Origin of the sequence: Parvibaculum lavamentivorans DS-1, from assembly GCF_000017565.1 — a bacterium.
Classification (GTDB): Bacteria; Pseudomonadota; Alphaproteobacteria; order Parvibaculales; family Parvibaculaceae; genus Parvibaculum; species Parvibaculum lavamentivorans.
The window spans coordinates 1,528,044-1,584,217 of the sequence record NC_009719.1 but is presented as its reverse complement, the minus strand read 5'-3'; the positions used below and the strand labels follow the sequence as shown (position 1 = coordinate 1,584,217).

Annotated in this window: 56 protein-coding genes and 1 pseudogene (1 of these 57 only partly in view); 13 read left to right on the top strand and 44 right to left on the bottom strand. The window is 62.8% G+C overall.

Going from position 1 to position 56,174, the window contains the following annotated elements; all coding sequences use genetic code 11:
* The 5 genes from PLAV_RS07365 to mdh all read right to left on the bottom strand — a co-directional run.
* Positions 1–1,374: the start of a 2-oxoglutarate dehydrogenase E1 component gene (locus PLAV_RS07365; protein WP_143710184.1), read on the bottom strand. The gene continues 1,821 nt to the left of window position 1, outside the view; only the first 1,374 of its 3,195 coding nucleotides appear in the window; its start codon is at positions 1,372–1,374; its stop codon lies beyond the left edge, outside the window.
* A gap of 246 nt (positions 1,375–1,620) precedes the next feature.
* The gene (gene sucD, locus PLAV_RS07360; protein WP_012110353.1) at positions 1,621–2,496 is read right to left on the bottom strand and encodes a succinate--CoA ligase subunit alpha; all 876 of its coding nucleotides are present in this window, start codon (positions 2,494–2,496) and stop codon (positions 1,621–1,623) included.
* A complete protein-coding gene (sucC, locus tag PLAV_RS07355; protein ID WP_012110352.1) occupies positions 2,496–3,665 on the bottom strand; it encodes an ADP-forming succinate--CoA ligase subunit beta in 1,170 nt (389 codons plus the stop codon). Before sucC ends, sucD begins: the two co-directional genes overlap by 1 nt.
* Positions 3,666–3,881: 216 nt before the next feature.
* On the bottom strand, positions 3,882–5,027 hold the full coding sequence (locus tag PLAV_RS07350) for a ribonuclease Z (RefSeq protein ID WP_012110351.1): 1,146 nt from the start codon (positions 5,025–5,027) through the stop codon (positions 3,882–3,884).
* 181 nt (positions 5,028–5,208) lie between these two features.
* Positions 5,209–6,210, bottom strand: coding sequence for a malate dehydrogenase (gene mdh / locus PLAV_RS07345; RefSeq protein ID WP_012110350.1), 1,002 nt, complete (start codon positions 6,208–6,210; stop codon positions 5,209–5,211).
* 311 nt (positions 6,211–6,521) lie between these two features.
* Here mdh and PLAV_RS07340 point away from each other — a divergent pair, with 311 nt between their 5' ends.
* Entirely contained in the window at positions 6,522–7,157 is a 636-nt protein-coding gene (locus PLAV_RS07340) for a hypothetical protein (protein ID WP_041535894.1), read from the top strand.
* Here PLAV_RS07340 and zapE read toward each other — a convergent pair.
* The 3 genes from zapE to PLAV_RS07325 form a co-directional block, all read right to left on the bottom strand.
* Positions 7,154–8,275: a cell division protein ZapE gene (gene zapE / locus PLAV_RS07335; protein ID WP_012110348.1), complete on the bottom strand. Its 1,122-nt coding sequence runs from the start codon at positions 8,273–8,275 to the stop codon at positions 7,154–7,156. The genes PLAV_RS07340 and zapE overlap by 4 nt on opposite strands.
* A gap of 81 nt (positions 8,276–8,356) precedes the next feature.
* A complete protein-coding gene (locus PLAV_RS07330) occupies positions 8,357–9,193 on the bottom strand; it encodes an arylamine N-acetyltransferase family protein (protein ID WP_012110347.1) in 837 nt (278 codons plus the stop codon).
* A 91-nt stretch (positions 9,194–9,284) separates the two neighbouring features.
* Positions 9,285–10,787: a CoA-acylating methylmalonate-semialdehyde dehydrogenase gene (locus PLAV_RS07325; protein WP_041536463.1), complete on the bottom strand. Its 1,503-nt coding sequence runs from the start codon at positions 10,785–10,787 to the stop codon at positions 9,285–9,287.
* Positions 10,788–11,117: 330 nt separating this feature from the next.
* Between PLAV_RS07325 and PLAV_RS07320 the strand changes: the two genes are divergently transcribed.
* Positions 11,118–11,426: a hypothetical protein gene (locus PLAV_RS07320; protein ID WP_012110344.1), complete on the top strand. Its 309-nt coding sequence runs from the start codon at positions 11,118–11,120 to the stop codon at positions 11,424–11,426.
* 73 nt (positions 11,427–11,499) lie between these two features.
* Here the strand turns inward: PLAV_RS07320 and arsB are convergent, their stop codons facing one another.
* Genes arsB through PLAV_RS07300 form a run of 4 tightly spaced genes read right to left on the bottom strand, consistent with a single transcriptional unit; the run spans position 11,500 to position 13,894 of the window.
* Positions 11,500–12,573, bottom strand: coding sequence for an ACR3 family arsenite efflux transporter (arsB, locus tag PLAV_RS07315; RefSeq protein WP_012110342.1), 1,074 nt, complete (start codon positions 12,571–12,573; stop codon positions 11,500–11,502).
* Positions 12,573–13,088: an arsenate reductase ArsC gene (locus PLAV_RS07310; RefSeq protein ID WP_012110341.1), complete on the bottom strand. Its 516-nt coding sequence runs from the start codon at positions 13,086–13,088 to the stop codon at positions 12,573–12,575. Before PLAV_RS07310 ends, arsB begins: the two co-directional genes overlap by 1 nt.
* A gap of 27 nt (positions 13,089–13,115) precedes the next feature.
* Positions 13,116–13,538: an ArsI/CadI family heavy metal resistance metalloenzyme gene (locus PLAV_RS07305; protein ID WP_012110340.1), complete on the bottom strand. Its 423-nt coding sequence runs from the start codon at positions 13,536–13,538 to the stop codon at positions 13,116–13,118.
* Positions 13,538–13,894: an ArsR/SmtB family transcription factor gene (locus PLAV_RS07300; protein WP_245545247.1), complete on the bottom strand. Its 357-nt coding sequence runs from the start codon at positions 13,892–13,894 to the stop codon at positions 13,538–13,540. The genes PLAV_RS07305 and PLAV_RS07300 overlap by 1 nt, the downstream gene beginning before the upstream one ends.
* Positions 13,895–14,460: 566 nt before the next feature.
* On the opposite strand from PLAV_RS07300, the gene PLAV_RS07295 reads away from it, so the two are divergent.
* The 3 genes from PLAV_RS07295 (at position 14,461) to PLAV_RS07285 (ending at position 16,260) form a co-directional block, all read left to right on the top strand.
* Positions 14,461–14,838 (top strand): nuclear transport factor 2 family protein, encoded by a 378-nt coding sequence (locus PLAV_RS07295; RefSeq protein ID WP_012110337.1) that lies wholly within the window; start codon positions 14,461–14,463, stop codon positions 14,836–14,838.
* Entirely contained in the window at positions 14,835–15,131 is a 297-nt protein-coding gene (locus PLAV_RS07290) for a putative quinol monooxygenase (RefSeq protein ID WP_012110336.1), read from the top strand. Before PLAV_RS07295 ends, PLAV_RS07290 begins: the two co-directional genes overlap by 4 nt.
* 592 nt (positions 15,132–15,723) lie before the next feature.
* Positions 15,724–16,260, top strand: coding sequence for a hypothetical protein (locus PLAV_RS07285; protein WP_012110334.1), 537 nt, complete (start codon positions 15,724–15,726; stop codon positions 16,258–16,260).
* Between the two features lie 274 nt (positions 16,261–16,534).
* On the opposite strand, the gene PLAV_RS07280 is transcribed toward PLAV_RS07285, so the two are convergent.
* The 4 genes from PLAV_RS07280 to sdhC are packed head-to-tail and all read right to left on the bottom strand — an operon-like array spanning position 16,535 to position 19,991.
* Positions 16,535–17,314 (bottom strand): succinate dehydrogenase iron-sulfur subunit, encoded by a 780-nt coding sequence (locus tag PLAV_RS07280; protein WP_012110333.1) that lies wholly within the window; start codon positions 17,312–17,314, stop codon positions 16,535–16,537.
* A gap of 22 nt (positions 17,315–17,336) precedes the next feature.
* Positions 17,337–19,130 (bottom strand): succinate dehydrogenase flavoprotein subunit, encoded by a 1,794-nt coding sequence (gene sdhA / locus PLAV_RS07275; protein WP_012110332.1) that lies wholly within the window; start codon positions 19,128–19,130, stop codon positions 17,337–17,339.
* A 28-nt stretch (positions 19,131–19,158) separates the two neighbouring features.
* Complete coding sequence (gene sdhD / locus PLAV_RS07270; protein WP_012110331.1) at positions 19,159–19,584, bottom strand: succinate dehydrogenase, hydrophobic membrane anchor protein; 426 nt, start codon at positions 19,582–19,584, stop codon at positions 19,159–19,161.
* The gene (gene sdhC, locus PLAV_RS07265; protein ID WP_012110330.1) at positions 19,584–19,991 is read right to left on the bottom strand and encodes a succinate dehydrogenase, cytochrome b556 subunit; all 408 of its coding nucleotides are present in this window, start codon (positions 19,989–19,991) and stop codon (positions 19,584–19,586) included. Before sdhC ends, sdhD begins: the two co-directional genes overlap by 1 nt.
* Positions 19,992–20,116: 125 nt before the next feature.
* Between sdhC and PLAV_RS07260 the strand changes: the two genes are divergently transcribed.
* On the top strand, positions 20,117–20,758 hold the full coding sequence (locus PLAV_RS07260; RefSeq protein ID WP_012110329.1) for a PaaI family thioesterase: 642 nt from the start codon (positions 20,117–20,119) through the stop codon (positions 20,756–20,758).
* 3 nt (positions 20,759–20,761) lie between these two features.
* Here PLAV_RS07260 and PLAV_RS07255 read toward each other — a convergent pair whose 3' ends face one another.
* The 16 genes from PLAV_RS07255 to PLAV_RS07185 all read right to left on the bottom strand — a co-directional run bounded on the left by PLAV_RS07255 (position 20,762) and on the right by PLAV_RS07185 (position 35,860).
* On the bottom strand, positions 20,762–21,346 hold the full coding sequence (locus PLAV_RS07255; RefSeq protein ID WP_012110328.1) for a PAS domain-containing protein: 585 nt from the start codon (positions 21,344–21,346) through the stop codon (positions 20,762–20,764).
* Between the two features lie 64 nt (positions 21,347–21,410).
* Positions 21,411–22,460 carry a MaoC family dehydratase gene (locus tag PLAV_RS07250; RefSeq protein WP_012110327.1) on the bottom strand — a complete coding sequence of 350 codons (1,050 nt, stop codon included), beginning with the start codon at positions 22,458–22,460 and terminating at the stop codon, positions 21,411–21,413.
* Positions 22,457–22,624 (bottom strand): hypothetical protein, encoded by a 168-nt coding sequence (locus PLAV_RS19635; protein ID WP_012110326.1) that lies wholly within the window; start codon positions 22,622–22,624, stop codon positions 22,457–22,459. The genes PLAV_RS07250 and PLAV_RS19635 overlap by 4 nt, the downstream gene beginning before the upstream one ends.
* 15 nt (positions 22,625–22,639) lie before the next feature.
* Positions 22,640–23,536, bottom strand: coding sequence for an HpcH/HpaI aldolase/citrate lyase family protein (locus PLAV_RS07245; protein WP_012110325.1), 897 nt, complete (start codon positions 23,534–23,536; stop codon positions 22,640–22,642).
* Between the two features lie 86 nt (positions 23,537–23,622).
* Entirely contained in the window at positions 23,623–25,776 is a 2,154-nt protein-coding gene (gene amt, locus PLAV_RS18805; protein ID WP_012110324.1) for an ammonium transporter, read from the bottom strand.
* A 274-nt stretch (positions 25,777–26,050) separates the two neighbouring features.
* On the bottom strand, positions 26,051–27,073 hold the full coding sequence (locus PLAV_RS07235) for an aspartate-semialdehyde dehydrogenase (RefSeq protein ID WP_041535892.1): 1,023 nt from the start codon (positions 27,071–27,073) through the stop codon (positions 26,051–26,053).
* 195 nt (positions 27,074–27,268) lie between these two features.
* Positions 27,269–28,375 (bottom strand): 3-isopropylmalate dehydrogenase, encoded by a 1,107-nt coding sequence (gene leuB, locus PLAV_RS07230; protein WP_012110322.1) that lies wholly within the window; start codon positions 28,373–28,375, stop codon positions 27,269–27,271.
* A gap of 22 nt (positions 28,376–28,397) precedes the next feature.
* Entirely contained in the window at positions 28,398–29,003 is a 606-nt protein-coding gene (leuD, locus tag PLAV_RS07225) for a 3-isopropylmalate dehydratase small subunit (protein WP_012110321.1), read from the bottom strand.
* A 10-nt stretch (positions 29,004–29,013) separates the two neighbouring features.
* Positions 29,014–30,435 carry a 3-isopropylmalate dehydratase large subunit gene (gene leuC / locus PLAV_RS07220; protein WP_012110320.1) on the bottom strand — a complete coding sequence of 474 codons (1,422 nt, stop codon included), beginning with the start codon at positions 30,433–30,435 and terminating at the stop codon, positions 29,014–29,016.
* 172 nt (positions 30,436–30,607) lie between these two features.
* A complete protein-coding gene (gene rplS, locus PLAV_RS07215) occupies positions 30,608–31,000 on the bottom strand; it encodes a 50S ribosomal protein L19 (protein WP_012110319.1) in 393 nt (130 codons plus the stop codon).
* Positions 31,001–31,101: 101 nt separating this feature from the next.
* Entirely contained in the window at positions 31,102–31,809 is a 708-nt protein-coding gene (gene trmD / locus PLAV_RS07210) for a tRNA (guanosine(37)-N1)-methyltransferase TrmD (protein WP_012110318.1), read from the bottom strand.
* Entirely contained in the window at positions 31,806–32,372 is a 567-nt protein-coding gene (gene rimM, locus PLAV_RS07205) for a ribosome maturation factor RimM (RefSeq protein ID WP_012110317.1), read from the bottom strand. Before rimM ends, trmD begins: the two co-directional genes overlap by 4 nt.
* Positions 32,373–32,393: 21 nt before the next feature.
* A complete protein-coding gene (gene rpsP, locus PLAV_RS07200; protein ID WP_012110316.1) occupies positions 32,394–32,819 on the bottom strand; it encodes a 30S ribosomal protein S16 in 426 nt (141 codons plus the stop codon).
* An 80-nt stretch (positions 32,820–32,899) separates the two neighbouring features.
* On the bottom strand, positions 32,900–34,414 hold the full coding sequence (gene ffh, locus PLAV_RS07195; RefSeq protein ID WP_012110315.1) for a signal recognition particle protein: 1,515 nt from the start codon (positions 34,412–34,414) through the stop codon (positions 32,900–32,902).
* Between the two features lie 148 nt (positions 34,415–34,562).
* The gene (locus PLAV_RS07190; protein WP_012110314.1) at positions 34,563–35,042 is read right to left on the bottom strand and encodes a CinA family protein; all 480 of its coding nucleotides are present in this window, start codon (positions 35,040–35,042) and stop codon (positions 34,563–34,565) included.
* A complete protein-coding gene (locus PLAV_RS07185) occupies positions 35,030–35,860 on the bottom strand; it encodes a PIG-L deacetylase family protein (protein WP_012110313.1) in 831 nt (276 codons plus the stop codon). Before PLAV_RS07185 ends, PLAV_RS07190 begins: the two co-directional genes overlap by 13 nt.
* A gap of 74 nt (positions 35,861–35,934) precedes the next feature.
* Between PLAV_RS07185 and dapF the strand changes: the two genes are divergently transcribed.
* From dapF to PLAV_RS07165, 4 genes and pseudogenes are all read left to right on the top strand, one after another.
* Positions 35,935–36,816 carry a diaminopimelate epimerase gene (gene dapF / locus PLAV_RS07180; RefSeq protein ID WP_012110311.1) on the top strand — a complete coding sequence of 294 codons (882 nt, stop codon included), beginning with the start codon at positions 35,935–35,937 and terminating at the stop codon, positions 36,814–36,816.
* Positions 36,813–38,075 carry a tRNA (N(6)-L-threonylcarbamoyladenosine(37)-C(2))-methylthiotransferase MtaB gene (gene mtaB, locus PLAV_RS07175; RefSeq protein ID WP_012110310.1) on the top strand — a complete coding sequence of 421 codons (1,263 nt, stop codon included), beginning with the start codon at positions 36,813–36,815 and terminating at the stop codon, positions 38,073–38,075. The genes dapF and mtaB overlap by 4 nt, the downstream gene beginning before the upstream one ends.
* 83 nt (positions 38,076–38,158) lie before the next feature.
* Positions 38,159–39,022, top strand: a pseudogene (gene ftsY / locus PLAV_RS07170) (signal recognition particle-docking protein FtsY); the annotation flags it as partial.
* Between the two features lie 64 nt (positions 39,023–39,086).
* Positions 39,087–39,722, top strand: a complete 636-nt coding sequence (locus PLAV_RS07165) for a septation protein A (RefSeq protein ID WP_012110308.1) — start codon at positions 39,087–39,089, stop codon at positions 39,720–39,722.
* Between the two features lie 3 nt (positions 39,723–39,725).
* Here the strand turns inward: PLAV_RS07165 and PLAV_RS07160 are convergent, their stop codons facing one another.
* Together PLAV_RS07160 and PLAV_RS07155 are read right to left on the bottom strand one after the other, a co-directional pair.
* On the bottom strand, positions 39,726–41,375 hold the full coding sequence (locus PLAV_RS07160; protein WP_012110307.1) for an MFS transporter: 1,650 nt from the start codon (positions 41,373–41,375) through the stop codon (positions 39,726–39,728).
* 68 nt (positions 41,376–41,443) lie between these two features.
* Positions 41,444–42,046: an NUDIX hydrolase gene (locus tag PLAV_RS07155; protein ID WP_245545245.1), complete on the bottom strand. Its 603-nt coding sequence runs from the start codon at positions 42,044–42,046 to the stop codon at positions 41,444–41,446.
* 381 nt (positions 42,047–42,427) lie between these two features.
* On the opposite strand from PLAV_RS07155, the gene PLAV_RS07150 reads away from it, so the two are divergent.
* A complete protein-coding gene (locus PLAV_RS07150; protein ID WP_012110305.1) occupies positions 42,428–42,982 on the top strand; it encodes a MarR family winged helix-turn-helix transcriptional regulator in 555 nt (184 codons plus the stop codon).
* Between the two features lie 21 nt (positions 42,983–43,003).
* Here PLAV_RS07150 and PLAV_RS07145 read toward each other — a convergent pair whose 3' ends face one another.
* The 6 genes from PLAV_RS07145 to PLAV_RS07120 form a co-directional block, all read right to left on the bottom strand.
* On the bottom strand, positions 43,004–43,561 hold the full coding sequence (locus tag PLAV_RS07145) for a DsbE family thiol:disulfide interchange protein (RefSeq protein ID WP_012110304.1): 558 nt from the start codon (positions 43,559–43,561) through the stop codon (positions 43,004–43,006).
* Positions 43,558–43,761 carry a heme exporter protein CcmD gene (ccmD, locus tag PLAV_RS07140; protein WP_012110303.1) on the bottom strand — a complete coding sequence of 68 codons (204 nt, stop codon included), beginning with the start codon at positions 43,759–43,761 and terminating at the stop codon, positions 43,558–43,560. Before ccmD ends, PLAV_RS07145 begins: the two co-directional genes overlap by 4 nt.
* Before the next feature lies 1 nt (position 43,762).
* The gene (locus PLAV_RS07135; protein WP_012110302.1) at positions 43,763–44,530 is read right to left on the bottom strand and encodes a heme ABC transporter permease; all 768 of its coding nucleotides are present in this window, start codon (positions 44,528–44,530) and stop codon (positions 43,763–43,765) included.
* 83 nt (positions 44,531–44,613) lie between these two features.
* Entirely contained in the window at positions 44,614–45,291 is a 678-nt protein-coding gene (gene ccmB / locus PLAV_RS07130; RefSeq protein ID WP_012110301.1) for a heme exporter protein CcmB, read from the bottom strand.
* Entirely contained in the window at positions 45,288–45,929 is a 642-nt protein-coding gene (gene ccmA, locus PLAV_RS07125; protein ID WP_012110300.1) for a heme ABC exporter ATP-binding protein CcmA, read from the bottom strand. The genes ccmB and ccmA overlap by 4 nt, the downstream gene beginning before the upstream one ends.
* A complete protein-coding gene (locus tag PLAV_RS07120; protein ID WP_012110299.1) occupies positions 45,916–46,719 on the bottom strand; it encodes a crotonase/enoyl-CoA hydratase family protein in 804 nt (267 codons plus the stop codon). Before PLAV_RS07120 ends, ccmA begins: the two co-directional genes overlap by 14 nt.
* A 244-nt stretch (positions 46,720–46,963) precedes the next feature.
* On the opposite strand from PLAV_RS07120, the gene acnA reads away from it, so the two are divergent.
* Positions 46,964–50,251 carry an aconitate hydratase AcnA gene (gene acnA / locus PLAV_RS07115; protein ID WP_083762520.1) on the top strand — a complete coding sequence of 1,096 codons (3,288 nt, stop codon included), beginning with the start codon at positions 46,964–46,966 and terminating at the stop codon, positions 50,249–50,251.
* Between the two features lie 137 nt (positions 50,252–50,388).
* On the top strand, positions 50,389–51,138 hold the full coding sequence (locus tag PLAV_RS07110; protein WP_012110297.1) for a DUF1223 domain-containing protein: 750 nt from the start codon (positions 50,389–50,391) through the stop codon (positions 51,136–51,138).
* Between the two features lie 3 nt (positions 51,139–51,141).
* Here PLAV_RS07110 and PLAV_RS07105 read toward each other — a convergent pair whose 3' ends face one another.
* The 4 genes from PLAV_RS07105 to PLAV_RS07090 are packed head-to-tail and all read right to left on the bottom strand — an operon-like array spanning position 51,142 to position 55,934.
* The gene (locus PLAV_RS07105) at positions 51,142–52,260 is read right to left on the bottom strand and encodes a DUF4340 domain-containing protein (RefSeq protein WP_012110296.1); all 1,119 of its coding nucleotides are present in this window, start codon (positions 52,258–52,260) and stop codon (positions 51,142–51,144) included.
* A 3-nt stretch (positions 52,261–52,263) separates the two neighbouring features.
* Entirely contained in the window at positions 52,264–54,204 is a 1,941-nt protein-coding gene (locus PLAV_RS07100) for a GldG family protein (RefSeq protein WP_012110295.1), read from the bottom strand.
* 3 nt (positions 54,205–54,207) lie between these two features.
* Positions 54,208–54,942: an ABC transporter permease subunit gene (locus tag PLAV_RS07095; RefSeq protein WP_012110294.1), complete on the bottom strand. Its 735-nt coding sequence runs from the start codon at positions 54,940–54,942 to the stop codon at positions 54,208–54,210.
* Positions 54,939–55,934 (bottom strand): ABC transporter ATP-binding protein, encoded by a 996-nt coding sequence (locus tag PLAV_RS07090; RefSeq protein ID WP_245545244.1) that lies wholly within the window; start codon positions 55,932–55,934, stop codon positions 54,939–54,941. The genes PLAV_RS07095 and PLAV_RS07090 overlap by 4 nt, the downstream gene beginning before the upstream one ends.
* Positions 55,935–56,174 lie beyond the last annotated feature (240 nt).

The following is a 56,174-nucleotide window of genomic DNA, read 5'->3' as shown; positions in this document are numbered from 1 at the left end:
GTGATGCTGGTCCTGCTTCGCGCGCGCCTTGCCGAGCACGACGGGATCGACGATTTCGAGATGCGACGGATTGGCGGTGAGCGAGAGATGCACCTTGTTGCCGTCGAACTCACGGTCCGACGAGGCGCCGAGGTGATACTTCACGTCGCCTGAACCATCGACGTCTTCCGGCGTCGAGGAACCGCCCTTGAACTCGTGAAAAACCGCGTGATAGGGCTTCGACATCACGTTGGTCAGCACATTGAGCCGGCCGCGATGGGCCATGCCGAAAACGATTTCCTTGGCGCCGAGCGCGCCGCCGCGCTTGATGATCTGTTCGAGCGCCGGGATCATCGCTTCCGCGCCATCGAGACCGAAACGCTTGGTGCCGACATATTTGACGCCGCAGAACTTTTCGAAGCCTTCCGCCTGGATAAGCTTGTCGAGGATCGCCGAACGGCCCATGTCCGTGAAGGCGATTTCCTTGTCCGGCCCTTCGATGCGTTCCTGTATCCACGCCTTTTCTTCGGGATCGCCGATATGCATGAATTCGACGGCGAGCGTTCCGCAATAGGTGCGGCGCAGGATGTCGAGCATCTCGCGCACGGTCGCCGTTTCGAGGCCGAGCACATGGTCGATGAAGATCGGCCGGTCGAGATCGTCCGGCCCGAAGCCATAGCTTTCAGGCTGCAATTCGGGATGCTGCGACTTCGGACGAAGCTTCAGCGGATCGATATCGGCATCGAGATGGCCGCGAATACGATAGGCGCGGATCATCATCAGCGCACGGACGGAATCGAGCGTTGCCGCGCGAATTTCCTCTTCGCTGGCCGCCGGACGGCGCTCCGCGATCTTGTCCTTGACCTTGCCGGCCTCAACGGCCGTCGTCGCACCCCAGTTGCCGTCAAGCGCGCTCACCAGTTCGCCATTGGCGGCGATCGGCCAGTCGGCGCGCTGCCAGGAGGCGCCCCTGGCTTCCTTCAGCACGTCTTCGGGCGCATCGCCGAGGCTTTCGAAAAAGGTGCGCCACTCCGCATCGACCGATTGGGGGTCTTTCTGGTAGCGGGCATAGAGCTGCTCGACAAAGAGCGCGTTGCCGCCATAGAGAAACGACGTCCGCTCGAAGCGGTCGTTCGAACCATTACTGCTCATCGGATCGGATCCATTTGGCTTTGGGGAGGCAGGCGCCGTTCCCTGAAGAGCCGCGGCATCGGACAGAAAATCATTGGGCGTCACCGCGCCGCCCGTCGCCTTGAAGATCGAGTCCAGCGTGGGCCATTCAGGCCGGCGCTGACCGTTCATGCAGCGAGTGACCGTGGACACGGAAACACCAAGCTGCTCGGCGAAGGCACTCGCCGTCAGATTGTTTGTTTCGAGCCAGTCGGAAAGTTTCATGGAGGAAAATTGCCACAGAGGCAATGGGCCTGTCAACGCATTTTGCCTTGACGGCACATTCTGGAAGAAAACCAGAGAAGCGCGCAACTAGCCTTGTTAACAGGGCCAAAACACCGTTCGCGCGAGAAGCATATAGTAAACGGATGACAAATTAACACGCCACCCGTCAACAAAGGGTTCAAAAAAGAAGCGGGGCTGCCGGAAAACCGGAAACCCCGCTGGTTTCGTTCAAATCACGGCCGATCCCTACCCCTTGAGGACCTCGACCAGCGTGGTGCCGAGCGCGGAGGGCGACTTGGCGACGGTGATTCCCGCCGACCGCATCGCTTCCATCTTGTCCTCGGCGCCGCCCTTGCCGCCTGAAATGATCGCGCCGGCATGGCCCATACGGCGGCCGGGAGGGGCCGTCACGCCCGCGATGAAGCCGACGATGGGCTTTTTGACCTTGGAGGCCTTCAGGAACTCGGCCGCATCTTCTTCCGCCGAGCCGCCGATTTCGCCAATCATGATGATCGAGGTGGTATCCGGGTCGCCCAGGAACATCTCCAGGCAATCGATGAAGTTGGTGCCGTTGACCGGATCGCCGCCGATGCCGATGCAGGTCGACTGGCCAAGGCCGGCCGCGGTCGTCTGCGCCACCGCTTCATAGGTGAGCGTGCCGGAGCGCGAAACGATGCCGACCGAACCGGGCTTGTGGATGTGGCCCGGCATGATGCCGATCTTGCATTCGTCCGGCGTGATGACGCCCGGGCAGTTCGGACCGACGAGGCGCGTGTTCGAGCCCTGCAGCGCGCGCTTCACCTTCACCATGTCGAGCACCGGAATGCCCTCGGTGATGCAGACGGCAAGCTCGATGCCGGCATCGATCGCCTCGAGGATCGCGTCGGCCGCGAAAGGCGGCGGCACATAGATGGCAGACGCCGTCGCGCCCGTCTTCTCGACCGCTTCCGCGACCGTGTTGAAAACGGGAAGGTCGAGATGCTTCGAGCCGCCTTTGCCGGGGCTGACGCCGCCGACCATTTTGGTCCCGTAGGCAATCGCCTGCTCCGAATGGAACGTACCCTGATTACCCGTGAAGCCCTGACAGATGACTTTCGTGTTCTTGTCGACGAGAACGGACATTATGCGGCCTCCTTCACGGCTTTGACGATTTTCTCGGCCGCATCGGCGAGGTTGTCCGCTGAAATGATGGGCAGGCCGCTCTCGGCCATGATCTTCTTGCCGAGATCGACATTCGTGCCTTCGAGGCGCACGACGAGCGGCACGCTGAGCGAGACTTCCTTCGCCGCGGCGATGACGCCCTCGGCAATGATGTCGCAACGCATGATGCCGCCGAAGATGTTGACGAGAATGCCTTCGACGCTCGGATCCGACAGAATGATCTTGAAGGCCGCCGTGACCTTCTCCTTCGTCGCGCCGCCGCCGACATCGAGGAAGTTCGCGGGCTCGGAGCCATAAAGCTTGATGATGTCCATGGTCGCCATGGCGAGACCGGCGCCGTTGACCATGCAGCCGATCTTGCCGTCGAGCTTGATGTAGTTGAGGTCGTATTTCGACGCTTCGACCTCGGCAGGATCTTCTTCCGTGAGGTCGCGCAGCTCGACAATGTCCTTGTGACGGTAGAGCGCGTTCGAATCGAAGTTTACCTTGGCGTCGAGGCAGAGCAGATTGCCCTCGCCAGTGACGACGAGCGGATTGATCTCGAGCATGCTCATGTCTTCGGTGACGAAGGCCTTGTAGAGCTTTTCGATGAGGGCGACGCCCTGCTTCACCTGGTCGCCTTCAAGGCCGAGCGCATAGGCGACCTTGCGGCCGTGAAAGCCGCTGATGCCGGAGGCGGGATCAACCGAGAAGCTGAGAATTTTTTCCGGCGTCTTCTTCGCCACTTCCTCGATATCCATGCCGCCTTCGGTCGAGACGATGAACGAGACGCGCGAGGTGGCGCGATCGACGAGAATGGAGAGGTAAAGCTCGCGGGAGATGGAGGAGCCGTCCTCGATATAGAGGCGGTTCACTTCCTTGCCGTCGGGGCCCGTCTGATGCGTGACGAGCGTCGAGCCGATCAGCCGTGTCGCTTCCTTCTTCACATCGTCGAGCGACTTCACGACCTTGACGCCGCCGGCCTTGCCGCGGCCGCCTGCATGGATCTGCGCCTTGACGACCCAGACCGGCCCGCCGAGTTCTTTCGCTTTCGCGACCGCTTCCTCAGGCGTGAAGGCCGCATGGCCGCTGGGCACCGGCACGCCATACTTCGCGAGCACGGCCTTGGCCTGGTATTCGTGAATGTTCATGAAAAACCGTCCGGCTGGTGGCGGCGCGGGAAACCTGCGACGCCAGAAGGTAAAAGATCGCCCGATACATATGTCGGATGGCCGGGAGTTATACCACCCGAGCGTATGGGCGCAACCGGCAGTTGGGCGGGGAAGCGCCCCGTGAGACGCTTCCCAACTTACAGTAAGTTCAATTGTCCCAACTGGATAGGTCGCACGGCGCGGGGTGACGCAGCGTCACATGAGGTCGGAGATTTCGATTTTGTCCGAATTCCCCGGCAGCGTGACCAGCAGTCCGTCATAGCCCAGAACGGTCTCGCCATCGCCCCGCGCTTCCGCCACGCCGCGCATGAATATGTGGCGCGCGAGCGCATTGGGCAGCGGCGGCACGATATGCGTCAGCACCAGCATGGGCACCCCGGCGTCGCGCGCGATCTCGGCGGCATCGACCGGCGAGGCGTGATAGTCGAGCGTGTCGTGAACCATTTTCGCCAGGCGCAGATTGTCGGTTTCGGTCAGGGCCTCGGAAATGATGCTCGACATGCTGTGGTTGAGGGCTTCATGCACGAGAAGGTCGGCGCCCTTAGAAAACAGTTCGACGCTTTCCGTCCGCTTGGTGTCGCCGCTGATGATGGCGACGCGGCCCTGATACTCCACCCGGTAGCCAAAGGCCGGCTCCACGGGGTGGTGATCGACGAGGAAGGCGGAAATCTGCAGCCCGTCCTTGTCGAATACCGGCACCAGCGTATTCGGCGCCGGGCGGGCGATCTCGTGTCCGATGATCCGGGCACCCTCAGGCGAGAGATAATCCGTGCCGTGATGGAGGATGCGGTAGCCCGAATCCGAGTCGAACGCTTCGGCAAAACCGCGCACCACATCCACCGTGCCCGAGGAGCCATAGGCATGGCCCAGTGAATTGAGCGGCGGTACGCTTCCTTCGAGCTTGCCCGGCCCGTAAACCTCAAGCGGCACGACGCGGCCGCCGATCCAGCTCTGCACGGCAAACTCGCCAAGCGCGCCGATATGATCGGAATGAAGATGCGTGAAGAGGATGGTGCCGATTTTGCCCGCAGGCAGCTTGCCCGCCACGATGCGCGACCAGGAGCCCGGCCCTGTGTCGATGACGACGATGTGCCCGCCGGCGATGACCGCCGTGCAGGCATTGGCGCGGGTGGGATCGGGCATCGGCGAACCGGTGCCGCACAAGAACACATGCAGCGAATTGTCGGTGAGAAGCGCCGAATTGTCGCCGCTGCCGAGCCGGCCGAGCGCCGTGCGCTTCATTGCCCCGTCCTGAACGGAAGGCGAAAACCAGAGAACGCCGAAAGCCGCAATTGCCAGAACCACCAGACCGGCTATGCCGATCGCAACAAGACGCTTCATCGCTATCCCTCCCCCCAAACCCGCCATGCGGTTTTAATGAATAACATTAAACATGGTGCGGGCGCCATTTCAAGAAATATATTGGCATTCTTCATGTCATAATAGAAGGCCGCGGGGGCGGGGTCCGACAAAAAAGGGCGGCCCAGAGGACCGCCCTTTCGGATATCCGCTCGCAGACGGATTATTTCTTCTTCGCGGCCTTCTTGGCCGGAGCCGCGCCCTTGGCGACGGCCGGATCGATCTTCTTGCAGGCATCGACCAGGCCCTTCACGGCATTGACCGAATTCATGAACTGCTTCTTTTCCGAGCCGTTCAGGTCGATCTCGACAATGCGCTCGACGCCGCCGGCACCGATCACCACCGGCACGCCGACATACATGTCCTTCACGCCGTATTGACCGTTGATATAGGCCGCGCAAGGAAGAACGCGCTTCTGGTCCTTCAGATAGGCTTCAGCCATCTGAATGCCCGATGCAGCCGGCGCGTAGAAGGCGGAGCCGGTCTTCAGCAGGCCGACGATTTCCGCACCGCCGTCGCGCGTGCGCTGGATGATCTTGTCGAGCTTCTCCTTGGTGGTCCAACCCATCTTGACGAGGTCGGGGAGCGGGATGCCGGCAACCGTCGAATAGCGCGGCAGCGGCACCATCGTGTCGCCATGACCGCCGAGCACGAAGGCCGTGACGTCTTCGACCGACACGCCGAATTCCTCGGCGAGGAAGAGACGGAAGCGGCCGCTGTCGAGCACGCCCGCCATGCCGACGACCTTGTTGTGCGGCAGGCCGGAGAACTGGCGCAGCGCCCACACCATCGCGTCGAGCGGATTGGTGATGCAGACGACGAAGGCGTTCGGCGCATACTTCGCGATGCCCTCGCCGACCTGTTTCATCACCTTGAGGTTGATGCCGAGAAGATCGTCGCGGCTCATGCCCGGCTTGCGCGGCACGCCCGCCGTCACGATGACGACGTCGGCGCCCTTGATGCCCTTGTAGTCGTTGGCGCCGGAAAGCGCGGTGTTGTAGCCCTCGACAGGACCCGTCTGCGCGAGATCGAGCGCCTTGCCCTGCGGCAGGCCTTCCGCGATGTCGAAAATGACGACGTCGCCGAGCTCCTTGAGCCCCGCCAGAAGAGCCAGCGTGCCGCCGATCTGACCGCCGCCGATGAGTGCGATTTTCTTGCGCGCCATGATGTGAAAGCCTCCGATATGCCTGCGCCCGTGGTTAATCTGGCTGCCTAGTATCCTGAATCCGCGTCATTCGCAACGCGGGCGGGAACCGGCAGGCGCGAATATTAACCAACAAAATCGTCTCACGTTGACACAGATGCCTGTGCCGCAGCATGATTTTTACGCGACGTAAAGAACTCAGCCCGCAAGATGGTTAAGCACCTGACGCGGGACGAGCGCGGTAAAGGCGGGGTTCCGGGGGGAATCGCGCGGCGTCCGGCGGGGGCACCAAATGTGCATCCGCAGAGGCGTGGTAAATGGGGGCGTGCGTGATGAAGCGGGATAAGACTATCTCGACACAAGGAAAATCCGGAAAACGGCAGCTACTCACCGCGGCGCTGGGCCTTGGGCTTCTCGGCCTGACGGGTTGTGCGGCCCCGGTAGTCGGCGCGGTGACCATCGGCGAAATCCTGACCATTGCCGGTATCTCCTCCACCATCATGACCGGACGCGACCTCGGCGAGCACGCTCTTTCCGCGCTGACCGGCAAGGACTGCCGCTTTCTCGAAGCGGTGCTTCGCGACGGCCGCGGCTTCTGCGAGGACCGCGGCTCCGTCGCCACCAGCAATGATTTCGGTGGGCTGATCGCCCTCTTCCAGGGCCCCGGCGGCGAGGCGGAGGAAAAGAAGGTCGCTGCCGCCGATCTCGATCCGGAACTGCTCGGCTTCGTACCGGTCGACCGCCGCGCGGCACGGGACTTCTCTCTCGAGATCGCGCGCGAAGCAGAAAAGGGCAAGCCGCGCGAAACCGTCTCTTTCGGCATGATGTCCGCGACTTTCGGCCAGTCCTGGAGCTATGAGCTCGATATGGAGCCCGACGCATCCACCAAGGTGGCAGACGCATCGCCGCAGAAACCCGTAACGAGCCTCGGGCTTCGGCCGACGCATTCGCCCTATATGGGCCTCTAGTCGGCGCTTCTGAGGCCGAGATAATCGACGCTCTGCATTTCCATCAGCCGCGACGCCGTGCGCTCGAACTCGAACGCGCCGTCGCCTTTTTCATAGAGCGCCTCCGGCGGCGCCTCGGCGGACAGAATGAGCTTCGTCTTCGCCTCGTATAGCGCGTCGATCAGCGTGACGAACCGCTTCGCCTCGTTGCGGCGTTCGGGCCCCATCACCGGCACATCGCGAATGAGAACCGTGTGAAAGCATTGTGCGATCTTCAGATAGTCGGCTGCGCCGAGCGGCTTCGCACATAGGTCCGCGAAGGAGAAGCGGGCAACACCATGCATCGCTTCGGGCACTTCGACGGCGCGGCCCTTGAGCGCCAGCCTCATCGGCTCGCCATGCGCCGCGTCTGTGAGTTTTTCGAAGGCATCGTCGAGCGCGGCGTCGGCGGCGGCGTCGAGCGGCGTGTAATAGACCGGCAGGCCCTTGATCCGGTCGAGGCGGTAATCGACCGCGCTGTCGAGATGCAGCACATCCATCTTCGTCTTCACGAGGTCGATGAAGGGCAGGAAGCGGTGCCGGTTGAGCCCGCCTTCGTAGAGCCCTTCCGGCGCCCGGTTCGAGGTGGCGACGACGACGACGCCGCGTTCGAACAAATGCGAGAAGAGGCGCCCGAGGATAGAGGCATCCGCGATGTCATGAACCTGGAATTCGTCGAAGCAGAGAAGCGAGGCTTCCTTCGCTATCGTGTCGGCGACGGGGGGGATGGGATCGGAGCCCTTCACTTCGCCCGCCTTTTCCTTCTGCCGCCAGTCGAAAATACGCTCATGCACCTGCTGCATGAAGGCATGAAAATGCACCCGGCGCTTCGGCGCGATCGGCACCGCCTCGTAGAAGAGATCCATCAGCATCGACTTGCCGCGCCCGACGCCGCCCCAGATGTAAAGCCCTTCCGGCGGTGTCACCGGCTTGCCGAAGCCCGCCCAGGCAAACGGTCCGACCTTCTTGCCGGGAACCCATTCGGAAAGCTCATCCGCCAGATGCTGCAGCCGCGCGGCGACATGCGCCTGCGCTGCGTCCTCGGCGATTTCGCCGCGCGCAATCTTCTCGCGATAGGCAGGAAGGGGACCGGGGTTCATTCGGGGGTGAAATCGCTGTTGCGGACCATGACCAAAACCGGCATAGCGCGAAACGGCGGCGGGTTCACCTCCAAACTTGCCTCAGGGCATCGCCCGCCAGGCGTCCATATAGGGCGCGAGCATGACCGCCTTGTCGTCCTCGGACAGGCTTATGCCGAAATAGCTGTCGAGCACCTCGGCAATCTCGTCCGCGCTGTCGAGCCGCCGTGTCACTGCCTTGCCGTCGAGACCGCGAATCTTGAAATCGCGGTTGAGGAGGGACAACCACTTGTCCTCCTGCGGCCGCCCGGCGATCAGGAACTGCACGAAGATCGAGGAGGGATGCGTCGAGGTGTACCAGCTCGCAACTTCGTAATCGGTGCGGCGATGCGGCTCCATCGTGAAGCGGTAGACCGGCACCCACTCGCCGCCGATCTTCGCCTGAAGCTCGAGCCCGTCCTCGTGATCGATCAAGCGGCGCGGCTCATGCGGCGTCTCCTGCTCGATGCCGGTTTCGAAACGGATCGGCCCCGTCATGGTGAGGCCGCCGAAGCCGACATCGGCGAGAAATGGCCCTTCCGGGAGTTCGACCCGCATCAGCATATGCGAACGCGCCGTGTCCACCTCCTCCGGCGACATCCATCGGACGCGCCCGATCAGCGTCGTCAGGTCGAAACCGAGCTGACGCAAGACGGCCGCGAAGAGGGCGTTGACCTCGAAGCAGTAGCCGCCGCGCCGGTCCGTCACCAGCTTCTTTTGCAGCGAGACTGGATCGAGCAGGATCGGCCGCTTGGCCAGCACATCGAGATTTTCGAAGGGGATCGATAGCGCATGTGCGTAGTGAAGCGCTTTCAATGTTTCGAGCGTCGGCGCATGCGACCCCGAATAGCCGATGCGGTTGAAATAGGCGTCAAGGTCGATCGGTGTATCGCCGCTCATGATGCGACTCCCCCAGGATGTGTGACCCGCCGCATATAGGAATGGCGCCTCCGATTGGAAGCGCCATTTTTGCAATTCGGTCTGGAGCCACTCACTTCATCGTCGGAATGACGAAGGAAGAGGCCTCCTTGACGCCGCCGGTGGGCCAGCGCGATGTCACCGTCTTGATATGGGTCCAGAACTTCACGCCCTCGGTGCCGTGCTGGTTGGTGTCGCCGAAGGCAGAGCGTTTCCAGCCGCCGAAAGTGTGATAGGCGAGCGGCACCGGGATCGGCACATTGATGCCGACCATGCCGACCTGGACGCGCGACGCGAAGCTCCGCGCCGCATCGCCGTCGCGCGTGAAGATCGCGACGCCATTGCCATATTGATGGTTGGTCGGCAGTTCGGCCGCCTCGTCGAAGGTCTTTGCACGTACGATCTGGAGCACGGGCCCGAAGATTTCGTCCTTGTAGCTCTGCATGTCCGGCGTCACATGGTCGAACAGCGAACCGCCGAGGAAGAAGCCGTTCTCGTAGCCCTGCAGCTTGAAGCCGCGCCCATCGACCAGGAGCTTGGCGCCTTCCTTGACGCCCATTTCGATATAGGAACTCACCTTGTCCATATGGGCCTTGGTGACGAGCGGGCCGTAATCGCTGTCCGCCGCCGTCGAGATACCGACCTTCAGCGACTGGACGCGCGGCACGAGTTTCTCGACAAGACGGTCCGCCGTGTCTTCGCCCACAGGTACCGCGACCGAGATCGCCATGCAGCGCTCGCCTGCAGAGCCATAGCCCGCGCCGATGAGATCGTTCACGACCTGATCCATGTCGGCATCCGGCATGATGATCGCGTGGTTCTTCGCGCCGCCCATCGCCTGCACGCGCTTTCCATGCGCGGTGCCGGTGGCATAGACATACTGCGCGATGTCGGAGGAGCCGACGAAGCTGACCGCCTGGATCATCGGATCGGTGAGGATCGCATCGACCGCTTCCTTGTCGCCATTGACGACATTGAGAACGCCAGCCGGTGCGCCCGCTTCCATGAAAAGTTCGGCGAGGCGGATCGGCACGGAAGGGTCCTTCTCCGACGGCTTGACGATGAAGGTGTTGCCGCAGGCGATGGAGACGCCGAACATCCACATCGGGATCATGGCCGGGAAGTTGAACGGCGTGATGCCGGCGCAGACGCCGAGCGGCTGGCGCATCGAATACATGTCGATGCCGGGGCCGGCACCTTCCGTGAACTCGCCCTTCATCAGATGCGGGATGCCGCAGGCGAACTCGATCACTTCGAGGCCGCGCTGAACGTCGCCCTTCGAATCCGCGATAACCTTGCCATGCTCCGCAGACAGAAGTTCGGCAAGCTCGTTCATATTGGCTTCAAGGAGCCGCTTGAACTCGAACATGACGCGTGCGCGGCGCTGCGGATTGGTGGCGGCCCATTCGGGAAAGGCCTTCGCGGCGACAGAGACCGCGGCGCGAAGCTCAGCGGCGCTCGCCAGCGGCGTGCGCGCGGTCACTTCACCCGTATTCGGGTTTGTGACATCCAGAAAACGCCCGCTGGTGCCCGCGACATGCTTGCCGCCGATGAAATGGGTGAGGTCTTTCGCCATTGTTCTATCGCGCGCGGCCATCGCGGGCCCGCGTCTCCCTGTGATGTATTACCCGGCGCCTACTTAGCGCAGCGCGCAATCGGACGGCAAGGGCTTGGCAGCCGTTCCGGCTCCGTTCCAAACGTGACATGACGTCAACAAATCCAAAAGATTTCCAATAATGACCCTTTCGCGGTGGCGTTTTGCCCCAAATCATCACTAACATCTGCACGGGCGCCTGCCTGACCGTGGGAAGCAAGCGGGAAGCCTGTTCGGGCCGCATTTTCGGCGGCCGGGGTGCAACAAGCGGGCGAACTACCGCCAAGGGAAATACCCAAGAGGGAAAATGCCATGTCCAATTTCATGAAGACCGCCATCGCCATCATCCTGCTGGCCGTTGTGCTGGTGATCGGCTATCGGGTGATGAACCCCGATGACACGACCATCGGCGACGCCATGGACGCGACGGGCGAAGCCGCAAGCGACGCCATGGACGCCACCGGCGAAGCCGCAAGCGACGCGATGGACGCGACCGAGGAAGCGGCCGAAGACACCGCCGAAGCGGTGGAAGAAGCCTATGACGACATGACGACCGAAGAAGAGCCGGCCCCCATGGAAGTGGAGCCCGCGCCGATGGAAGAGCCCGCGCCCGCCGAATAAGGCCGCGCAGTCTTTCACGCTTCGACGAGATGAAGCCCGCGCCGGAAGGCGCGGGCTTTTTCGCGGGGACCCGTCAATCGGCCGGACGGGCAACCGGATCGGCGAACCAGCGCTCCCGCAGACGAAGCGCGACGCCGACCAGCAGGATCAGCACCGGCACCTCGACCAGCGGCCCGATGACGGTGGCGAAGGCGACCGGCGAGGCGATGCCGAAAGCGGCGATGGCGACCGCGATGGCAAGCTCGAAATTATTGCTCGCCGCCGTGAAGGAGAGCGACACCGTGCGCGGATAATCCGCGCCGAGGAACCGGCTCATCGCAAAGCTGATCAGGAACATGAGAACGAAATAGAGCGCCAGCGGCACCGCAATGCGCAAGGCATCGAGCGGCAATGCGAGCACGGCCTCCCCTTTAAGCGCAAACATGACCGCGATGGTGAAAAGGAGCGCGATCAGCGTTATCGGTCCGATGCGCGGCAGGAAGCGGTTGTCATAGGCATCGGCGCCGATCTGCGGACGAAGATAGCGCCGCGTCAGATAGCCCGCCGCGAAGGGAATGCCGAGGAAGACGAGGACGGCGCCGGCAATCGTCCAGAAGCCGACCGCGATCACCTGGCCTTCGAGACCGAAAAGCGGCGGCAGAACGGCGAGGAAGAACCAGGCATAGACGCTGAAGAAGAGAAGCTGGAAGAAACTGTTGAAGGCAACAAGCGCGGCGGCATATTCATTGCTGCCGCGCGCAAGCTGGTTCCAGACGATGACCATGGCGATGCAGCGCGCGAGGCCGATGAGAATGAGGCCGGTCATATAGGCCGGCTCGTCACGCAGGAAGAGCACCGCGAGGCCGAACATGAGGAACGGCCCGATCAGCCAGTTCTGCACCAGCGACAGCACGAGCACCTTGCGGTCCTCGAAAATGCGCGGCAATTCCTCGTAGCGCACCCGCGCGAGCGGCGGATACATCATGAGAATGAGGCCGAGCGCGATCGGGATATTGGTCGAGCCAATGGAAAGGCTTTCAAGTGCCGCAGGCACTCCTTCGAACAGGCTTCCGACAGCGACACCCGCCGCCATCGCCGCGAATATCCAGACGGTGAGATAACGATCGAGAAAGCCGAGCTGCCGCGGCGCGTCTTCCGCCGACGCCATTACGCGGCACCTGCATGAATTCTGCCGAGATCCACAAGCTGCTTCTGGAGCGACAGCTTGTCGAGCGAACGGAGCGGCAGGTTGGTGAAGATGTCGATCCGCGCGCGGATCTGCCGGAAGACATCGAGGAAGACGGCGCGCTTCTCGGTCTCGCTTCCCTCGAAGGCGGCAGGGTCCGGAAAGGGCCAGTGCGCCGTCATCGGCTGTCCCGGCCAGATGGGGCAGACTTCACCCGCGGCGTTGTCGCAGACGGTGAACACGAAATCCATCTTCGGCGCACCGGGCACGGCGAACTCATCCCAGGATTTGGAACGCAGTCCTTCGGTCGAAAGCTTGGCCGTCGTCAGAACGTCGATGGCATAGGGATTGACCGTGCCGCCGGGATGACTGCCGGCGCTCCAGGCTTTGAACGGCCGGCCGGGAAGCGAATTCAGATAGGCTTCCGCCATGATGCTGCGCGCTGAGTTTCCGGTGCACAGGAAAAGGACGTTGTAGGTTTCGGCCGGCGCGTTCATGTCGTTTTCTCCGTATACGAAGTTACGTCAGCAGCAGGCGCTGAGAGGCTTTTCTTCGACCTTCACCTCGGGGCCGGTGCCGAATTCTTCCATCTGGTGCATGGTGAAGAAGGCTTCCCAGCGCACGCCGTCGGGATCGGCGGTCCAGCTTTTTTCCGACTTGTGATAGCAGCAGGTGGTGACGCCTTCAGGCAGGTAAGGCGCTTCCGCCTGCTTCAGGCGATCGAAGATCGGCGCCAGTTCTTCCTGTTCGTCGACCTGAATACCCGCATGGGAAAAGCCTTTTTCGCCCGATAGCGACTCCACGACGAAGTTGACGCGCGGATCGTCGAGCATCCATTTCGCATAGCCAGGACGCGTGACCGAGGGCTCCTCGCCGAACAGCGTTGAGTAGAAGGCAATGGACTTTTCCAGATCCTCGACACCGAAGCTCACATGCAGACGTTTCATCAGACGCACTCCTTCCGGGTTGAATTTACGGGCGTGACGGCGCAGGGGGACAAGGTGCCGCAAGCGCCCTGGCAGCAATCGTCGAGCAGGAAACCGGTGAGGCCCAGCATCGCGTCGAGATTGACCGTGTAGAGAATGGAGCGTCCCTCGCGCCGCGAAGCGACCAAGCCCGCATGGGACAACTCCTTGAGATGAAAGGACAAAGTGGCCGGCGCGACGCCCAGCGCCTCGGCAATCTCGCCCGCGGCGAGCCCGCCCTCGCCTGCGACCGGCGACTGGGCGCGCACAAGGGCGCGAAAAATCGACAGGCGCGTCTCCTGCGCGAGGGCTGACAAGGCGGCGATTGCGGCTTCCATTTCCATATTTCGATAACTATCAAAATGATATTCGGCTGTCAAGCGGGCATGACCGGAAGCCGGTTTCCGGCCGACTGTCATCGAACTGTCACCGAACCGTCATGAAGGCTTTTGGGGGATCGCGCTTCGGCACCGGCGGGGAGCGCGACGGCATTTACCCCCCGGGGGATCCCCGCCGCCCGGCTCAAAAGGCGGGGATAAGGGGCGCGCGCGCAAGAGACCGGAGCGGGAAGAAACCGGCGGGGACAAGTTTTTTCGAGAAAAAGCGACGGAAAAGAAATCCCCCGCCGTTTGAAGCTTCGGATGGGGAGGAAGATCTCCCCCTCCACTCCACTGGACTCCCCGGCGTCAGCATCCCTCAGCTGCCGACGCCACGGCCAGCACTGCCCCCTCCCCCCTCGGGCGGTGCGGGCCGGCTTCTTTCATCCGTATAAAGACTAATTTGACCGGCGGAACCGCCTTCCGCCGTCAGCCCACCGTCAGTCAGACCCCTATCGTCATCCCGATAGCGCGCCTCGATCCCGTGCTCTAACATGCCGCTTCCATGCAAAAGCAGGAGAGGCGCCATGCCGGACCGCGAACGGGTTCTCGATTTCATCGCCTGTGTGAAGGCGGGAAAATTCGTGGAAGCGATCGAACGCTTCTATACCGGGGACGCGACGATGCAGGAAAACGCACACCCGCCGCGCGGCGGCCGCGACGCGCTGGCGAAGAGCGAGCGCAAGGTGCTTGAAACGAGCAGGATCGTCACAAGGGAGGCGGACTGGTTTCTCGTGGACGGGGACCGGTCGGTCGTGAACTGGGTCTTCGAGATCACCGGGCCGGACGGAAAGACAAGAGTGATGAACGAGATGGCCTGCCAGGACTGGCAGGGCGACCTGATCCACCGCGAACGCTTTTACTACGATCCCGCTTCCGTGACCGAAGCGGGAGAGAAACCATGATCGTCATTACCGGCGCGGCGAAGATTCCGGCGGCGAACCGCGAGGCCTTCCGCCCCGTCGCCGAACGGCAGGTGCGGCTCTCGCGCGCCGAGCCCGGCAACCTCTCCTACAGCTATTACGAAGACCAGATGGAGCCGGGACGCTTTTTCTTTTACGAGGAATGGAAGGACCGCGCCGCCGTCGACTTCCATTTCGCGCAGAGCTATTGCCATGAATTCATGGAAGCGGCGCGGCGGCTGGCGGAGGCGGCGCCGGAAATCTCGATACATGAAGTTGTGGTGAAGGAAGGGTAAAGCGGAGTGGGGATGCGCAGCACAACGCCTCTATCCCACCCTCCCCTTGGGGGAGGGTCGAAAAACTCGAGCATCGCGAGGGTTTTTCGGGGCGGGGTCGCGGCGCCGCGTCGGCGAACCGGCTATCGATTGCATGTATGGCCTCTTCGGCGACCCCGCCCCAAACGGTCTTCGACCGTTTGACCCTCCCCTTGGGGGAGGGTGGCAGAGACGATCCGGTTCCTCCGTTCACCGAACATTCAGAGATCGAGGCGCAGGGTGTTGCTCATGCCGGCGATGGACGGCATTCCGATACAGGGCAAGGCCCCGGCTGCGCAAACCGCCCCGGCACATCCTCCGCCCACACAAAACCCGGCCCCACCATCGGCGGCCGGGTTTTCTTTTGCGCTCCGCGCGGGGCACATCCTCCGCCCACACAAAACCCGGTCCCACCATCGGCGGCCGGGTTTTCTTTTGCGCTCCGCGCGGGGCACATCCTCCGCCCACACAAAACCCGGCTCCGCCATCGGCAGCCGGGTTTCTTTTTGCGCCGATACGAAAGCTGCTTCGCTCTCTATAGTGAGCCGCACCTCGCGCTTATCGGAGAGACATCATGAAAATCGGTCAGGTCCTTTCCATCTCCGCCGCCCTGCTGCTCGGCGGCTGCTTCATTTCGGCGGAGGATCTCATCAAGCCCGCCGATGCCGATTACCCGATTGCGGACGGGACGCGCCTCGTGCTTCACGAGCTGGACGAGACGGGCGCGCGCACCGGCGCGACGGAGGAGGAGACGCGTATCACGCGGGACGGCGATCTCTATCTCATGACCACGGGCGAGGACGGAAAGATCTTCGCCGGCCTCATGAAGGAAATCGCGCCGGACCTCTATGCCGTGCAGGCGCGCGAGGCGGATTCGCCGGAAGGCAATCTCTATGCGCTGGTCGAACGCGACGGCGCGAACTGGCGGCGCTGGAGCATGATCTGCCCGGACTTTGTGAGCATGGCGGAGGAAAAAGGCGTGGCGCTGTCGGAGATGGGCGTGACACTCGATTCCAGCGACTGCGTGGTCGAGGACTTCGCAAGCTTGAAGACGGCGCTGATGTTTGCCTATGAGAACGGGAAGCCTGATGCGGAGTATGTGGCGGAGTGAGGATCGCCGTCCTTTCCGCGCCGCCTTCTCCTCACCACCTTCTCCTCAAATGTCATCCCGGCGGAAGCCGGGATCCATCTGAATCGGCCACGCGCCTTGATGCCCATGGGCCCGGGCTTTCGCCGGGGTGACAATTTTGTTTTGGCGGGTGCACCGGCAAACGAGAGGGTGCCCCCTCACCCTTCCCACCTGCGCGGCTGACGCCGCGCAGCCGGGCCCCTTCCCTCTCCCCTGACGGGGCGAGGGAGAGCGTCGGCATCGAACGGTGGTAAACTTAAGCCTGACGCTCCACCATCATCTTCTTGATCTCCGCGATGGCCTTGGCGGGGTTGAGGCCCTTGGGGCAGGTTTTCGCGCAGTTCATGATGGTGTGGCAGCGATAGAGGCGGAAGGGGTCTTCCAGCTCGTCGAGGCGTTCGCCGGTGGCTTCGTCGCGGCTGTCGATCAGCCAGCGATAGGCCTGCAGGAGCGCGGCGGGGCCGAGATAGCGGTCGCCGTTCCACCAATAAGAGGGGCAGGAGGTCGAGCAGCAGGCGCAGAGAATGCACTCATAAAGACCGTCGAGCTTTTCGCGGTCTTCGTGGCTCTGGCGCCATTCCTTTTCGGGCTCGGCCGATTTCGTCTGCAGCCAGGGCTCGATAAAGGCGTGCTGCGCGTAGAAATTCGTCAGGTCCGGCACGAGGTCCTTGATGACCGGCATGTGCGGCAGCGGATAGATCTTCACGTCGCCCTTGCACTCGTCGATACCCTTGGTGCAGGCGAGCGTGTTGGCGCCGTCGATATTCATGGCGCAGGAACCGCAGATGCCTTCGCGGCAGGAGCGGCGGAAGGTCAACGTCTGGTCGATCTCGTTCTTGATCTTGATGAGGGCGTCCAAGACCATCGGCCCGCATTTGTCGAGATCGACTTCATAGGTGTCGATGCGCGGGTTCGCGGTGTCGTCCGGCGACCAGCGATAGACGCGGAAACGCTTGACGTTCTTCGTGCCCGGCGCGGCCTTGAAGGTTTCGCCTTCCGTGACCTTGGAATTCTTCGGCAGTGTCAACTGGACCATGATCTAGACCCTCATGCGCGGTTTAATACACGCGCGCCTTTGGCTTGATGTATTCGATGTCGTTGGAAAGCGTGTAGGCATGGACGGGGCGGTAGTCGAGCGAGGCCTTGCCGCTTTGATCGTCCACCCAGCAGAGCGTGTGCTTCATCCAGTTCGCGTCGTCGCGCTCCGGGAAATCCTCGCGCGCATGGGCGCCACGGCTTTCCTGGCGGTTGACCGCGCCTTCGACGGTGGCGACGGCCTGGACGATGAGATTGTCGAATTCCAGCGTCTCGATGAGATCGGAATTCCAGATCAGCGAGCGGTCGGAGACGCGGATATCCGGGATCGCCGCGTGAACATCGGCGACGCGCTTCTGACCGGAGACGAGCGTTTCGCCGGTGCGGAAGACGGCGACGTCTTCCTGCATGGCGCGCTGCATGCGCAGACGAAGCTCGGACGTCGGCGTGTCGCCCTTGGCATTGCGGTACTTGTCGAGGCGCGCGACGGCGTTGTCGCCCGCGCCCTTGGCGAGTTCCGGCTGGCGCTGGCCGGGCTCGACCAGCTCGGCGGCGCGAAGGCCGGCCGCGCGGCCGAAGACCACGAGGTCGATCAGCGAATTGGAGCCGAGGCGATTTGCGCCATGGACCGAGACGCAGGCCGCTTCGCCGATGGCCATGAGGCCGGGCACGACCGTATCCGGGTTGCCGTTCTTCAGCGTCAGCACTTCGCCGTGGAAGTTGGTCGGGATGCCGCCCATGTTGTAATGGACGGTCGGCAGGACCGGGATCGGCTCCTTCGTGACATCGACGCCCGCGAAAATGCGCGCGGATTCCGAAATGCCGGGCAGGCGCTCGTGAAGGATCGCCGGATCGAGATGGTCGAGATGGAGATGGATATGGTCCTTCTCCGCGCCGACGCCCCGGCCTTCGCGGATTTCGACCGTCATCGAACGCGAAACAACGTCGCGCGACGCAAGGTCCTTCGCGGAAGGCGCATAACGCTCCATGAAGCGTTCGCCTTCGGAATTGGTGAGATAGCCGCCCTCGCCGCGCGCGCCCTCGGTGATGAGGCAGCCGGCGCCGTAAATGCCGGTCGGATGGAACTGCACGAACTCCATGTCCTGAAGCGGCAGGCCGGCGCGCAGCACCATCGCATTGCCGTCGCCCGTGCAGGTATGCGCCGAGGTGGCCGAGAAATAGGCGCGGCCATAGCCGCCCGTCGCGAGCACGACAAGCGAGGCGCGGAAACGGTGGATTTCGCCCGTCGCCATGTCGAGCGCGACGACGCCACGGCAGGCGCCCTCGGCATCCATGATGAGGTCGATGGCGAAATATTCGATGTAGAACTCGGCCTTGTGGCGGACGGACTGGCCATAAAGCGTGTGCAGGATGGCGTGGCCCGTGCGGTCGGCGGCGGCGCAGGTGCGCTGCGCGATGCCTTCGCCGAAATTCGTCGTCATGCCGCCGAAGGGACGCTGATAGATCTTGCCTTCCTCGGTGCGGGAGAAGGGCACGCCGAAATGCTCAAGCTCGTAAACGGCTTCGGGCGCCTGGCGGCAGAGATATTCGATCGCATCCTGGTCGCCGAGCCAGTCGGAGCCCTTGACCGTGTCGTACATGTGCCAGCGCCAGTCGTCCGGCCCCATATTGCCGAGCGAGGCGGAGATGCCGCCCTGCGCCGCGACTGTGTGGCTGCGGGTCGGGAACACCTTGGTGATGTTCGCCGTGCGCAACCCCTTTTCGACGCAGCCAAGCGTGGCGCGAAGCCCCGCGCCGCCGGCGCCGACAACGACGACGTCGAAGGTGTGATCGATGAACTGGTAGCTGGCCGTCATGGGCGATCTCTCGACGCTTGAAGGAAAGTCAGGAACCGAAGGCGAGCTTCAGCACCGCATAGAGGCAGGCAAGGCCGACGCCATAGGAGAAGAAGGTGTTGGCGAGGATGCTGAGATGCTTGAGCCCGGGGGCGATCACATAATCCTCGATCACGATCTGCATGCCGATGCGCATATGGATGATGGCGGCGACGATGAGGCAGAGCGCGAGGATGCCGACAAGCGGATTGGCGAGCCAGCTCCGCGCCGTCTCGTAATCGGCGCCGGTAAGCGCGACGAGGAGCACGAGGAAAAAGAGCGAGAGCGGCGCAATGGCGACAGCGGTGAGACGCTGGCGGATGTGATCCTGCGTGCCGGATTTCGCCGACCCGAGATGAAGCACGCGGGCAAGCGGTGTGCGCATGTCGTTTGCGGGCTTCGTTGCGGCGGACGCCGTCTTGTGAGTGTCGGCCATCAGAGCACCCCCCGCATGGAAAGGGCGGCAAACCAGACCGCGACAGTGGCCAGGAGGGCGGCGATGGTGGCGGCCCAGCTGATGATATCGGCGCTGCGCGGCGAGGTAGCGACAATCGCGTCCCACAGGAGATAGCGCAGACCGCCGAAAAGATGATGCAGCAGCGCCCAGGTGAAGCCGAAGAGAACGAGCTGGCCGATCCACGAACCGGCAACCGCCTGGAAGGTGGCATAGGCTTCAGGCCCCGTCGCGGCCGCGACCAGCCACCAGGCGACAAGCGCCGTGCCGGCATAAAGCCCCATGCCGGTGAAGCGATGGATGATCGACATCGCCATGGTGATCGTGACGCGATAGATCTGCAGGTGCGGTGAGAGAGGCCGCGATACGGCCTGTCGCTGTTCAGCCATCCGAAAGTCCCCGTCAGGGCCAGCAAGAAAATCGGCGGGCGCGAACGGCCCGCGTGTTCCCGTTGTTTATCGCGCGGGGGCCGCAATGGCAAATACCCTGACGCTGTCATGGAGACCGGAAGCACATGCGTCCGCGCAAACCGCTTTGCGCGCCGGAGGGACGCGGGAGAGGCGCGGAAACGCTGGGGCAAGGCGACGCCGCGCAACAGGCTTTGCGCGATGTTGAGAAGCTTTCGCAACTTGCGCCTGACATGCTGGGCAAAACAGGAGCAAGCCCGATGCATGAAACCGATTCCCGCCGCCCGGAGAGCCCGCCGGGCGGACTGCCCGGAGGCGAAACACCGCTGGAGCGCGCCACCCGCGTGCTGACCTCGCAGCCCTTTTCCCTGCTGGTGGGGGCGAAGGTCGGACATGTGGAACGGGGCCGCGCGGAACTGATGCTGGAGAACCGGCCGGAGCTCACCCAGAACAATGGCTATATCCATGGCGGCGTGATCGGCTATCTCGCCGACAATGCGAGCGGCTGCGCGGCCTCGACCATGCTGCCGGAAGGCGCGGTGAGCCTCGTCACCTCGGAATACAAGCTGAACCTCGTACGCCCGGCCATCGGCCGCCGCGCCATTTCGCGCGGCGAGGTGGTGAAGGCGGGGCGGCGGCAATGCGTCGTCGAGGCACGCGTTTATTGCGAGACGGATGCCGGCGAGGAAAAGCTCGTCGCCATCGCGCTGGCGACGCTTGCCTACATCTATCCGGGAGAGAGGGGCTGAACGTCAGGCCGGAGGGAAGCTCACATCGATGCCGGGCACACCATGGCCGATATCGAGCCAGTGCCAGACTTCCGCATGTTCGAGCCGGTCGACATTCGGCAGATCGACGCTCGCCTGCTCGAAATTCACATAGATGACGATCTGGTCGGCGGCGCCGCCATGCCGGGAGATCGGCAGGATCGTGTATTCGTAGATCTGCGTTGCGCCGCCGGAGATTTTCGCCGGCGTGCATTGCCAGAGCCCGCAGGGCAGGTCGAGACAGGCGATGACGCAATCATAAGCGAGGCGGCTGATGGCGGGATCGACCAGCGTCAGATAATCGATGCCGGTGAGGTCCTGGCCGAAAAAATCGAAAAAGCCGGAACCGACGAGCCGGAAAGGCAGGGCGGGCGTCTCGCGGTTCGGCTCGATGACGGCGAACCAGCGGGCGAATTGCGCGAACCGCTTGAGCTCGATGGCGCTGCGCGGGGGAACGGCCTTGCCGCCGCGCGCGAGGTCCCATCTTTCCTCGAAGGCGACGCTGTCCGGCGAACGCAGCAAAGCGCCCGGCGCCGGTGACTGAAAACCGCTTGTATCCGATGCAAGCATGATGGCCCTGCCCGATTTCGGCCGAGTGTAGAAACGGCTGCTAAACAAAGTATGAAAACGCACCCTAACGGCGCGGCATCAACGCCCAATAATCGAGATCGAGGATAACGCCTTCATCATAGCCCTTGTCCTTCGGGCCGGGGAAGCCGGAACAGGGAAGATCTTTCGTGGCAATGGTGCGGATGCGCAAGGCGCCGAGATCGTCGCGGGTCTTGAGCGGCGCCTTGGCGAGCACTTCCGACCAGGCAAAGACCGTGTCGCCGCCGAAACAGGGCGCGACATGGCGGCCGCCATTGATGGCGGCAATTAAAACCGCATTGCCGAGCCCGTTGAAGGAGAGCGCCCGGGCGAGCGAAATGACATGGCCGCCATAGATGAGGCGGCGGCCGAAGCGCCCCTTGCCTTCCGTATACTGATTGAAATGCACCTTGGCGGTATTCTGATAGAGGCGCGTCGCCATCATGTGTTCGGCTTCCTCGATGGTGACGCCGTCGACATGGTCGATCTTTTCGCCGGGCTCATAATCGTCCCAGAGATGAGGCGAGCCGGAGGCAACGGTGTCGAAACCCTTGAAGCTCGTCTTTTCGGGCGCGATGAGATGCTGCGGCTCGACCGCTTCCGGCAGATGCGGCACATCGGCTTCGGGCGCGGGATGCGCCTTGTCGCGCTTTCTCACCATCACCCAGCGCACATAATCGAGCACGGTCTCGCCACGCTGGTTGCGCCCCGTGGATCGGACATAGACGGTGCCCGTCTCGCCGTTTGAATTTTCCTTCAGCCCGATCACTTTCGATTCTGTCGACAGCGTATCGCCGGGAAAGACGGGCTTGTGGAACCTGCAATCGGCATAGCCGAGATTGGCAACGGCATTGAGCGAGATGTCGGGCACCGTCTTGCCGAAGACGATGTGGAAGGCGAGGAAATCATCGGCGGGCGCGGCGGCATAGCCGGCCTTGCGCGCAACCTCCGCCGAGGACTGAAGCGAGAAGCGCGACCCGAACAGCGCCTGATAAAGCGCGGTATCGCCCTCGCTCACCGTGCGCGGCGTGGCGTGGTGCAGCACCTGCCCGACCTTGAAATCCTCGAAGAAATTCCCGGCATTCGTCTTGGTCATTTCCCGTCCTTCTTTTTCCGCCACTGATCGATACCGATGGCCATCGCCAGGCCGATGCCGATCCCCATGCCGATACCGACGCCGAGATCATCCATCCGAAGGCCGATGATGGTCCCGAGGCCGAGATCGATTGCGATACCGGACCCGATGGTACTGCCGTTCATGCCTCTGCCTCCCTGTCAGGATGCCGCTTCAAGCTCCCTGATCGCATCCGCGATGGCGACGGTGCGCTTCGCGATTTCGGCATGCAGTATCTCGACCATCTTGCCATCGACCTTGAGCACGCCCTTGCCCTTGTTTTCCGGCTGCTCGAACGCCTCGATGGTTTTCCGCGCGAAGTCGACCGTCTCCGGGTCCGGCGAGAAGATGGTGTTGCAAGGCCCGACCTGGGAGGGATGAATGAGCGTCTTGCCGTCGAAACCCATGTCGCGGCCATGCTCGCAGATGGCGGCGAAGCCTTCATCGTTCTTGATGTCGTTATAGACGCCGTCGAGAATGACGAGGCCATAGGCGCGCGCGGCGAGAAGCGCGAGACCGAGCGAGGCCAGCATGGGCACGCGGTCCGGCGTATGCGCGGCGCGAAGCTCCTTCGCGATGTCGTTCGTGCCCATGACCCAGACGCACATGCGGGAGCCCGGCTCGCGCGCCTTCTGCGCGATCGACTGGATGTTGAGCATGGCGAGCGGTGTCTCGATCATGCACCAGAGCTGGACGCGGCCGAGCGCGCCCGCATCCGAGAGCGCATTTTCGGCGCGTTCGACATCGGCGGCGGAATTGATTTTCGGAACAAGGATCGCATCCGGCCCCGCGGCGACGGCGGCCTTGATGTCGTCGAGCCCCCAGGGCGTATCGAGCGCGTTTACGCGGATGATGATCTCACGCTTGCCATAACCGCCAAGCTTGACCGCCGCGCAGACCTGGTTGCGCGCTTCTTCCTTGGCATCGGGCGCGACCGCGTCTTCAAGGTCGAGGATCAGCGCGTCGGCCGGAATTTCCCTCGCTTTTTCGAGCGCGCGGCCATTCGAGCCGGGCATATAGAGAACGCTGCGGCGCGGGCGGGCGGCAAGGTCGGCCATGGGAAAATCTCCGTTCGCGGGGATCGAGATGCGAAGCGGACACTAAATCGGTTTTGCAGCCGATGGAATTGCTATGTGAGCCGAAATCACGCGATCCGGCGGACGGCGGTCTGCAACACGCGGGAATAAGGCATGCGGATGGTGATGGTCGTGCCTTCGCCGGGCTCGGACTCGATGACGAGCGAAGCGCCATGGAGCCGCGCCAGCGCCCGCGTCAGCGGCAGGCCGAGGCCGGTGCCTTCGGTCGAATAGACATTGCTGTCCTTGCCGATCTGGCGGAAGGGCTCGAGCGCGATCGGAATATCCTTCTTGCTCATGCCGACGCCGGTATCGGCGACGCGGAAGGCCATGCGGCCGTCCGGCTCCATGAAGGCGCCGAGCTGGATGAGCCCGCCCTTCGGGGTGAATTTCACGGCATTGGAAACGAGATTGAGCACGATCTGCCTGAGCGCGCGCTTGTCGGCCATGAGAAGCGGCAATTCATCCTCGACCGTGACCTTGAGCGCGACGCCCGCCTCGTCGGCGCGGTGGCGCATCATCCGCTCGCAGCTCGCAACGACGTCCATCACATCGAGTTCTTCCTCGTAAAGCTCGTAGCGGTCGGCCTCGATCTTGGAGAGGTCGAGAATGTCGTTGATGAGACTGAGGAGATGGCTCGACGATTTGTGGATGTCGCCGACATAATCCTTGTAGCGTTCATTCTCTATCGGCCCGAACAACTCGCCATTCATCACTTCGGAGAAGCCGATAATGGCGTTGAGCGGCGTGCGGAGCTCGTGGCTCATATTGGCGAGGAATTGCGACTTGGAGGCGTTGGCAAGCTCCGCCACGTCGCGCGCGTCGCGCAGATCGTTCGCCGTCTGCTCGCGCTTTCGCACCTCGCTGTTGAATTTGTCGAGCACCAGATTGTAGCGTGTCGCCATTTCGCCGGCTTCGGTGAAGGGCTCGACATGGACGGGCTTCGAGAAATCGCCGCGCGAGGCCTGCGCCTCCATGGCGCCCAGCACATCGAGCAGGGCGGACGAGGCGCCATGCTCCACGACATTGAGGCCGATACGCTCCGCATCCGCCGAGACGCGCAGCGACAGGAAACGGTTGACGATGGTGAGGACAACGAAGGCGACGCCGAAGGCGAAAACGCCGGCCGCGAGAACGCCTTGCGCCTGTACCAGGAACTGGTCGAAACGGGAATGGCCGTTCGGGAACAGGGAGACATCGCCGAAAAGCGCGACGGCGAGCGTGCCCCAGATGCCGGCGGCGAGATGCACCGGCACGGCATCGACCGCATCGTCGATATGAAGCCGCTCCAGAAGCTCGCTCGCGAGGAAGCAGACGATGCCGCCGCCGATACCGATGAGAACTGCGGTGTTCATGTCGACGATATGGCAATTGGCGGTGATGGCGACGAGGCCTGCGAGAATGCCGTTCAGCGTGTGCTGCACATCGGGGAGGCCGGAGCGCGCCCAGCTCAGGCCCATGACCGCGACGCCGCCGGCAGCGGCCGCCAGCATGGTGTGGACGAGGATATAGGGAACGGAGGTGTTGAGCGCCAGCGTGGAGCCGCCATTGAAGCCGAACCAGCCGATCCACAAGAGGAACATGCCGAGCGTGGCCATCGGCATGTCATGCGGCTCGATGCGCCGCCCGCCCGGACCGAAGCGGCCGATGCGCGGACCGATGACGAGAATGGCCGCAAGCGCGATCCAGCCGCCGATACTGTGGACAACGGTGGAGCCCGCGAAATCGATGAAACCCTTGAGCTCCAGCCAGCCCGCCGCCTCGCCGGAAAGGACGCCGCCCCAGGCCCAATGGCCGAATACCGGATAGATCAGCATGCTGAGTACGGCAGCGGTGATGAGATAGCCGTGGAAATTCATCCGCTCCGCCACCGCGCCCGCGACGATGGTCGTCGAGGTCGAGCAGAAGGCGAGCTGGAAGAAGAAGAAGACCATGACCCAGGCAAGCTCGGGCGAGGCGCCGGCGCTCGGGCCGTTGAAGGCGAAATTCGTGCTGCCGAAAAAGCCGCCAATGCTGAAGCCGAACATGAGACCAAAGCCGACAAGCCAGAAGCCGAGGCCCGCGACGCAGAAATCCATCACATTCTTGACGGCGACGTTGATCGAGTTCTTTGCCCTGACGAGACCGGATTCAAGACAGGTGAAACCGGCCTGCATGAGGATCACGAGGATCGTACAGATCAGAACCCAGATGGTGTCGATGGATTGCGCAGCACTGCCCACTTTTCAGCCCCGATAGCTTGACGCGACCAAGGGACTATCAAGGTGAGAGGTTAATTTTTTAGCAGTCGGAAAAGCTGCAAGGCGCACAAATGCAAGGGATTTCCTGCCCATATTTTATGCATGACTTATCGGAAGGTTAACGGCGCGGAGCAAAAATCAGTAAACGGATCAATCCTCCCGGAAAGACCGAGGGCGAAAAAATGCAACGCCGGCGCATTCTCATGCGCCGGCGGGTATTGGTTTGCCGTTCTTCTCATTCGCGAAGGGGCGAGGGTCAGGCCGCCTTTTTCAGGTAGCGCGCGCCCAGAATTTCGGCAATCTGGACCGCATTGAGCGCCGCGCCCTTGCGCAGATTGTCCGACACGACCCAGATATTGAGGCCGTTTTCGACGGTCGGATCGACGCGGATGCGGCTGATATAGGTCGCATAATCGCCGACGCATTCGATGGGCGTGACATAGCCGCCATCCTCATGCTTGTCGACGACGAGGCAGCCCGGCGCCTCGCGCAATATCTCGCGCGCCTCCTCATCCGAGATCGGCCGCTCGAACTCGATATTGATCGCTTCCGAATGACCGACAAAGACGGGCACGCGGACGCAGGTGGCCGTCACCTTGATCTTCGGGTCGAGAATCTTCTTCGTCTCGACCGTCATTTTCCATTCTTCCTTCGTCTGCCCATCCTCCATGAAATCGTCGATATGGGGGATGACGTTGAAGGCGATCTGCTTGGTGAAGTTCTCGTTGACCAGCGCGTCATTGACGAAGATCGCGCGCGTCTGCGTGAAGAGCTCGTCCATCGCCTCCTTGCCCGCGCCGGACACCGACTGATAGGTCGAGACGACGACGCGGCGGATGCCGGCGGCATCATGCAGCGGCTTCAGCGCCACGACCATCTGCGCCGTCGAGCAATTCGGATTGGCGATGATGTTCTTCTTCGTGTAACCGGCGATGGCGGCCGCGTTCACTTCCGGCACGATCAGCGGCACATCCGCATCCATGCGCCAGCGCGACGAATTGTCGATGACGACGCAGCCCTTTGCCGCGATCTTCGGCGCCCATTCGGCGGACATGGCGCCCGTCGTCGCCATCAGGCAGATATCGGTGCCTTTGAAATCATAGGTGTCGAGCGTCTTCACCTTGAGCGTGCGGTCGCCATAGGAGACTTCCGTGCCCTGGCTGCGGCGCGACGCCAGCGCCACGACCTCATCCGCCGGAAACGCGCGCTCGGCGAGAATGCTCAGCATCTCCTGCCCCACATTGCCCGTGGCGCCGAGAACGGCAATCTTGTAGCCCATGAGTGTTTCTCCTCGGCTCTTTGCCTTATGCGTCATGACCCGCTTTATGCGGGTCATCCACGTCTTCCTTCAATGAACGTCGCCAAAGACGTGGATGGCCCGGACAAGCCGGGCCATGACGGCTTGGGGAAGTGATCTAATCTCGAAGGTCTCCCCGGCGAGTGCAGCGAGCGGAGAACCCCGGGATTTTCTCGTCTATCCGTTCAGTTTCGCGAGGGCGGCGAGGATGGCGTCGCCCATTTCCTTTGTGCCGACTTTCTTCATGCCCGGCTGCATGATGTCGCCGGTGCGGAGCCCGTCGGCGAGCACCTTGTCGACCGCTTTTTCGAGCAGGTCGGCATCGGCGCCGAGCTCGAACGTGTAACGAAGCGCCATGGCGAAGCTGAGGATCGAGGCGATGGGATTGGCCGCGCCCGTGCCCGCGATGTCGGGCGCGGAGCCATGCACCGGCTCATACATGGCGCAGGCCTTGCCGCTCGCATCCTTCGCGCCGAGCGAGGCGGAAGGCAGCATGCCGAGCGAGCCCGTGAGCATGGAGGCGATGTCGGAGAGGACGTCGCCGAAGAGATTGTCGGTGACGATCACGTCGAACTGCTTCGGATTGCGCACGAGCTGCATGGCGCAATTGTCGGCCAGCATGTGCTCGAGCTTCACGTCGGAGAACTTCTCACCGTGGAGCGTCTTCACTTCCTCGTACCAGAGGACGCCGGACTTCATCACGTTGCGCTTCTCGACCGACATGACGCGATTGTCGCGCTTCTTCGCGAGATCGAAGGCGACTTCCGCAATACGGCGGATTTCGCTCGTCGTATAGACCTGCGTGTCGACGCCGCGCCGCTCGCCATTGCCGAGATCGGTGATTTCCTTCGGCTCGCCGAAATAGACGCCGCCGGTGAGCTCGCGCACGATCATGATGTCGAGGCCCTCGACGATCTCGCGCTTCAGCGAGGATGCGTCCGCGAGCGCCGCGAAGCAGAGCGCGGGACGAAGGTTCGCGAAGAGTTCGAGATCCTTGCGCAGCCGCAGCAGGCCGGCTTCCGGGCGGCCCTCGTAAGGCACGTTATCCCATTTCGGCCCGCCCACCGCGCCGAGCATGACGGCATCCGCGCGCTTCGCCTTCTCGACCGTCTCGTCCGTCACCGCGACGCCATGCGCGTCGTAGCAGCAGCCGCCGACAAGCTCGTTTTCGATCTTCGCGTCGAACTTGCGATTGTCGTTGAACCAGCCGATCACGCGCTCGACTTCGCCCATGACTTCCGGGCCGATGCCGTCGCCGGCGACGATGAGGATGTTTCTTGTCATTTACTTTTCTTCGCTTCGAGGGTCAGAGCCAGGGCTGCGTTTCTTCGAGTTTCTTTTCGAAGGTGGCGATCTCCGCTTCCTTCTGGAGCGTCAGGCCGACGCCGTCGAGGCCGTTCAGCATGCAATGTTTGCGGAAGGGATCGACGTCGAACTTGATGACGCCGCCATCCGGACCCCGGATCTCCTGAGCTTCGAGATCGACGGTGATGATCGCGTTCGAGCCGCGCTCCGCATCGTCCATCAGCTTGTCGACTTCTTCCTGCGGCAGGACGATGGGGAGAATGCCGTTCTGGAAACAGTTGTTGTAGAAAATGTCGGCGAAGCTCGGTGCGATCACGCAGCGGATGCCGAAATCGAGCAGCGCCCAGGGCGCATGTTCGCGGCTCGAACCGCAGCCGAAATTCTCGCCGGTGACGAGAATCTGCGCGTTCCGGTAAGCCGGCTTGTTCAGCACGAAATCCGGAATCTCGTTGCCATTATCGTCATAGCGCATCTCGTCGAAGAGGTTCTTGCCGAGCCCCGTGCGCTTGATCGTCTTCAGGAACTGCTTCGGGATGATCATGTCGGTATCGACATTGATGATCGGCAGCGGCGCCGCGACGCCCGTCAACTTGTTGAACTTGTCCATCTACGTTTCCTCAGTTCCCGAATTCGCGCACATCGGTGAAATGGCCTTCGATCGCCGCCGCGACCGCCATGGCGGGCGAGACGAGATGCGTGCGTCCGCCGCGGCCCTGGCGGCCTTCGAAGTTGCGGTTGGATGTCGACGCACAGCGTTCACCGGGCGCGAGCTTGTCGGCGTTCATCGCAAGGCACATGGAGCAGCCGGGCTCGCGCCACTCAAAGCCCGCTTCGAGGAATATCTTGTCGAGACCTTCCTTCTCCGCCTGCTCCTTCACGAGGCCGGAACCGGGCACGACCATCGCATTGACGGTCGAGGCAACCTTGCGGCCCGCCTTGATCGCCTTTTCGGCGATGACGGCGGCGGCGCGCAGGTCTTCGATACGGCCGTTCGTGCAGGAGCCGATGAAGACGCGGTCGATCTTCACTTCATTGATCGGCGTGCCGGGCGTGAGGCCCATATAGTCGAGCGCACGCTGCATCGATTTCGCATGCGACGGGTCTGCCACGTCCTTCGGATCGGGAATGCGATCCGTGATCTTGATGACGTTTTCCGGGCTCGTGCCCCAGGTGATGAGCGGCGGCAGGTTGGCGATGTCGATGGTGATTTCCTTGTCGAACTTCGCATCGGGGTCGGAAGGCAGCGTCTTCCAGTACTCGACCGCCATTTCCCACGCCTTACCCTTGGGCGCGCGCGGGCGGCCTTCGAGATAGGCATAGGTCTTGTCGTCCGGCGCGATGAGGCCGGCGCGGGCGCCGCCTTCGATCGTCATGTTGCAGACGGTCATGCGGCCTTCCATGGAAAGGTCGCGGATCGCTTCGCCCGCATATTCGATGACATAGCCGGTGCCGCCCGCCGTGCCGATTTCGCCGATGATGGCGAGTACGATGTCTTTCGCGGTGAAGCCTTCGGGCGCCTTGCCGACCACATTGATCCGCATGTTCTTCGCTTTGGACTGGATCAGCGTCTGGGTCGCGAGCACATGCTCGACCTCGGACGTGCCGATGCCATGCGCCAGCGCGCCGAAGGCGCCATGCGTGGAGGTGTGGCTGTCGCCGCAGACGATGGTGGTGCCGGGCAGCGTGAAGCCCTGTTCCGGCCCGACGATATGCACGATGCCCTGGCGAATGTCGGACATCTGGAGATATTCGACGCCGAAATCCTGCGCGTTATGTTCGAGCGTCTCGACCTGGATGCGGCTTTCCTCATCCGCGATGCCCTTGGAGCGGTCGGTCGTCGGCACGTTGTGGTCGGCGACGGCGAGCGTCTTCTGCGGCGCGTGGACCTGGCGCTTCGCCATGCGCAGGCCCTCGAAGGCCTGCGGGCTCGTCACTTCATGCACCAGATGCCTGTCGATATAGAGGAGGCCCGTGCCGTCCTCAGCCATCTCGACCAGATGGGCATCCCAGATTTTGTCGTACATGGTACGGGGTGCCATTTTCTCTATCCTCCTTCGGGCCCTCACCGGCGATCCATCGCCGAAAGCAGTCCCGTCACTTGCCTATTCTGTTCAGATAAATATCGCCGGAGCCCCATAACGGAAAAAGCGGGCCCGGGCGCTTTGGCGCCCTGCCCGCTTTTCGAACCAGTCTCCGCGGATGCGGACGAAATCAGGCTGCGCCGGTCTCTTGGCTGCGGGTCTTGTCCTGCTTTTTCTCGGTAATTCGGGCGGCCTTACCGCGCAGACCGCGCAGGTAATAAAGCTTGGCGCGACGAACGCGGCCCTTGCGGACGACCTTGATCGAGTCGACAAGCGGGCTGTAGAGCGGGAATACGCGCTCGACGCCTTCGCCGTAGGAAATCTTGCGAACCGTGAAGTTCTCGTTGATGCCGCCGCCAGCGCGCGCAATGCAGACGCCTTCATAGGCCTGCAGGCGCTCGCGCGTGCCTTCAACCACCTTCACATTGACCTGCAGCGTGTCGCCGGGTGCGAAATCGGGGATGGTCTTGCCGCCCGTAAGCGTTGCCATCTGCTCCTGGTCGATCTGCTCGATGATATTCATGGGTCTCAACCTCGATATGAAGGCGCTCCGGGCTCATATGGGACGATCCCGCCCGGGAAGCGCGCTTCCGTAACACAATTATCGCGCAATGGCGACTGTCTTTAGGTCCGTCCCTTGAGAAATTTCTCCCAAAGGTCCGGCCGTCTTTGCCTTGTCGTCTCTTCCGCCCGCTCCCGGCGCCATGCCTTAACCTTTGCATGGTCGCCAGAGGTCAAAACCGGCGGAATCTCGCGGTCCTCGAAGCTCTGGGGCCGCGTATAATGCGGGTATTCAAGAAGCCCGCTCTCGAAACTCTCGTCTTCGCCCGACGCTTCCTTGCCCATTACCCCCGGCAACAGCCGGATAACGGCATCGAGAAGCGCCAGAGCCGCCGGTTCCCCGCCCGAAAGGACGAAATCCCCGAGGCTGATCTCTTCCATCTGGCGGGCCTCTATGACCCGCTGGTCGAGCCCCTCGAAGCGGCCGCAGAGAAGCGCCACCCCCGGACCCGCCGCCAGCTCCCGGACGCGGGCCTGCGTGAGCGGCCGCCCCCTCGGGCTCAGATAGATCAGCGGCCTCGGATCGCCCTGAGGGTGAACCGCATCGACCGCCGCCGCCACGACATCGGCCCGCATCACCATGCCGGGCCCGCCGCCCGCGGGCGTATCGTCCACGGAGCGGTGCTTATCGCGCGCGAACCCGCGAATGTCCACCGCCTCCAGCCGCCAGAGCCCGGCTTCGAGCGCCCTGCCCGCCAGCGAAACGCCGAGCGGCCCCGGAAACATCTCCGGGAAGAGCGTCAGGACGCTTGCCGACCATGCGCCAGTCATTCGCCCCGCTCCGCTTCAGCATCGTCCCCGAACGTGCCGGCCGGCGGATCGATCACGACCCGCCCGCCCGCAATATCGACTTCGGGGACGTTCTCGTCCGTGAAGCCCATCAGAACCGTCTGGCCGCCCTCGGCCGGCGCGATCTCGAGGAGGTCGCCCGCCCCGAAATTCTCGACCCCGGCGATCCGGCCATAATCCCGGCCATCCAGGCCCACCGCGCGAAGCCCGATGAGGTCGGCATAATACCAGCCCTCCTCATCGCCGCTCGCCCGGGGCAGGCGCTCGCGGGGCACGTAAAGCTCCGTACCCCTGAGCGCGGCCGCCACGTCGCGGTCGTCCACCCCTTCGAGCTTGCAGATGACGAGATCCTTCGCCATCCCCTTCAGCGAAATCGCAAAGGAGGTCGCGCCATCCTTCGTCTCGACCGGCCCATAAGCCGCGACGCCTTCCGGCATCTCGGTATAGGGCTTCACGCGGACAAGTCCGCGCACGCCATGCGCGCCGGTGACGACGCCAAGACAGACTTTCTTATCCTGCCCGTCTCTATCCGGCGTGGGGGCCATCGGCGCGATGCGCAAGCGAAATTACGCCTGCGCCTCTTCGGCAGGAGCCTCGGCAGCGGGCGCTTCCTCGGCGGGCGCCTCGGCAGCGGCCTTCGCGGCTGCGGCGGCTTCTTCTTCCGCCATGCGAGCGGCTTCGAGACGCTCCTGCGCCTTCGCCTTCGGCTTCGACTTTTCCGGGTTGCTGCGCGCCTTGCGCGTGTAGACGCCGGCATCGTCGAGGAAGCGGGCAACACGGTCGGTCGGCAGCGCGCCGACGGAGAGCCAATGCTTCGCGCGTTCGATATCTACCTTGATGCGTTCCGCATTGTCCTTCGGCAGGAGCGGATTGAACGTGCCGATCTTCTCGATGAAGCGGCCGTCGCGGGGCGAACGCGTATCAGCGATCACGACGCGGTAGAAGGGCCGCTTCTTGGCGCCGCCACGAGCGAGCCGGATTTTCAGAGCCATCTTGTCTTACCTTTCAAGTGATCCGGCGAGATGCCGGCAAACCAGTTAATCCGTATGCGAACCATGCCCGCAGGCAGGGTTCATTTCTTTTTCTTGCCGGACGGCAGGCCGGGCAAACCCGGCAGACCGCCCCCGAAACCGGAACCCGGCAGGCCGGGCAATCCGCCGCCGAGCCCGCGCGGAAGCCCGCCGGGCGGCAGCATTTTCTGCAGCGCCTTCGGATCCGCCGCCATCTCTGGCGGCATCTCCGGCGCGCCGCCGCCGAAAAGCTTGCTCAACATGCCGCCCTTCTGGCGGCCCATCGCCTTCATCATGTCCGCCATCTGGCGATGCATCTTCAGCAGGCGGTTGATTTCCTGAACCTCGGTGCCGGAGCCGCGCGCGATGCGCTTCTTGCGGCTTGCATTCAGCACTTTCGGGTTGCGGCGCTCTTCCTTCGTCATCGAGGAAATGATCGCGCCCTGGCGCTTCACCACCTTGTCGTCCATATGCGCCTGCGCGGCCTGCATCTGCGCCTTGCCGACGCCGGGCAGGAGGCCGAGAACGCCCTTCATGCCGCCCATGCGGCCCATCTGCGCGAGCTGCTCGGCCATGTCATCGAGGTCGAACTGGCCTTTGCGCATGCGCTCGGCCATCTTGTTCGCCTTGTCGGCGTCGATGGTTTCGGCGGCTTTCTCGACAAGGCTGACGACGTCGCCCATGCCGAGGATGCGTCCGGCGACACGGTCGGCGCGGAAATCCTCCAGCGCGTCCATTTTTTCGCCGGTGCCGAGAAGCTTGATCGGCACGCCCGTGACCGCACGCATCGAAAGCGCGGCGCCGCCGCGTCCGTCGCCATCGACGCGCGTCAGCACGATGCCGGTGACGCCGATGCGGGCATTGAACTGCTCGGCGACATTGACGGCATCCTGGCCGGTCAGGCTGTCTGCGACGAGCAGCGTCTCGTGCGGATTGGCGGCATCGCGCACCTGCGCGACTTCCGCCATCAGGTCTTCGTCGATATGGATACGGCCCGCCGTGTCGAGCATCAGCACATCGAAGCCGCCGAGACGGGCAGCCTCGACCGCGCGCTTCGCGATCTGCACCGGCTGCTGACCGGCAACGATCGGCAGCGTCGCGACGCCGGCCTGCTCGCCGAGAATCTTCAACTGTTCCTGCGCGGCGGGACGGCGCGTGTCGAGCGACGCCATCATGATGCGGCGCTTGTCGCGCGTGGTCATGCGCTTGGCGATCTTCGCCGTCGAGGTGGTTTTGCCCGAACCCTGCAGGCCCACCATCATGATGACGACAGGGGCGGCGGCGCGAAGCGAGATCGACGTATCGGCCTCGGCACCGCCCAGCATTTCCACCAGTTCGTCATGGACGATCTTGATGACCTGCTGGCCGGGCGTGACCGACTTCAGGACCTCATGCCCGATGGCGCGCGCCCGCACCTTGTCGATGAAGGATTTGGCGACAGGCAGCGCGACGTCGGCCTCGAGCAGCGCCCGGCGCACTTCGCGCATGGCCTCGTCCACGTCCTTCTCGCTCAGGGCGCCGCGGCCCTTGAGCTTGGAAAGAACGTCGCCGAGGCGGCCTGTCAGGTTTTCGAACACGTGAAGTCCAAGTCCTTGTAACGCAAAGCAAAAACGCTTCCGCGAGCGAATATCGCCGGCGGAAGTTGACCCGGGCTCAATGCCTCGGGCGGGTCGGGGCGCAACAATGTCCCGAAAATCGTGGGCGGAACCTAGGGGCGGAGAGGCTTCAAGTCAATGATTTCAGCAACAATTTGAGCGCCGCCTCGCCGAAGGCGCGCATATTGGCGGCGCGGTCGGCGGAGCCGGTACTGACCGTGATCGAGGCGGGGTGCGGCCCTGCAAGGCCTATGACCGCCGTGCCGGGCCCGGGGCCATAGGGCGAACCTGAAGGGCCGGAAGCGCCCATTTCCGCCAGTGCCCAGGTGGAGCCGAGCTTGCCGCGCACGACATCGGCCATCGCCGCCACATAAGGCTCGGTCAAGGGCTTCACATCCGGCGCGGGCGGGCCCTTCAGGTCGTAAAGCGCCTTGGCCGCACCGCGCGTATAGATGATGGTGGACCCCAGATAGAAGGCCGAGGCGCCCGGCTGCGCGACCAGCGCCGCCGAGACGAGCCCGCCCATGGACGATTCCGACAGTGCCAGCGTTTCGCCGCGCTTTTTGAGCAGTTCCGCGACTTCCGCCGCGAGCGGGATCAATTTTTCCATTGGCCGGTCTCCAGGTCGCGCACGGCGTAAAATTCCTTGTCCCAGATCGCGTAGAGGAGCCGCGTCGGCATCTTGTAGGCCTTCGCGACATAATCCGCCTGCGCCGCATGGATCTGCCAGCCACGTATCTTGGAAGCCGTATTGCCGGGCGTCGAATGGGTGGGCAGCGGCTGGTTTTCTGCGACGAACTTGCCGGTCCGGCGGCCGAGCTTCAGCAGCGAGCGCCGGGGGATGAGCGGATAGGCGACGAAACGGGGCGAGGGCCCGCCCTCGGCCTTTAGCCTTTCGATGGCCTGTTCGGCGACCAGACCCATCCTCATGTGATCCTTGTGGCTGGTGGCGCCGCTGGCGGGCCAGAAGGCGACGACGAGGTCCGGCCGGTACCGCTTCATGGCGTCCGTGACCCGGGCCACAAGCTCGTCGACCGGAATGTCCGGCACACCGCCATCCGGATAATCCCAGACTTCCTGTTCGTCGATGCCGAGCGCAAAGCCGTTTTTCAGCGCCTCGGCCTTGCGGATGATGCCGAGTTCGGACTGGCGGCAGACGACGGGGGACTGGGTGCCTGCATCGCCCGGCGTCGCCGTCACCATGGCGAGATAGGCGCCTTCCGCCTTGGCGGAGGTGAGGAGCCCGTTGATGAGCTGCTCATCGTCCGGATGGGCGAAAACGGCGAGAACCCGGCTCGCACCGAGAGCACCCGCCACCGAGGGCACGCGCCGTGCGGCGGGATCGTCGAACAGATGGCGGAAATAGAAAAGCGCGGTCGCCGCCGCCAGCGCCGCCAGCAGCAGCAAAATCCCCAAAATCTCCAGCATCGCCCCCTCCCTCTCCCGGTTTTTCCCCAATCTACTGGCATAAGGGGACGAAAAGCGCCATATATCCCGGCATCATGACCGGCATGACGCATCATTTCCTGAAGATGAACGGGCTCGGCAACGACTTTGTCGTGCTGGACCTGCGCCGTGAGCCCTTTGTGCTCACGGATGCGATCGCGCGCGCTATCGCCGACCGGGAAAAGGGCATCGGCTGCGACCAGCTCATCACCATCGAGCCTGCCCGCCAAGGCGGCGATGTCTTCATGGGTATCCGCAACCATGATGGCGGCACGGTGGAAGCCTGCGGCAACGCCGCGCGCTGCATCGGCAAGCTGATACTGGACGAGACGGGCAAGGACGCCGTCACCATCGAGACGCTGGCAGGCGACACGGTGGCGACGCGCGCGGAAGGCGACGAGATCACCGTCGACATGGGCGCGCCGCGCCTCGACTGGAACCAGATCCCGCTATCGGAAGAATTTCAGGATACCCGCGCCATCGAACTCGAGATCGGGCCGCTCGGCGCGCCGATCATGCATTCGCCGGGCGTCGTCAATGTCGGCAATCCGCATGCGGTCTTCTTCGTGGAAGATGTCGACGCGATCGACCTCGAACGCTCCGGCCCGATGCTCGAGCATCACCCGCTCTTTCCCGAACGCGCGAACATCTCGGTCGCGAAGGTTCTCTCGCCGACCCATATCCGCATCCGCACCTGGGAGCGAGGCGCAGGGCTGACGCGCGCCTGCGGCACCGCCGCCTGCGCGGCAACCGTCGCCGCAATCCGCCGCCGCAAGACGGAACGCAAGATCACCGTGACGCTGCCGGGCGGCGACCTCACCGTGGAATGGCTGCCGGACGACGAGAACGGCTATGGCCATGTGCTGATGACCGGGCCCGTCGCCTTCGACTATGAAGGCACGCTCGATCCGCGCCTGCTGACGGGAGCGGCGGCATGAAGAAGGGAACGGAAATTGTCACCTTCGGCTGCCGCCTCAATGCCTATGAATCCGAAGTCATGCGCGGCCACGCCGAAGCGGCCGGGCTCGACGGCGCCATCGTGTTCAATACCTGCGCGGTGACGGCGGAAGCCGAGCGCCAGGCGCGACAGGCGATCCGCAAGGCACGCCGCGAAAACCCGCAAGCCCGCATCATCGTCACCGGCTGCGCGGCACAGGTGAACCCGGATGCCTTTGCCGAAATGACCGAAGTCGATCTCGTGATCGGCAATGAGGAAAAGCTGCAGGCAGCAAGCTGGCAGCCCGCACTGGCGCTCCACACCAATGAGCGCGTGCGCGTAAACGACATCATGTCGGTGACGGAAACGGCGGGGCATCTCGTCGGCGGCCTCGAAGGACGCGCGCGCGCCTTCGTGCAGGTACAGAACGGCTGCGACCACCGCTGCACCTTCTGCATCATTCCTTATGGGCGGGGGCCTTCGCGCAGCGTGCCGGCCGGCGAAGTCGTCAATCAGGTGAGGACGCTTGTCGGTAACGGCTACCGCGAAGTCGTGCTGACCGGCGTCGACATGACGTCTTACGGCGGCGACCTGCCCGGACGCCCGAGCCTCGGCAATCTCGCACGGCGCATATTGAAGCTGGTGCCGGAACTCGAACGGCTGCGGCTTTCTTCGATCGACTCGATCGAAGCGGATGACGAGCTGATGCGGCTGATCGCGGAGGAGGAACGGCTGATGCCGCATCTCCATCTCTCGCTGCAATCGGGCGACGACATGATCCTGAAGCGCATGAAGCGCCGCCACCTGCGCGAGGACTCGATCCGCTTCTGCGAGGATGTGCGCAAGGCTCGCCCCGACATCATCTTCGGCGCGGATTTCATCGCCGGGTTCCCGACCGAGACGGACGAGATGTTCGAAAACACGATGCGGCTCGTCGACGAATGCGGGCTGACATGGTTGCATGTCTTTCCCTTCTCGCCCCGCCCGGGGACACCCGCCGCGAAGATGCCACAGGTTTCGCGCGAAATGGGCAAGGCCCGCGCCGAACGCCTGCGCATGAAGGGCGCGGAGCGCGTGCGCGCGCATCTCGAAAGCGGCCTCGGCGCGACAAGGCCCGTGCTGATGGAAACGCCGACGCTCGGCCGCACGCATCAGTTCACGCCGGTGCGCGTGACAGAAGCGGCGACGGCAGGCGAAATCCTGCCTCTTCGCCTTGCCGCGCATGACGGCCAGAGCTTTGAAGGGTTGAGAGCGGCGTGAGCGAAGGCGGCAGCGAAGCGGCGGAAAAGAAGAGATCCCTCTTTCAGCGCATGAAGGAGGGGCTGACCCGCTCGACCAAAAATCTGTCGGGCGGCATCACCGGCATCTTCACCAAGAAGAAGCTCGACCGGGCAACGCTCGATGAACTCGAAGAGCTGCTGATCGGTGCCGATCTCGGCCTCGATGCAGCGGCCGCCATTGCCGAAGCGGTCGGCAAGGATCGCTACGACAAGGAAGTGAGCCCGGAAGAAATCCGGAAGATCGTCGCGGATGAAATTGCCGAGGTCCTGAAGCCGGTCGAGAAGCCGCTCGAGATCGACGCCACGAAGAAGCCCTTCGTGATCCTGATGACGGGTGTCAACGGCGCCGGCAAGACGACGACCATCGGCAAGATCGGCGCGACGCTGAAGGCGGAGGGAAAGAGCGTGATGCTCGCCGCGGGCGATACATTCCGCGCCGCCGCCGTCGAACAATTGAAAGTCTGGGGGACAAGGATCGGCGCGCCGGTCTGCGCGACGAAGACGGGCGGCGACGCGGCGGGACTTGCCTATGAGGCGCTCGCCCGCGCGAAGGAAGAAGGCACCGACGTGTTGCTGATCGACACGGCCGGACGGCTCCAGAACAAGGCCGACCTGATGGCCGAACTGGAAAAGGTGATCCGCGTGATGCGGAAGCTCGATCCCGAAACGCCCCATGCGACGCTGCTCGTGCTCGACGCCACCACCGGCCAGAACGCGCTGAACCAGGTGGAAATTTTCGGCCAGGTCGCAGGCATCACCGGCCTCGTGATGACCAAGCTCGATGGCACGGCGCGCGGCGGCATTCTGGTCGCCATTGCGCGCAAGTTCGGCCTCCCCGTGCACATGATCGGTGTCGGCGAGGGGATCGACGACCTCCAGCCTTTCAGCGCCGAAGCCTACGCCCGGGCCATCACCGGCGCGAGTTGATCCACTGCCGGACACCATGCGTAAATAAACCGATCCCGAAATTCACGCGGAAGCAAAGAAGAGCATGACCGGAACCGACGCAGAAAAGACGCATGGCGGCATGTCGGCCTCGCAATGGGTCCGCATGGCTATCGAGCTCGGGCCGCTTGTCGTTTTCTTTCTGCTGAACGCACAATCCGACCGGTTCTTCGGCAACGAGGAAGCGCAGAACATCTTCTACGCGACCGGCGGCTTCATGGTCGCGACGGTGATTTCGCTCGGCTATTCCTATGCGCGCTTCCGGAAGGTGCCGACGATGCCGCTCGTCTCCGGCATCTTCATCATCATCTTCGGTGCGCTGACGCTCTGGCTTCAGGACGATGAATTCATCAAGCTGAAGCCAACCATCGTGAACGGCATCTTCGCAACCGCGCTTCTCGGCGCGGCCGTGATGGGCAAGCCGATCATGAAGCAGCTCTTCGACGGCGCCTTCAACCTGACCGACAAGGGCTGGATGGTGCTCACCGTGCGCTGGGGGCTTTTCTTTGTCTTTCTCGGCATCGTCAACGAGGTCGTCTGGCGCAATTTTTCCACCGACTTCTGGGTAAGCTTCAAGCTTTTCGGCGTGATGCCGCTGACAATGGTGTTCGGCCTGGCACAGATTTCGGTACTGACGAAGCACGCGCCCGCAAGCGAGGAACGCGGCTCCACCGCCGATTGATCCTCAGCCTTCTTCCGGATGCAGCGCCCTGTCTTTCGTTTCGGGCACGAAGATGAGCCCCACGACAAAGGTCATGGCGGCGATGGCGACCGGATACCAAAGACCTGAATAGAGGTTTCCCGTCGCCGCCACGATGGCGAAAGAGACCGTCGGCAGGAAGCCGCCGAACCAGCCATTGCCGATGTGATACGGAAGCGACATCGACGTATAGCGGATGCGCGTCGGGAAAAGCTCGACCAGCATCGCCGCGATCGGCCCATAGACCATCGTCACATAGAGAACGAGGATGAAGAGGATCAGCACCACCATCGGATAGTTGATGGCGGCGAGATCGGCCGCGAGCGGATAGCCGGCTTCCGTCAAGGCAAGCGTCAGCGCCGCAGCGAAAGCGGCGCGCGCCTCACCACCGGCGTCATCGCTGGCGTCAAATGATGGAACGGCGATAGAGCCTACCTCGATGCGCGTTTCCTCCCCTGCTCTGAGCTCCGCATTCGAATAGGGGATGCCACGTTTTGCGAGTTCGCTCTTTGCGACATCGCAGGGCGTGGTGAAGGCCGAGGTACCGACCGGATTGAACTGGAAGGAACAGGCGGCGCTGTCGGCCACGACGACGACGGGTGCCCTCTCCTGCGCGGCTTCCAGTGCGGGGTTGGCGTAGTGCGTGAGCGCGGAGAAGAGAGGGAAATAGGTCAACGCCGCAAGCAGGCAGCCCGCCAGAATGATCGGCTTGCGCCCGATCCTGTCAGACAAGGCACCGAAAATTACGAAGAAGGGAACGCCGACAAGCAGCGCACCGCCGATAAGGATGTTCGCTGTCTGGCTGTCGACCTTCAGCACCTGCGTCAGGAAGAAGAGCGCATAGAACTGCCCCGTATACCAGACGACGGCTTGTCCGGCTGTAAGGCCGACCAGGGCGATGATGACGATCTTGAGATTACCCCAGCGCGCGAAGGATTCCGTGAGCGGCGCCTTGGACAGCGTCCCTTCCGCCTTCATCCGCTGGAACAGCGGCGACTCGTTGAGACGGAGCCTTATCCAGACGGAAATGCCAAGCAGGACGATGGAAAGAAGGAACGGAATACGCCAGCCCCAGCTCTCGAAGCTCTCCTTGTCCATCGAAAGACGGCAACCGAGAATGACGAGAAGCGAAAGGAAGAGACCAAGCGTCGCTGTGGTCTGTATCCATGACGTATAGGCGCCGCGCTTCGCATGAGGCGCATGTTCCGCGACATAGATGGCCGCGCCGCCATATTCGCCGCCAAGTGCGAGGCCCTGCGCAAGCCGCAAGGCGATCAGGATAGCCGGCGCGGCAAAGCCGATGGTCTCGTAATTTGGCAGCAGACCGACGATGAAGGTCGCCACGCCCATGATGAGGATGGTGACCAGGAACGTGTATTTGCGACCCACAAGATCGCCGAGACGCCCAAAGACGATGGCGCCGAAGGGACGGACCGCAAAGCCGGCGGCAAAAGCAAGCAGCGCGAAGATGAAACCCGCCGTCGGATTGACGCCGGAGAAAAACTGCACGGAGATGATCGCCGCGAGCGAGCCGTACAAATAAAAGTCGTACCACTCGAACACCGTGCCGAGCGAAGAGGCGAAAATCACCCGCCGCTCTTCCGGCGTCATGCGCGCCGTCCTGTCTTCCGCCATTCCCGATCCTCCCCGATACTGCTTATGGCGAAAGAATGACGCTCCTGCCGCCGATTTGCCAGACTGCTTCAGACGCCTGCCGGCCGGCGGGGAAAAAGATTTCCATTTTCACCCTCCGGATTTGTAAAAGGTGCGATCGCGTCCTTGCCCATGGCTTCCCGGTGATGCATTAACGCCCAATAGACGCTCGGAAAGGCGAGCTCCTCCCACGGAATGTCTTTCCATTCGAACAGACCCGCCTCAAGCGTTTCTTCGCCCGCCGAGAAAGAGGGCTCCCTCAGCTCCGCCCTGTACATGATCTGCACCTGGGCAATTCGCGGAATATTGTAGATCGCCAGCACGTCGCGAAGAACGATCTCCGCATTCGCCTCCTCGCGCGCTTCGCGGCGGGCGCCCTCATCCGTGGTCTCACCCTGCTCCATGAAGCCGGCCGGAAGCGTCCAATAGCCGCGTCGCGGCTCGATTGCGCGGCGGCACAACAGGAACTTTCCGTCATGCGTAACCACCGAGCCGACCACAATTCTCGGGTTCACATAATTAATGAAGCCGCACCGGTCGCAGATATCGCGCTCCAGATTGTCTCCGGACGGGACACGGCGGGAGAATGCGAGCTCCGCTTCGGCCCCCTGCTCCTGCGGCTTCGGCATTTGCGGCGGCGTCTTTTCCGGCATTCGTTCCTCATGCTTACCATTATCTGAAATCGTCATTACTTACCTTGGTCCGCCTACGGAACTACATCCGGCCTCTGCAACACAGCATGCCATAGGGTAAAATTCTCCTGAAGAACATGCGTGGAACACCGCCAGCGCACCGACTGTCCGCGCACAGACCTATATGGAAGCTCGCTTTCTCTTCTTTTTCATGCACACGGCCTCTTGCGTGACAAGGGTCTGCGGGTGCATATGATGATAGAACGCCGCACAAGGCACGGCCACATAAACGCCTTGAACGCGAGCAAAGATATTTCTCCCCTCGCGGGAGACTGTCCGCAAGGACAAAGCCCCCAGTGTCGGACACCTGACGGTGCCTGAATAATCCAGAGGACAGAACAAATGGCAGCCAGAAAGCCAACCGGAAATTTTGATCTAGAAAGCTCGCTGAGCCATTTGCTGCGCCGCGCACAACAATTTGCCTATGATCAGTTCGTGCAGCAGATGGGCGACAGCGCGCTGACGCCGCGCCAGTTCATCGTACTCTTCGCGGTGGACGAGGAAGAAGGCCTGAGCCAGACCGATCTCGTGAACCGCACGGGCATCGACCGTTCGACGCTCGCCGACATGATCAGCCGCATGATCAAGAACGGCCTTCTTGCCCGCCGCCGCACGGCGGAAGACGCGCGCGCCAACGCCGTTCGCCTGACGGCGGCAGGACGCCGCGCGCTGAAAGGCGCGATGCCGAAGGCGATGGCAGCCGAGAAGGCGCTGCTCGATGTACTGCCGAAGTCCACGCAGGCCGATCTGATGAAAGGCCTGACGCAGTTGAACAACGCCATCGAAAGCCAGAAGACCGAGGACGCCGCGCCGAAGGCGCCGGCGAAGCGGGCGGCGGCAAAGCCTGCCCGCAAGACGGCGGCGAAAAAGCCGGCCGCACGCCGCAAGAAGGCCTGACATCACTGCTTGAGCGGCGCGTTATCTTTCGGGATGACGCGCCGTCTGCAGCGCCGGCAATATCTGGTCCGCCACGGCTTCAGGCGTCAGCGGACCGATATGCTTGAAGGCGATACGGCCATTGCCATCCACGACATAGGTTTCCGGTACGCCATAAACGCCCCATTCAATGGCGGCGCGGCCGGTATCGTCGCGTCCGATGCGGTCGAACGGATTGCCGAGTTCGGTGAGAAAGCGCCGCGCGGCAGCGGGATCGTCCTTGTAGTTGAGCCCGAACATGGGCACGCCCGCAATGCGGCGAAGTTCAACAAGAAGCGGCATCTCATCCCTGCAGGGCACGCACCAGGATGCCCAGACATTGACGATGACGGGAACGCCCTTGCCGAAATCGGCTGCTGCCACGCCGGGCAGATCGAGACCTTCGACGGGACGAAGATCAAAATCCGGCACATAGCGGCCGATCAGCGCGGATGGTACGCGCGACGGATCGCCGCGATAAATGGCGGTGAAGAACAACGCCGCCAGAACCAGAAAAATAACGACGGGGACGAGAGCGGCGAGACGGAAACGCGGGTTCACGGATTGCCCTCATCGCCAGGCTTGCGGGCGGCACGGCGGACGCGGCCGCCAGCTTCGTGCTCCAGCGCCTCGACGAGCCGGAGCTGCACCCGGTAGTCGCGTATGCTCTGGAATATCAGTAGACCGACTACGAGAAGTGCGATCCCGTAGGCGGACCAGATGAAAGCGGCATACCCGCCCATATGAAGAAATTCCGCCATATCAGCCCTCCGCTCCGGAAGCGGCCTGGGCGAGGCGCAGCGCACGGACGCGCCGGCGAAGAATTTCCGCCCGCATCCGCACCAGCAGCAACGTCACGAAGAGAGAAGTGAAGCCCAGCGCCATAAGCATCAGCGGCAGCAGCATGGCAGGCGCAATGGTGGGCCCTTCCATCCGGAAAACCGAAGCGGGCTGATGAAGCGTATTCCACCAGACGACCGAGTAACGGATGATCGGAATATTGATCGCTCCGACAAGCGCCAGAACGGCGGCGGCGCGTGCGGCGCGGACAGGTTCTTCTATCGTCGCCCAGAGCGCGATATAGCCGAGATAGAGAAAGAAGAGGATCAGAACGGATGTAAGCCGCGCATCCCACTCCCACCACGTTCCCCACATCGGCTGTCCCCAGAGCGAGCCGGTGACAAGCGCGAGAAAGGTGAAGGAGGCGCCGATCGGAGCCGCCGATTTGGCGCAGAGATCGGCGAGCGGGTGCCTGAAGATCAGCGCCACGGCGGATGCGGCGGCCATGATCGAATAGCCGAACATCGCGAGCCAGGCTGAAGGCACATGCACATACATGATCCTCACAGTCTCGCTCTGCTGGTAATCGGGCGGCGACGCAAAAAGGGCGAACCAGAGGCCTGCCGCGATCAAAAGCGCGGTCAGTACCCAAAGCGGCGCAAGCAGCTTGCCCGACAGCGCCATGAAGCGCGTCGGATTGGCATAGGCATGGAACCGCTGTGTGGCCGAAAGGCTGCTCATGCGCGCCATTTAGCGCGGCACTCGCGGCAAGGGCAAGCCACTCGGCCGGGCATTTTGCCACGGCGTCCGGGATGGAAGCCCGTTCACGCGGCTCATCTGAGATGGGCGCGGAGCGCGGCGGCGGCACCGACGGGCCCCAGCACGAAACTGCCAAGCGTGACCGCGCCCAGAAGCAACAGGCTCTGGGGCCCCGCCTCGCCCTCGAAACTCGCGGATGCCGAGCTGGCCGCGCCAACGCCGAAAATCAGCACCGGAATATAGAAAGGCAGCACCAGAAGCGAGGCAAGAAGCCCGCCCCGCCGGATCCCGACGGTCAGCGCGGCGCCTATGGCACCCAGAAAGCTCAAGGCGGGCGTACCGACAAGCATTGCAAGAAGAAGCTGGGGAAAGGCGTCTGCCGGCAGATTGAGGAGGAGCCCGAGCAGCGGGGCGGCCACCACAAGGGGGAGGCCCGTGGTGAGCCAATGTCCGAGCGCCTTCGCGACCGCCACAAGTTCAAGCGGCAGAGACCCCGTGGAGAGCAGATCGAGCGATCCATCCTCGAAATCGGCCTGGAAGAGCCGGTCGAGCGTTAACAGCGCCGCCAGCAGCAGCGCCACCCAGAGCATGCCGGGCGCTATGGCCGAGAGCAGCCCCTTTTCGGGACCGATGCCGAGCGGCACGATGGCGACAACGACCAGGAAGAAGAAGACGGCCATGCCTCCGCCGCCGCCAAGCCGGGCGGCGAGACGAAGATCGCGGAGGAGAAGCGCGAAAAAGGCCCGCATCATGCCGCCACCTCCGCGCCGAGATGCAGACGCGCCGCCGATGGGAGGCCAAGATCGAGATGGGTGGCCGCAACGATGATGCCGCCTGAAGCGAGATGCTGCTTCATCAGATGAAGAAGGCGTGAAATATTCGCCGTATCGAGCGCGACGGTCGGTTCGTCGAGAAGCCAGAGCGGACGCGGCGCCACCAGCATACGGGCAAGCGAGACGCGCCGCCGCTGGCCGGCCGAGAGATAGCCAACAGGCAGATCCGCGAGCGGGGTGAGAGCGAATGCCTCGAGCGCCGCCGAGACGGCGGCATCATCCGCACCGCCGAAATATTGCTTCCAGAAATGCAGTGTCTCCAGGACGCTCATGGACGGCTTCAGCGCATCGAGGTGGCCGACATAATGCGCCTGTTCGCCGATCGTGAGTTCGCTATCCCCACCTTCCAGCGCGATCGCGCTGTGATCGATTTCAAGCAGGCCCGCGATCTGACGCAACAGGCTCGACTTGCCCGCGCCGTTGGCGCCCGTCAGCACCAGGGCTTCGCCGCGCGCGACGCTGAATGTCAGCCCCTCGAAGACGAGCCGTCCGCCGCGGAGGCAGGCGAGGTCGCGGGCGGCGAGACGCGCGGGCGCAGGAAAATCAGATGTCGTCAAAGCGCCCGCCCCTGCCCTTGCCGGACGCGAAACGCGACGCGCCTTTGAGCGTCTCCCCCGACGCGAGCACCTTGCGGCCATGCTCGAACTCGTTGGCCAGCGCCCGGTCATAGGGCAGGTCCCATTGCTCATAGGCCGACATGCGGTCATGCCTGAGGCAGAGCTGGGGGAACCTGGAAATCTCCAGCGCCAGCTTCTCCGCTTCCTCGCGCCCCTTGCCCTTCGCCGCAACACGATTGGCGAGGCCGATGGCAAGCGCCTCCTCGGCATTGACGGGACGCCCTGTCAGAATGAGATCCATCGCGCGCGCGTGGCCGATGAGACGCGGCAGGCGAACAGTTCCGCCATCGATCAACGGTACGCCCCAGCGACGGCAAAAGACGCCCATGATCGCGTCTTCTTCCATCACGCGCATATCGCACCAGAGCGCGAGTTCGAGACCGCCGGCAACAGCATGCCCGGTAATCGCGCCGATCACCGGCTTGTTGAGAATCATTCGCGACGGACCCATCGGACCATCGCCGGCGAGGCGCGTGAAATCGGCGCCGGTTGCGGGGGGCACGGAGCGATTGCCCTTGCCGCCGGCAACGGCCTTCAGGTCCGCTCCCGCGCAGAAAGCGCCTTCCGCACCGCAGAAGACGGCGACCAGAGCATTCTCATCTTCTTCGAATGCGAGAAACGCGTCGACAAGGGCTGTGGCCGCCGCGCGATCCACGGCGTTCTTCACCTCGGGCCGGTTCAGGATGACGGTGGTCACCGGACCCTTTTTCTCGACAAGAACCTCCGCCATCGACTTTCCTCCCCGCATTCTTTCAAAGCTGATTATCACGGCCGCGCGTTCCGGCGAAGCATGGTCAATCACGGCGAAAGACATTATAGTCCGCCGCGACAAGCATATAGGTTCCAGGCTTAGAAGCGGCGGCGAAATCGGACTTTGACGCGCGTGCGTCTCCAGCGCGCGGACGACACCGCAACCTCCGTCACATCCCGTCTCCGACAGGCCCGGACCGCGCATCATTCGAGGACCAAGAGAGATGGCGAAGAAGGCTCCGGCTAAATCCCCCAAGACGAAAGCCAAGAAGAAACCGGCCGCCAAGAAGGCAGCCCCCAAAAAGGCCGCACCGGCAAAGGCTGCAAAGAAATCCGTAAAGAAGACGGCGCCGAAAAAGGCCGTTGCCAAGAAGGCCGCGCCGAAGAAGGCGATAAAGAAGACGGCGAAAGCGAAACCTGCGGCAAAGAAGGCCGTACGGAAAGCAGCGCCGAAAAAGCCGGCAGCAAAAAAGGCTGCGCCGAAAAAGGCCGCGCCGAAGAAAGCCGCGAAGAAGGCTGTGAAAACCGCCCGCCGCGCTGTGAAGAAGGCAACACCTGCCGCGAAGAAACCCGCGCTGAAAGCGAAGCGCACGGCGAAGAAGGCCGTGAAGGCAGCAACGCCGCGCAAGACCGTCGCGAAAAAGCCTGCCGGCAAGACAGCCGCCAAAAAGACGGCGCCCAAAAAAGCCGCCCCGGCGAAAGCGCCGGTGAAGAAAGCGGCACCGAAGAAGACAGCCGCGAAGACGAAAGCTCCTGCGAAGAAGCCGGTTGTCGCCAAAGCCGCGCCAAAAAAGGCTGCACCGAAAAAGGCCGCTGTAAAAAAGGCCTCGTCAGCCAAAGATCACGGCAGCTTCGGCGCACGGCGGACACTGAAAGTCGGCAAGCGCAGCTATACCTATTTCAGCTTGCCCGACGCAGAGAAGAAAGGCCTCGACGGCATCTCGCGTCTGCCCTTCTCGTTGAAGGTGCTGCTTGAAAATCTGCTGCGCTTCGAGGATGGACGCACCGTCTCCGCGGACGACATCCGCGCCGTGAAGACATGGCTCGAGACGCGCACCTCCGACCGCGAAATCGCCTATCGCCCGGCACGCGTGCTGATGCAGGACTTCACCGGCGTTCCCGCCGTGGTCGACCTCGCCGCCATGCGCGACGCCGTGAAGGGGCTCGGCGGCAATCCGAAGAAGATCAATCCGCTCGTGCCCGTCGACCTCGTGATCGACCACTCGGTGATGGTCGACAAATTCGGCACGCCGACCTCCTTCAAGGAGAACGTGGACATCGAGTATCAGCGTAACCGCGAGCGCTACGAATTCCTGCGCTGGGGTGCGAAGGCATTCGACAATTTCCGCGTCGTGCCGCCGGGAACGGGCATCTGCCACCAGGTAAACCTCGAATATCTCGCCCAGACCGTCTGGACGAAGACGGAAGGCAAGGAAGAGATCGCCTATCCCGACACCTGCGTCGGTACCGACAGCCACACCACGATGGTGAACGGCCTTGCGGTGCTCGGCTGGGGCGTCGGCGGCATCGAGGCGGAAGCAGCCATGCTCGGCCAGCCCGTTTCCATGCTCATTCCCGAAGTCATCGGGTTCCGCCTCACCGGCAAGCTCAACGAAGGCGTGACGGCGACCGACATGGTGCTGACCGTCACCGAGATGCTCCGCAAGAAGGGCGTGGTCGGCAAGTTCGTCGAATATTTCGGCAACGGGCTGGACAATCTCGCGCTTGAAGATCGTGCCACGATTGCGAACATGGCACCGGAATATGGCGCCACTTGCGGCTTCTTCCCGATCGACAATGAGACCCTGAAATATCTGCGGGCAACCGGCCGCTCGGAAGAGCGCGTCGCGCTCGTCGAAGCCTATGCCAAGGCGCAGGGCATGTTCCGCGAAAAGGGCATGCCGGATCCGGTCTTCACGGATACGCTCGAACTCGATCTCGGCAGTGTCGTACCGAGCCTCGCCGGTCCGAAGCGTCCCCAGGACCGCGTCGCGCTCACCGATGTGAAGACAAACTTCCATGGCGCGCTCGAAGGCGAATTCGGCAAGCCCGGTCAGGCTTCGAGGCGTGTTCCCGTCGAAGGGCAGGATTACGATCTCGGTCACGGCGATGTCGTGATCGCCGCCATCACATCCTGCACCAACACCTCGAACCCGAGCGTGCTGATCGCGGCCGGCCTCGTGGCGCGCAACGCGCGCGCCAAGGGGCTCAAGGTGAAGCCGTGGGTAAAGACCTCGCTCGCCCCCGGCTCGCAGGTCGTGACCGACTACCTCAACAAGTCCGGCCTGCAGGACGATCTCGACGCCATGGGCTTCGATCTCGTCGGTTATGGCTGCACGACCTGCATCGGCAATTCCGGTCCGCTGCCGACCGAAATCAGCCAGGCGATCAACGCCAACGATCTCGTTGCCTCCGCGGTGCTTTCGGGCAACCGTAACTTCGAAGGCCGCGTATCGCCGGACGTGAAGGCGAACTACCTCGCCTCGCCGCCGCTCGTTGTCGCCTATGCGCTGGCGGGCTCGACACAGATCGACCTCACCACCGAACCGCTCGGCACCGGCAGCGACGGTCAACCGGTCTATCTGAAGGACATCTGGCCGACTTCCAAAGACGTCGCCGCCACGGTGCGGTCTTGCGTGACTCCGGAAATGTTCCGCACCCGCTATGCCAACGTCTTCGACGGCGATGCCCACTGGCAGAGCATCAAGGTGACAGGCGGCCTAACCTACGACTGGGACGGCGGCAGCACCTATGTGCAGAACCCGCCCTACTTCGTGGGCCTGCAGAAGACACCGGGCGAACTTTCCGACGTGAAGGACGCCCGCATCCTCGGCCTCTTCGCGGATTCGATCACGACCGATCACATCTCGCCCGCTGGCAACATCAAGGCGCAGAGCCCTGCCGGTTCCTACCTGAATTCCAAGCAGGTGGGCGCCCAGGACTTCAACTCCTATGGCGCACGCCGCGGCAACCACGAAGTGATGATGCGCGGCACCTTCGCCAACATCCGCATCAAGAACCAGATGCTGAAAGGTATCGAAGGCGGCGTGACGAAGCTGCAACCGGACGGCACGCAGATGCCGATCTACGATGCCGCGATGGAATACAAAAGGCGCGGTGTGCCGCTGGTGATCTTCGCCGGCAAGGAATACGGCACCGGCTCCAGCCGCGACTGGGCGGCCAAGGGCACGATGCTGCTCGGCGTCAAGGCCGTGGTCGCACAGAGCTTCGAGCGTATTCACCGCTCGAACCTGGTCGGCATGGGCGTTGCCCCGCTGCAGTTCCTCAACGATATGAGCTGGCAGTCGCTGGGCCTCGACGGATCGGAAACGGTCTCGATCGAAGGCCTCGCAAATGTGAAGCCCCGCACCAAGGTAAACGCAGTGATTACGTTTGCCGATGGCACGAAGCAGTCGATAGAGCTTCTCTGCCGCATCGATACGCAGGATGAAGTCGACTACTACGAGAATGGCGGCATCCTGCCTTACGTGCTGCGGAGCCTCGCTGCGTAAGCAAAAAGCCACGATCGCGGAAAAGGGCGTCCCTCGGGACGCCCTTTTTCTTTACCACCCCAAGCCGCAATCACCCTAACGTGACTCGCCCCTGCACCCGGCTGGACCTATCCTTTTGCGGGAGGAGAACCGGAGCCATGCGCGTGCGACGCATCGAATTTTCCACCAAAGTATTGATCGCCGGATTGTTGATTGCCGTTGCGGCGGCAACCTCGTCCGCCGTCTGCGCGGCGACACGGCCCGTCGTCGTGGAGCTTTTCACAAGCCAAGGCTGTTCGTCCTGCCCGAAAGCCGACGCCTATCTGCGCGAACTCGCGACGCGCGAAAATGTGATCGCGCTTTCCTTCAATGTCGACTACTGGGATTATCTCGGCTGGAAAGACACACTGGCCAGTCCCGCCTTCACAAGGCGCCAGCGCGCTTATGCGCACCGCCTTGGTCTTTCCGGCGTCTACACGCCGCAGATCGTCGTCAATGGCGTTGCGGAGGATGTGGGCAGCCATCGCGATGAGATCGAGGCGGCCATTGCCGGGCAGGCATCCGGTGACGCCGGCGTCGGCATGGCTTTCGTAGAAGAAGATGGCTCGCTGATGCTGAATGTCGAAAGCGGCGACGCACCCGAAAAGCCGGCAACGCTTTGGCTTGTAAGATATGCCGCCGAGGAAGCAGTCAATATTCGCCGCGGTGAAAACCGGAGCCGCACCATCACCTACGCACATGCTGTGCGTGAATTGACGCCGGTCGGCATGTGGGATGGCAACGCGCTCAGCCTCAAGCTTCCGAAAAGCGACCTGCTGACAAAGGGCCTGGAAGGCTGCGTTGCGCTCCTTCAGGCTGGCGAAGGCGGGCCGATTCTCGGCGCCGCCCGGATCGACCTTTTGCAGTGACGCTTACTCGAAATCGGCGGGACCGGCTTCCCGGGTCACGATATCCATAGTCTGTGTGAGCTGACTGCTGACATCCTGCGGCAGCTTGTAGACCCATGGGCCGAGCCGTGCGTTCAGCGCAGCGGCGCGGGCTTCCGCCTTGCTCGCATCGGCGCCATCCGGTAGCAGCGCAGCATCGGCCGCCGCAGAGAATCTGGCCCACAAGGCGCCACCCTGACCACCCATGCGCATGGTGAGCTTAACGCCATCGAATGTTTCGACAACAACCTGAGGTGCCGTTTCGGGGAAGTCGAGCGTGTCGGCGGGCGCAACATCGTCAAAGCCCGAATCGAGCAGCGCCGTGGCAACGCGATTGACCACCGGGGCGCCCCGCGTGACGCGGCCTTCCGGCACATTCTCAATGGCGAAGTTCGCTTCTTCCGGACTTCCGCGCGACATGATCACAGGGCGATCAGTGTCAGCCCAAAGCGTGACACGGGCGACATCCTCCCGAGGGATATCGACGAAAGTGGGATCGAGCCATTCCGAAACCGTCTTGAGAAGCGGCAACCGGCCGCGCGCAAGCCATGTCTGGTCCTCGCCGTCGCGACGCACATAAATGACGCCTTCGCCTTTCACATCCACCGCGCGCTCCGGCACCTTGCCGACAAGAACACCGGCAAGCCGCTCGTCATTGCCGCTGAAAAATTCGACACGCACTGCCGAACCGATATCTTCAGGCGCAAGCAGGCCGAGATTGCGATGCCATTCGGGATTGGCCGTCCGCGGCTCATAGGCCTCCATCTCGCCGACGCCAAGCAGCGTCTTTTTGACGAGCTCGGGATTGACGGGATAGCCGCTCCGCGATTCCGCGCCCCAGGCCCCGTCTTCACCGCGGAGCATGACGATTTTCACTTCGCCGCTAAGCCCCCGGCTCGCCGTGTAGACGATCCGGTCGACGCGATCGAGCTTCGAGTCCAGGCCCTCGAAAAGAGGGTGAGGAACGAAGCTCGTGCGAACGCTGCTGCGGTCTGTTGCAACGGCGACAATCGCGGCAATCACCACGATGATGGTTATGGCCGCAAGAAGCGCCAGATTGCGCAGCGGCTTGTTCTCCCGAAGGGTCTGCAGAGAAGCTGCCATGGCTTACGCTCCCTTCTCGACGCGCGCCTTGCGACGGCGGTAACGCAGGAAGGCCGCACCGAGCGCGAGGATTGCGAGCACGATCGGCACAAGGGCGATGTTGACGAAACGCAACTGCCCGCCAAGATTCTCGACATCGCGCCGAAGATCGCGCTGCACATCGCGAAGCCTTTTGCGGCTCTCGAGAAGCTCGGCACGGAACTTCCGCATCTCTGCATCTTCATCGATGGCCGGGCCGCCCGGCGCCGCCGAGCCTCTGGTCTGAAGCTCCACAAGGCTTCGTTCCGTCTCGGCAATCTTCTTTTCGAGGATATCCTGTTCGGCCAGGAACCGTCTCTCCGCTGTCCGGCGCAAGTCCTCGACGACGACAAAAGGCCTGTCGATCTTGCTGCGCGCGCGGAGCGAAATGAGCTCATTCGAGCCCATCAGATTGTCGATGGCGGACATGATGAACACCGCATTATCCGCGATCGGCTGCGCCACGCGCTCGCCGAGATAGGATTCCGTCTGCACCCAGAAACGGTCGTCGAAAATATCGCTATCGGCGAAGACGATGATGTTCGCATCGCTCTGCGACTGGGCAATATAAGGGCCGGCTTTTTCCTGCGACTTGCGCGGCGAGACACCGCCCGGCTGCGCGACCGGCGCTTCGCTGGGCGGCCCGTCAAACGCACTTTTCACCGGCCCGGAGATGCGCGCCGCGATGACGTAGCGTTCCTCGGTGGGTGTAAAATTCCGCAATAGATCGTCTGGTCTCGGCCCCTTTTTCACGTCCTCGATGTCGTAGAGCTGCGAATCTTCCGTCGACGTGACGAGCGGCGAGAAGGTCGTGGTTGCGCCCTCCGCCTGTGCGAGCGCACCGACTGTACCGAGATTGAGGCGCGAGACGTCGGCCGTTACCAGGTCGTCCGTGTCTACATTCTCGCGCGGCACGGCGAGCCAGATCACATAGTCGCTTTCCTGGCGCCTTGCATCGAGCCCGGTGCGGACGCGTTGTGCGATTTGCCGGTCGCCCACGACCTTCGTCGGGTCGTAATCGATGCCCCAGCTTTCAAGCAGAGGTCCAAGATCCGATGCTTCCGTATACCCGGGGATCGGCTCGCCGTTCGGGCCCGCCGTCAGGCTCACTTCCGAATGAGGGTCGACGAAGGCAAGCACGTGGCCGCCGCGCATGACGAACTGGTCGATTGCATAAAGCGTCGGCTCATCGAGCGGACGCGGATGCGCGATCATCAGCACATCGACCTTGGCCGGCACAGCCTGGAATTGCTGCTCCAGGAATTCGATCTCAAAACGGTCCTGCAGCTCGTCATAAATCATGAAGGGCAGCGACTCGCCGCGCATGGCGGACATCAGCCCGCCCACACCGGTATCGAGCGGCAGGTTCGTGACGATGCCAAGTACCGGGCGTGACGGACGGCTGAGGTTCTGGATCATCCGCGCGACATCATACTCAAGATACTGCTCGCGCTCATCGGTGAAGAAAGGGATCGCTTCAAGCCCATCGACGGAATTCGTGCCGACCAGGCCGAAATAGACAACATCTCCGCTCGCCGTTGGCGCGCCCTTGAGGCCGAAGGACATGGCGAGATCCTCCTCCTCGGAGAAGGCTTCCGGGTCGATGACTTCGAGACGGACGTTCCCGCCCGACCGCGCGCGAATTTCTTCCAGCAGATCGCGAACATGGCTCGCATAGGTGCGGATGCGCGCATAGTCGTTGGCAAGTTTCTCCGAGTAGAAGAAGCGCAGCGTGATCGGTTCCTCTATCGAGGAGACAACCTCATCCGTTCCATCCGACAGGGTGTAGAGGTTGTTTTGCGTGAGATCGACCCGCGCAGACCGGAAGACAATGTTGGAGAACAGATTGACGGCAAGGAACAGAACCGCCAACAGCACCAGTGTGATGATGCCGTAGGCCGAACGGCTGATCTGCTGGTTCGCCATGAATCACCCGGCCTTCTTCATGTCGACGACGATCCCGCAGGCGATAAGCCACGTGCCGATCAGCGTGACGAAATAGATTACATCGCGAAGGTCGATGACGCCGCGCTTGATGGCATCGAAATGCGTGAGGAAGGAGAACGAGGCAATCGTGTTGAGAACCTGTTGCGGCGCCCAGCCCGAGAAGAAATCAATCACGATCGGAAGACCGGAAACCGTGAAGAGGAAGCAAACTGCGACGCTGACGACGAACGCGATAACCTGATTGCGCGTGACGGCGGAGAGGCACGAACCGATGGCAAGATAGCCGCCCGCCATGAAGAAGCTGCCGAGATAGCCCGCAACAATCACGCCATTATCCGGATCGCCGAGATAATTGACGGTCAGCCACATCGGAAAGGTGAGCGCGAGTGCAATCCCCGAAAAGACCCATGCTGCAAGAAACTTTCCCAGCACCGCCGCCCAGAGAGGAATAGGCAGCGACAGCAGCAACTCGATCGAACCTGTGCGGCGTTCTTCCGCCCAGAGGCGCATGGAGATAGCGGGCAGCAGAAAGAGATAAAGCCAGGGATGAAAGTTGAAGAAGATCGTGAGATCCGCCTGCCCGCTCTCGTAATAGCCGCCGAGATAGAATGTGAAGGCGCCCATCGTGAAGAGAAAGATCACGATGAAGATGAAAGCGAGCGGCGTCGCGAAATAGCCGCCCAGCTCGCGGCGGAACACGGCAAGGAGTTCGTTCATGCCGCGTCCTTTTCTTCTGGCCTTGCATCGGAGCGGGTGAGGCTGCGGAACACCTCGTCGAGACGGCCAGGCTCGCCGTAAAGGGCGCGCACCGGCCAGTTTTCCTCGCGCGCGAGCCGCGCCACCGCATCGACCAGCAGCGTGTCGCTCTCACGCGCCTGCGCGGGGAAAAGCGTGAAGGTTGTTTCTTCGCCCCGTGGCGCGACTTCAATGCTCGCAATACCGGGAAGACTGCGCAGTTTCTCCGCCGTCGCCACCGTGGTCTGCCCGCCAAGCGTGAGGGACACTGCATTGTGATACCGCGAGCGCGCCATGAGGGCCGCCGGTGTCCCGTCCGCAACAATCTGCCCGTGGTCGATGATGAGTGCGCGCGTGCAGATTGCATCGACCTCTTCGAGGATATGCGTCGAGATGACGATTGCCTTTTCCGCGGCCATGCGTCCGATCAGCTTGCGTACTTCGAATTTTTGATTGGGATCGAGCCCGTCGGTCGGTTCGTCCATGATGAGAACGGGCGGATTGTGAAGGATCGACTGCGCGAGGCCGACACGGCGGCGGAAACCCTTCGACAAGGTATCGATCGGCTGATCGAGGACGGAAGAAAGCTCCGTCGCTTCAACAGCACGGTCGACGGCCTTACCCGCTTCGGCGGCGGAAAGCCGGCGTACGCGAGCGATAAACGTGAGGAAGCCGCGCGGCGTCATGTCGCCATAGGCAGGCGCACCTTCCGGCAGATAGCCGATCAGGCGCTGCGCGGCGAGGGTGGACGCGACGACATCATGCCCGCAGACGCGCGCGGAGCCGGCACTCGGCGCAAGAAAGCCGGTGATCATCTTCATCGTTGTGGATTTGCCGGCGCCATTCGGGCCGAGAAAGCCGAGCACTTCGCCGCGTGCGACCGAAAAGCTGATGCGGTCGACGGCGGTGAAAGGACCGAATTGCTTGGTGAGGCCGTCGATGACGATCATCGGCTCACCTGGCGCCATATCCATGTCAGACCGGTTTATGATGCTTCTCCCCGGAACGCCGCCTTTTGATGCCGGCCGCTGTTCCTTTTTCTCCCCCGCGCCTCTCCCCAGGACGGGAAGCTTGTGTAGGACAGCACGCCAACCCCTTCAAGTGAAAGATGTTTCATTTTCCCGGACGGACGGCGCCCAAAACAGAAGCCGCCCGGGAGGGGGGATTCCCGGGCGGCTGGAGCTGTCGCTCATTTAGAGATGTTGTCCTCGACC

Coding starts and splice junctions, on each gene's coding strand:
- sucD (WP_012110353.1), bottom strand. CDS start 2,496: ATGTCCGTTCTCGTCGACAAGAACACGAAAGTCATCTGTCAGGGCTTC.
- sucC (WP_012110352.1), bottom strand. CDS start 3,665: ATGAACATTCACGAATACCAGGCCAAGGCCGTGCTCGCGAAGTATGGC.
- PLAV_RS07350 (WP_012110351.1), bottom strand. CDS start 5,027: ATGAAGCGTCTTGTTGCGATCGGCATAGCCGGTCTGGTGGTTCTGGCA.
- mdh (WP_012110350.1), bottom strand. CDS start 6,210: ATGGCGCGCAAGAAAATCGCACTCATCGGCGGCGGTCAGATCGGCGGC.
- PLAV_RS07340 (WP_041535894.1), top strand. CDS start 6,522: ATGAAGCGGGATAAGACTATCTCGACACAAGGAAAATCCGGAAAACGG.
- zapE (WP_012110348.1), bottom strand. CDS start 8,275: ATGAACCCCGGTCCCCTTCCTGCCTATCGCGAGAAGATTGCGCGCGGC.
- PLAV_RS07330 (WP_012110347.1), bottom strand. CDS start 9,193: ATGAGCGGCGATACACCGATCGACCTTGACGCCTATTTCAACCGCATC.
- PLAV_RS07325 (WP_041536463.1), bottom strand. CDS start 10,787: ATGGCGAAAGACCTCACCCATTTCATCGGCGGCAAGCATGTCGCGGGC.
- PLAV_RS07320 (WP_012110344.1), top strand. CDS start 11,118: ATGTCCAATTTCATGAAGACCGCCATCGCCATCATCCTGCTGGCCGTT.
- arsB (WP_012110342.1), bottom strand. CDS start 12,573: ATGGCGTCGGCGGAAGACGCGCCGCGGCAGCTCGGCTTTCTCGATCGT.
- PLAV_RS07310 (WP_012110341.1), bottom strand. CDS start 13,088: ATGAACGCGCCGGCCGAAACCTACAACGTCCTTTTCCTGTGCACCGGA.
- PLAV_RS07305 (WP_012110340.1), bottom strand. CDS start 13,538: ATGAAACGTCTGCATGTGAGCTTCGGTGTCGAGGATCTGGAAAAGTCC.
- PLAV_RS07300 (WP_245545247.1), bottom strand. CDS start 13,894: ATGGAAGCCGCAATCGCCGCCTTGTCAGCCCTCGCGCAGGAGACGCGC.
- PLAV_RS07295 (WP_012110337.1), top strand. CDS start 14,461: ATGCCGGACCGCGAACGGGTTCTCGATTTCATCGCCTGTGTGAAGGCG.
- PLAV_RS07290 (WP_012110336.1), top strand. CDS start 14,835: ATGATCGTCATTACCGGCGCGGCGAAGATTCCGGCGGCGAACCGCGAG.
- PLAV_RS07285 (WP_012110334.1), top strand. CDS start 15,724: ATGAAAATCGGTCAGGTCCTTTCCATCTCCGCCGCCCTGCTGCTCGGC.
- PLAV_RS07280 (WP_012110333.1), bottom strand. CDS start 17,314: ATGGTCCAGTTGACACTGCCGAAGAATTCCAAGGTCACGGAAGGCGAA.
- sdhA (WP_012110332.1), bottom strand. CDS start 19,130: ATGACGGCCAGCTACCAGTTCATCGATCACACCTTCGACGTCGTCGTT.
- sdhD (WP_012110331.1), bottom strand. CDS start 19,584: ATGGCCGACACTCACAAGACGGCGTCCGCCGCAACGAAGCCCGCAAAC.
- sdhC (WP_012110330.1), bottom strand. CDS start 19,991: ATGGCTGAACAGCGACAGGCCGTATCGCGGCCTCTCTCACCGCACCTG.
- PLAV_RS07260 (WP_012110329.1), top strand. CDS start 20,117: ATGCGTCCGCGCAAACCGCTTTGCGCGCCGGAGGGACGCGGGAGAGGC.
- PLAV_RS07255 (WP_012110328.1), bottom strand. CDS start 21,346: ATGCTTGCATCGGATACAAGCGGTTTTCAGTCACCGGCGCCGGGCGCT.
- PLAV_RS07250 (WP_012110327.1), bottom strand. CDS start 22,460: ATGACCAAGACGAATGCCGGGAATTTCTTCGAGGATTTCAAGGTCGGG.
- PLAV_RS19635 (WP_012110326.1), bottom strand. CDS start 22,624: ATGAACGGCAGTACCATCGGGTCCGGTATCGCAATCGATCTCGGCCTC.
- PLAV_RS07245 (WP_012110325.1), bottom strand. CDS start 23,536: ATGGCCGACCTTGCCGCCCGCCCGCGCCGCAGCGTTCTCTATATGCCC.
- PLAV_RS07235 (WP_041535892.1), bottom strand. CDS start 27,073: ATGGGCTACAAGATTGCCGTTCTCGGCGCCACGGGCAATGTGGGGCAG.
- leuB (WP_012110322.1), bottom strand. CDS start 28,375: ATGACAAGAAACATCCTCATCGTCGCCGGCGACGGCATCGGCCCGGAA.
- leuD (WP_012110321.1), bottom strand. CDS start 29,003: ATGGACAAGTTCAACAAGTTGACGGGCGTCGCGGCGCCGCTGCCGATC.
- leuC (WP_012110320.1), bottom strand. CDS start 30,435: ATGGCACCCCGTACCATGTACGACAAAATCTGGGATGCCCATCTGGTC.
- rplS (WP_012110319.1), bottom strand. CDS start 31,000: ATGAATATCATCGAGCAGATCGACCAGGAGCAGATGGCAACGCTTACG.
- trmD (WP_012110318.1), bottom strand. CDS start 31,809: ATGACTGGCGCATGGTCGGCAAGCGTCCTGACGCTCTTCCCGGAGATG.
- rimM (WP_012110317.1), bottom strand. CDS start 32,372: ATGGCCCCCACGCCGGATAGAGACGGGCAGGATAAGAAAGTCTGTCTT.
- rpsP (WP_012110316.1), bottom strand. CDS start 32,819: ATGGCTCTGAAAATCCGGCTCGCTCGTGGCGGCGCCAAGAAGCGGCCC.
- PLAV_RS07190 (WP_012110314.1), bottom strand. CDS start 35,042: ATGGAAAAATTGATCCCGCTCGCGGCGGAAGTCGCGGAACTGCTCAAA.
- PLAV_RS07185 (WP_012110313.1), bottom strand. CDS start 35,860: ATGCTGGAGATTTTGGGGATTTTGCTGCTGCTGGCGGCGCTGGCGGCG.
- dapF (WP_012110311.1), top strand. CDS start 35,935: ATGACCGGCATGACGCATCATTTCCTGAAGATGAACGGGCTCGGCAAC.
- mtaB (WP_012110310.1), top strand. CDS start 36,813: ATGAAGAAGGGAACGGAAATTGTCACCTTCGGCTGCCGCCTCAATGCC.
- PLAV_RS07165 (WP_012110308.1), top strand. CDS start 39,087: ATGACCGGAACCGACGCAGAAAAGACGCATGGCGGCATGTCGGCCTCG.
- PLAV_RS07160 (WP_012110307.1), bottom strand. CDS start 41,375: ATGGCGGAAGACAGGACGGCGCGCATGACGCCGGAAGAGCGGCGGGTG.
- PLAV_RS07155 (WP_245545245.1), bottom strand. CDS start 42,046: ATGCCGGAAAAGACGCCGCCGCAAATGCCGAAGCCGCAGGAGCAGGGG.
- PLAV_RS07150 (WP_012110305.1), top strand. CDS start 42,428: ATGGCAGCCAGAAAGCCAACCGGAAATTTTGATCTAGAAAGCTCGCTG.
- ccmD (WP_012110303.1), bottom strand. CDS start 43,761: ATGGCGGAATTTCTTCATATGGGCGGGTATGCCGCTTTCATCTGGTCC.
- PLAV_RS07135 (WP_012110302.1), bottom strand. CDS start 44,530: ATGGCGCGCATGAGCAGCCTTTCGGCCACACAGCGGTTCCATGCCTAT.
- ccmB (WP_012110301.1), bottom strand. CDS start 45,291: ATGATGCGGGCCTTTTTCGCGCTTCTCCTCCGCGATCTTCGTCTCGCC.
- PLAV_RS07120 (WP_012110299.1), bottom strand. CDS start 46,719: ATGGCGGAGGTTCTTGTCGAGAAAAAGGGTCCGGTGACCACCGTCATC.
- acnA (WP_083762520.1), top strand. CDS start 46,964: ATGGCGAAGAAGGCTCCGGCTAAATCCCCCAAGACGAAAGCCAAGAAG.
- PLAV_RS07110 (WP_012110297.1), top strand. CDS start 50,389: ATGCGCGTGCGACGCATCGAATTTTCCACCAAAGTATTGATCGCCGGA.
- PLAV_RS07105 (WP_012110296.1), bottom strand. CDS start 52,260: ATGGCAGCTTCTCTGCAGACCCTTCGGGAGAACAAGCCGCTGCGCAAT.
- PLAV_RS07100 (WP_012110295.1), bottom strand. CDS start 54,204: ATGGCGAACCAGCAGATCAGCCGTTCGGCCTACGGCATCATCACACTG.
- PLAV_RS07095 (WP_012110294.1), bottom strand. CDS start 54,942: ATGAACGAACTCCTTGCCGTGTTCCGCCGCGAGCTGGGCGGCTATTTC.
- PLAV_RS07090 (WP_245545244.1), bottom strand. CDS start 55,934: ATGGATATGGCGCCAGGTGAGCCGATGATCGTCATCGACGGCCTCACC.